This window comes from Salinispora fenicalii, assembly GCF_000514815.1.
GTDB classification, from domain to species: Bacteria; Actinomycetota; Actinomycetes; order Mycobacteriales; family Micromonosporaceae; genus Micromonospora; species Micromonospora fenicalii.
In genome coordinates this window covers 1-56497 of record NZ_AZWQ01000022.1, presented here as the reverse complement: position 1 = coordinate 56497, position 56497 = coordinate 1, and the positions used below count along the sequence as shown (strand labels likewise).

General features: G+C 69.5%; 55 protein-coding genes and 2 riboswitches (1 of these 57 cut by a window edge). Of the genes, 35 read left to right on the top strand and 20 right to left on the bottom strand.

The genetic code is table 11. The features are described from left to right. A protein-coding gene (locus B116_RS0112035; protein WP_027660236.1) for an AAA family ATPase crosses the window boundary here: on the bottom strand, positions 1–903 show its beginning. Its footprint begins 1410 nt before the window's first position; only the first 903 of its 2313 coding nucleotides appear in the window; the start codon lies at positions 901–903; its stop codon lies beyond the left edge, outside the window. A 260-nt stretch (positions 904–1163) separates the two neighbouring features. Here B116_RS0112035 and B116_RS0112030 point away from each other — a divergent pair, with 260 nt between their 5' ends. Further along, on the top strand, positions 1164–1799 hold the full coding sequence (locus tag B116_RS0112030) for a class I SAM-dependent methyltransferase (protein ID WP_027660235.1): 636 nt from the start codon (positions 1164–1166) through the stop codon (positions 1797–1799). Here B116_RS0112030 and B116_RS27480 read toward each other — a convergent pair. Continuing rightward, positions 1777–1947: a hypothetical protein gene (locus B116_RS27480; protein ID WP_155255747.1), complete on the bottom strand. Its 171-nt coding sequence runs from the start codon at positions 1945–1947 to the stop codon at positions 1777–1779. The genes B116_RS0112030 and B116_RS27480 overlap by 23 nt on opposite strands. 39 nt (positions 1948–1986) lie before the next feature. Between B116_RS27480 and B116_RS0112020 the strand changes: the two genes are divergently transcribed. Together B116_RS0112020 and B116_RS0112015 are read left to right on the top strand one after the other, a co-directional pair. Next, the gene (locus B116_RS0112020; RefSeq protein WP_027660234.1) at positions 1987–4833 is read left to right on the top strand and encodes an alpha/beta fold hydrolase; all 2847 of its coding nucleotides are present in this window, start codon (positions 1987–1989) and stop codon (positions 4831–4833) included. Continuing rightward, entirely contained in the window at positions 4833–5732 is a 900-nt protein-coding gene (locus tag B116_RS0112015) for an ABC transporter permease (RefSeq protein ID WP_018723815.1), read from the top strand. The genes B116_RS0112020 and B116_RS0112015 overlap by 1 nt, the downstream gene beginning before the upstream one ends. A gap of 70 nt (positions 5733–5802) precedes the next feature. Here the strand turns inward: B116_RS0112015 and B116_RS0112010 are convergent, their stop codons facing one another. After that, complete coding sequence (locus tag B116_RS0112010; protein WP_027660233.1) at positions 5803–6072, bottom strand: DivIVA domain-containing protein; 270 nt, start codon at positions 6070–6072, stop codon at positions 5803–5805. Between B116_RS0112010 and B116_RS27475 the strand changes: the two genes are divergently transcribed. The 3 genes from B116_RS27475 (at position 6062) to B116_RS0112000 (ending at position 7154) form a co-directional block, all read left to right on the top strand. Continuing rightward, positions 6062–6289 carry a hypothetical protein gene (locus B116_RS27475; RefSeq protein ID WP_155255746.1) on the top strand — a complete coding sequence of 76 codons (228 nt, stop codon included), beginning with the start codon at positions 6062–6064 and terminating at the stop codon, positions 6287–6289. The genes B116_RS0112010 and B116_RS27475 overlap by 11 nt on opposite strands. A 203-nt stretch (positions 6290–6492) precedes the next feature. After that, positions 6493–6729 (top strand): GntR family transcriptional regulator, encoded by a 237-nt coding sequence (locus B116_RS26610; RefSeq protein ID WP_011904180.1) that lies wholly within the window; start codon positions 6493–6495, stop codon positions 6727–6729. 191 nt (positions 6730–6920) lie between these two features. Next, positions 6921–7154 carry a winged helix-turn-helix domain-containing protein gene (locus tag B116_RS0112000; RefSeq protein WP_027660232.1) on the top strand — a complete coding sequence of 78 codons (234 nt, stop codon included), beginning with the start codon at positions 6921–6923 and terminating at the stop codon, positions 7152–7154. A 356-nt stretch (positions 7155–7510) separates the two neighbouring features. Here B116_RS0112000 and B116_RS0111995 read toward each other — a convergent pair whose 3' ends face one another. Further along, on the bottom strand, positions 7511–9067 hold the full coding sequence (locus B116_RS0111995) for a hypothetical protein (protein ID WP_027660231.1): 1557 nt from the start codon (positions 9065–9067) through the stop codon (positions 7511–7513). Positions 9068–9115: 48 nt separating this feature from the next. Here B116_RS0111995 and B116_RS0111990 point away from each other — a divergent pair, with 48 nt between their 5' ends. The 4 genes from B116_RS0111990 (at position 9116) to paaN (ending at position 14448) form a co-directional block, all read left to right on the top strand. Further along, entirely contained in the window at positions 9116–9301 is a 186-nt protein-coding gene (locus B116_RS0111990; RefSeq protein ID WP_033667594.1) for a hypothetical protein, read from the top strand. A gap of 750 nt (positions 9302–10051) precedes the next feature. After that, positions 10052–10186, top strand: a riboswitch (SAM riboswitch). A gap of 10 nt (positions 10187–10196) precedes the next feature. Continuing rightward, complete coding sequence (gene thrC / locus B116_RS0111985; RefSeq protein ID WP_027660229.1) at positions 10197–11483, top strand: threonine synthase; 1287 nt, start codon at positions 10197–10199, stop codon at positions 11481–11483. 240 nt (positions 11484–11723) lie between these two features. After that, the gene (locus B116_RS0111980) at positions 11724–12722 is read left to right on the top strand and encodes a GNAT family N-acetyltransferase (RefSeq protein ID WP_027660228.1); all 999 of its coding nucleotides are present in this window, start codon (positions 11724–11726) and stop codon (positions 12720–12722) included. A gap of 52 nt (positions 12723–12774) precedes the next feature. Next, on the top strand, positions 12775–14448 hold the full coding sequence (gene paaN / locus B116_RS0111975) for a phenylacetic acid degradation protein PaaN (RefSeq protein WP_018723808.1): 1674 nt from the start codon (positions 12775–12777) through the stop codon (positions 14446–14448). Positions 14449–14594: 146 nt separating this feature from the next. Here the strand turns inward: paaN and B116_RS0111970 are convergent, their stop codons facing one another. Then, positions 14595–15434 (bottom strand): SAM-dependent methyltransferase, encoded by an 840-nt coding sequence (locus tag B116_RS0111970; RefSeq protein WP_018723807.1) that lies wholly within the window; start codon positions 15432–15434, stop codon positions 14595–14597. A 97-nt stretch (positions 15435–15531) separates the two neighbouring features. Beyond that, complete coding sequence (locus tag B116_RS0111965; RefSeq protein WP_018723806.1) at positions 15532–16077, bottom strand: GNAT family N-acetyltransferase; 546 nt, start codon at positions 16075–16077, stop codon at positions 15532–15534. Positions 16078–16285: 208 nt separating this feature from the next. Here B116_RS0111965 and B116_RS0111960 point away from each other — a divergent pair, with 208 nt between their 5' ends. Together B116_RS0111960 and groL are read left to right on the top strand one after the other, a co-directional pair. Next, positions 16286–16489 (top strand): cold-shock protein, encoded by a 204-nt coding sequence (locus B116_RS0111960; RefSeq protein ID WP_007073263.1) that lies wholly within the window; start codon positions 16286–16288, stop codon positions 16487–16489. A gap of 608 nt (positions 16490–17097) precedes the next feature. Continuing rightward, a complete protein-coding gene (gene groL / locus B116_RS0111955) occupies positions 17098–18720 on the top strand; it encodes a chaperonin GroEL (RefSeq protein ID WP_018221617.1) in 1623 nt (540 codons plus the stop codon). A gap of 57 nt (positions 18721–18777) precedes the next feature. On the opposite strand, the gene B116_RS0111950 is transcribed toward groL, so the two are convergent. From B116_RS0111950 to B116_RS0111940, 3 genes are all read right to left on the bottom strand, one after another. Continuing rightward, entirely contained in the window at positions 18778–18981 is a 204-nt protein-coding gene (locus B116_RS0111950) for a hypothetical protein (RefSeq protein ID WP_018723805.1), read from the bottom strand. Between the two features lie 86 nt (positions 18982–19067). Beyond that, complete coding sequence (locus B116_RS0111945) at positions 19068–19997, bottom strand: GNAT family N-acetyltransferase (RefSeq protein WP_027660226.1); 930 nt, start codon at positions 19995–19997, stop codon at positions 19068–19070. 126 nt (positions 19998–20123) lie between these two features. Beyond that, the gene (locus B116_RS0111940) at positions 20124–22589 is read right to left on the bottom strand and encodes a S8 family serine peptidase (RefSeq protein ID WP_027660225.1); all 2466 of its coding nucleotides are present in this window, start codon (positions 22587–22589) and stop codon (positions 20124–20126) included. A gap of 159 nt (positions 22590–22748) precedes the next feature. Between B116_RS0111940 and B116_RS0111935 the strand changes: the two genes are divergently transcribed. Beyond that, positions 22749–24560: a glycerol-3-phosphate dehydrogenase/oxidase gene (locus B116_RS0111935; protein ID WP_027660224.1), complete on the top strand. Its 1812-nt coding sequence runs from the start codon at positions 22749–22751 to the stop codon at positions 24558–24560. 50 nt (positions 24561–24610) lie between these two features. Here B116_RS0111935 and B116_RS0111930 read toward each other — a convergent pair whose 3' ends face one another. Continuing rightward, complete coding sequence (locus tag B116_RS0111930) at positions 24611–26005, bottom strand: FAD-binding oxidoreductase (protein WP_027660223.1); 1395 nt, start codon at positions 26003–26005, stop codon at positions 24611–24613. A gap of 292 nt (positions 26006–26297) precedes the next feature. On the opposite strand from B116_RS0111930, the gene B116_RS0111925 reads away from it, so the two are divergent. Further along, complete coding sequence (locus B116_RS0111925) at positions 26298–27614, top strand: FUSC family protein (RefSeq protein WP_027660222.1); 1317 nt, start codon at positions 26298–26300, stop codon at positions 27612–27614. A 62-nt stretch (positions 27615–27676) separates the two neighbouring features. Here the strand turns inward: B116_RS0111925 and B116_RS0111920 are convergent, their stop codons facing one another. Beyond that, a complete protein-coding gene (locus tag B116_RS0111920; RefSeq protein ID WP_027660221.1) occupies positions 27677–28921 on the bottom strand; it encodes an aminotransferase class V-fold PLP-dependent enzyme in 1245 nt (414 codons plus the stop codon). 41 nt (positions 28922–28962) lie between these two features. Continuing rightward, a riboswitch (SAM riboswitch) is annotated at positions 28963–29082 on the bottom strand. 24 nt (positions 29083–29106) lie between these two features. Here B116_RS0111920 and B116_RS0111915 point away from each other — a divergent pair. Next, entirely contained in the window at positions 29107–30708 is a 1602-nt protein-coding gene (locus B116_RS0111915) for a PrsW family intramembrane metalloprotease (protein ID WP_027660220.1), read from the top strand. 47 nt (positions 30709–30755) lie between these two features. On the opposite strand, the gene B116_RS27830 is transcribed toward B116_RS0111915, so the two are convergent. Then, positions 30756–30923 (bottom strand): hypothetical protein, encoded by a 168-nt coding sequence (locus tag B116_RS27830; RefSeq protein WP_018723797.1) that lies wholly within the window; start codon positions 30921–30923, stop codon positions 30756–30758. An 86-nt stretch (positions 30924–31009) separates the two neighbouring features. Then, positions 31010–31348 carry a GroES family chaperonin gene (locus B116_RS0111905; protein ID WP_018221608.1) on the bottom strand — a complete coding sequence of 113 codons (339 nt, stop codon included), beginning with the start codon at positions 31346–31348 and terminating at the stop codon, positions 31010–31012. Positions 31349–31527: 179 nt separating this feature from the next. On the opposite strand from B116_RS0111905, the gene B116_RS0111900 reads away from it, so the two are divergent. Continuing rightward, entirely contained in the window at positions 31528–32802 is a 1275-nt protein-coding gene (locus B116_RS0111900; RefSeq protein ID WP_026321994.1) for an AI-2E family transporter, read from the top strand. Positions 32803–32818: 16 nt separating this feature from the next. Here the strand turns inward: B116_RS0111900 and B116_RS0111895 are convergent, their stop codons facing one another. After that, positions 32819–34942, bottom strand: a complete 2124-nt coding sequence (locus tag B116_RS0111895) for an ATP-dependent DNA helicase (protein WP_018723795.1) — start codon at positions 34940–34942, stop codon at positions 32819–32821. 66 nt (positions 34943–35008) lie between these two features. On the opposite strand from B116_RS0111895, the gene B116_RS0111890 reads away from it, so the two are divergent. From B116_RS0111890 to B116_RS0111880, 3 genes are all read left to right on the top strand, one after another. After that, positions 35009–35515, top strand: coding sequence for a DUF402 domain-containing protein (locus tag B116_RS0111890; protein ID WP_018723794.1), 507 nt, complete (start codon positions 35009–35011; stop codon positions 35513–35515). A gap of 695 nt (positions 35516–36210) precedes the next feature. Continuing rightward, positions 36211–36837, top strand: coding sequence for a DUF47 domain-containing protein (locus B116_RS0111885; protein ID WP_018723793.1), 627 nt, complete (start codon positions 36211–36213; stop codon positions 36835–36837). Positions 36838–36840: 3 nt separating this feature from the next. Continuing rightward, positions 36841–37845: an inorganic phosphate transporter gene (locus B116_RS0111880; protein ID WP_018723792.1), complete on the top strand. Its 1005-nt coding sequence runs from the start codon at positions 36841–36843 to the stop codon at positions 37843–37845. Positions 37846–37903: 58 nt separating this feature from the next. On the opposite strand, the gene B116_RS0111875 is transcribed toward B116_RS0111880, so the two are convergent. Next, positions 37904–38872, bottom strand: coding sequence for a Gfo/Idh/MocA family protein (locus tag B116_RS0111875; RefSeq protein ID WP_027660219.1), 969 nt, complete (start codon positions 38870–38872; stop codon positions 37904–37906). 70 nt (positions 38873–38942) lie between these two features. Between B116_RS0111875 and B116_RS0111870 the strand changes: the two genes are divergently transcribed. From B116_RS0111870 to B116_RS0111835, 7 genes are all read left to right on the top strand, one after another. Further along, the gene (locus B116_RS0111870; RefSeq protein WP_018723790.1) at positions 38943–39836 is read left to right on the top strand and encodes an NUDIX hydrolase; all 894 of its coding nucleotides are present in this window, start codon (positions 38943–38945) and stop codon (positions 39834–39836) included. 163 nt (positions 39837–39999) lie between these two features. Next, positions 40000–40644, top strand: coding sequence for a phosphate signaling complex protein PhoU (gene phoU / locus B116_RS0111865; protein WP_018723789.1), 645 nt, complete (start codon positions 40000–40002; stop codon positions 40642–40644). Between the two features lie 255 nt (positions 40645–40899). Then, complete coding sequence (locus B116_RS0111855; protein WP_027660218.1) at positions 40900–41850, top strand: PstS family phosphate ABC transporter substrate-binding protein; 951 nt, start codon at positions 40900–40902, stop codon at positions 41848–41850. A gap of 1 nt (position 41851) precedes the next feature. Then, the gene (gene pstC, locus B116_RS0111850) at positions 41852–42799 is read left to right on the top strand and encodes a phosphate ABC transporter permease subunit PstC (protein ID WP_018723786.1); all 948 of its coding nucleotides are present in this window, start codon (positions 41852–41854) and stop codon (positions 42797–42799) included. After that, a complete protein-coding gene (gene pstA / locus B116_RS0111845) occupies positions 42796–43716 on the top strand; it encodes a phosphate ABC transporter permease PstA (protein ID WP_027660217.1) in 921 nt (306 codons plus the stop codon). Before pstC ends, pstA begins: the two co-directional genes overlap by 4 nt. Positions 43717–43777: 61 nt before the next feature. Continuing rightward, positions 43778–44647 carry a phosphate ABC transporter ATP-binding protein PstB gene (gene pstB, locus B116_RS0111840; protein ID WP_018723784.1) on the top strand — a complete coding sequence of 290 codons (870 nt, stop codon included), beginning with the start codon at positions 43778–43780 and terminating at the stop codon, positions 44645–44647. A 17-nt stretch (positions 44648–44664) separates the two neighbouring features. Then, complete coding sequence (locus tag B116_RS0111835) at positions 44665–45393, top strand: winged helix-turn-helix transcriptional regulator (RefSeq protein ID WP_018723783.1); 729 nt, start codon at positions 44665–44667, stop codon at positions 45391–45393. On the opposite strand, the gene mshD is transcribed toward B116_RS0111835, so the two are convergent. The 3 genes from mshD to B116_RS0111820 all read right to left on the bottom strand — a co-directional run bounded on the left by mshD (position 45390) and on the right by B116_RS0111820 (position 48064). After that, positions 45390–46313: a mycothiol synthase gene (gene mshD, locus B116_RS0111830; RefSeq protein WP_027660216.1), complete on the bottom strand. Its 924-nt coding sequence runs from the start codon at positions 46311–46313 to the stop codon at positions 45390–45392. The genes B116_RS0111835 and mshD overlap by 4 nt on opposite strands. Positions 46314–46338: 25 nt before the next feature. Next, positions 46339–47223, bottom strand: a complete 885-nt coding sequence (locus B116_RS0111825) for a polysaccharide deacetylase family protein (RefSeq protein WP_027660215.1) — start codon at positions 47221–47223, stop codon at positions 46339–46341. Positions 47224–47344: 121 nt separating this feature from the next. Then, positions 47345–48064: a winged helix-turn-helix transcriptional regulator gene (locus tag B116_RS0111820; protein WP_018723780.1), complete on the bottom strand. Its 720-nt coding sequence runs from the start codon at positions 48062–48064 to the stop codon at positions 47345–47347. A gap of 242 nt (positions 48065–48306) precedes the next feature. Between B116_RS0111820 and B116_RS0111815 the strand changes: the two genes are divergently transcribed. The 5 genes from B116_RS0111815 to B116_RS0111795 all read left to right on the top strand — a co-directional run bounded on the left by B116_RS0111815 (position 48307) and on the right by B116_RS0111795 (position 51789). Next, positions 48307–49338, top strand: coding sequence for a hypothetical protein (locus tag B116_RS0111815; protein ID WP_027660214.1), 1032 nt, complete (start codon positions 48307–48309; stop codon positions 49336–49338). A gap of 121 nt (positions 49339–49459) precedes the next feature. Then, on the top strand, positions 49460–50251 hold the full coding sequence (locus B116_RS0111810) for an LmeA family phospholipid-binding protein (protein ID WP_027660213.1): 792 nt from the start codon (positions 49460–49462) through the stop codon (positions 50249–50251). Positions 50252–50269: 18 nt separating this feature from the next. Further along, complete coding sequence (locus tag B116_RS28770; RefSeq protein WP_018723777.1) at positions 50270–50425, top strand: Ms5788A family Cys-rich leader peptide; 156 nt, start codon at positions 50270–50272, stop codon at positions 50423–50425. Between the two features lie 183 nt (positions 50426–50608). Further along, positions 50609–51457, top strand: a complete 849-nt coding sequence (locus tag B116_RS0111800; RefSeq protein ID WP_018723776.1) for a sulfurtransferase — start codon at positions 50609–50611, stop codon at positions 51455–51457. Continuing rightward, complete coding sequence (locus B116_RS0111795; protein ID WP_027660212.1) at positions 51454–51789, top strand: DUF1416 domain-containing protein; 336 nt, start codon at positions 51454–51456, stop codon at positions 51787–51789. The genes B116_RS0111800 and B116_RS0111795 overlap by 4 nt, the downstream gene beginning before the upstream one ends. A 22-nt stretch (positions 51790–51811) precedes the next feature. On the opposite strand, the gene B116_RS0111790 is transcribed toward B116_RS0111795, so the two are convergent. Together B116_RS0111790 and B116_RS0111785 are read right to left on the bottom strand one after the other, a co-directional pair. Next, positions 51812–52138 carry a hypothetical protein gene (locus B116_RS0111790; protein ID WP_027660211.1) on the bottom strand — a complete coding sequence of 109 codons (327 nt, stop codon included), beginning with the start codon at positions 52136–52138 and terminating at the stop codon, positions 51812–51814. After that, positions 52135–52539 carry a DivIVA domain-containing protein gene (locus tag B116_RS0111785; protein ID WP_027660210.1) on the bottom strand — a complete coding sequence of 135 codons (405 nt, stop codon included), beginning with the start codon at positions 52537–52539 and terminating at the stop codon, positions 52135–52137. Before B116_RS0111785 ends, B116_RS0111790 begins: the two co-directional genes overlap by 4 nt. 195 nt (positions 52540–52734) lie before the next feature. On the opposite strand from B116_RS0111785, the gene B116_RS0111775 reads away from it, so the two are divergent. From B116_RS0111775 to B116_RS28265, 4 genes are all read left to right on the top strand, one after another. Then, positions 52735–52974, top strand: coding sequence for a winged helix-turn-helix domain-containing protein (locus tag B116_RS0111775; RefSeq protein WP_018218098.1), 240 nt, complete (start codon positions 52735–52737; stop codon positions 52972–52974). A gap of 430 nt (positions 52975–53404) precedes the next feature. After that, positions 53405–53830 carry a hypothetical protein gene (locus B116_RS0111770; RefSeq protein WP_018723771.1) on the top strand — a complete coding sequence of 142 codons (426 nt, stop codon included), beginning with the start codon at positions 53405–53407 and terminating at the stop codon, positions 53828–53830. After that, a complete protein-coding gene (locus tag B116_RS26595; protein ID WP_033667592.1) occupies positions 53805–54773 on the top strand; it encodes a pentapeptide repeat-containing protein in 969 nt (322 codons plus the stop codon). Before B116_RS0111770 ends, B116_RS26595 begins: the two co-directional genes overlap by 26 nt. Positions 54774–55700: 927 nt before the next feature. After that, on the top strand, positions 55701–56210 hold the full coding sequence (locus B116_RS28265) for a hypothetical protein (protein ID WP_223874567.1): 510 nt from the start codon (positions 55701–55703) through the stop codon (positions 56208–56210). Positions 56211–56497 lie beyond the last annotated feature (287 nt).

The following is a 56497-nucleotide window of genomic DNA, read 5'->3' as shown; positions in this document are numbered from 1 at the left end:
AGACCCGGCCGGGCCGTCGAGGAGTACGCCGAGCGCCACCGTGGTGCCGAGTCGGCGCAGCACCGCACCGTGGTGGAAGCCGAGGTCGAGCAGCTCGGTCAGCTCCTCGACCTGGGCGCGCAGCCCGGGTGGCTCCTCCACAATGGGCGGCACCGGGTCGGTCGTCACCGCTGGCTCGACGTTCCGTGCCCCGGTGGGTGAGACGGCCCGGGGTAGGGGTGGATCCCCGCCGGGGGAGAGGGCCCGGGAGGCCGCCAGGTCGCGGGTGGCCGGGCCGTGGGTGGCGAGGTCGTGGGTGGCGGGGCCGTGCTCCCACCCGATGGCGGTCTCCATCGTGACCAGCGCCGCCGACTCCGGTGTGGCGTCGGTGACGGTGAGCAGGGTACTGGTCCAGGCGTAGCCAACCCGGTTGGCCAGGCTCTGTCGGGCCGCCGTCAGGAGGCCGCGTAACGCCGGGTCGGGCAGCGCATCTGGAGGCAGCACCGCCGGGGGCGGCAGCTCCTGCGGCAGCAGCGAGACGTCGTCGCCGGTGGTGACCACCTTGCCGAGTAGCGCGAGCCGGAGCAGTTCCGGGGAGACGGCCGCGACCACCTGCGGTGCGCCGGTGAGCACCACCTGGGCGGCGGCGGTAACCGGGGCTGGGCCGACGGTGACCTCACCGCCGTCGCGCAGGCCGAGGTTGCCCAGGGTCAGGTCATCGGCGTACAGCAAGCCGGGGGTGGCCTCCGGCTCGCTCGCCGCCGCGCGGGCGGCGGTGACCCGCCGGCCGGCCAGCCGGACCGGGTCGCCGGGGCGTAGCCCGAGCGCGGCAAGCACCTCCGGGTGCAGCTGCACGATGCCCCGGCGGGCGTCGAGCGCTGCCGGCTGCCGGCTGGCGGTGAGTACGAGCTTCGGTCCCCCCACCCACCGAACCCTAGCCGGTGCGCGGAAGGACCTCGGTAAACGCTGCGGTGGCGCGAGCGCTGTCCGGACATCCCGGTTGGGTGCTGGCCGGCCTGCGGCCACCGGGCCGGCAACCTGGTCGCGGTGGAGCGGCCGATCGGCTCGGCGCGGGCCCGCCACCCTCCCGCTTTGCCAATCCGGCAAGGACGATTGCGTGTTCGCGTCATGCTGCCGGAGGGTGGCACTTCCGCATGATCCGGTGATCGGCAGAGGAACCTGTGATGACTGACTTCGACTCCATCATCAACGTTGACTACTGGGACCAGCGATACAGCGCGACCGGGCAGGTGTGGAGCGGCGACCCCAACCCCGTGCTCGTCGAGGAGGTCGCCCCCCTTGCCCCCGGTACGGCCCTGGAGGTGGGCTGCGGCGAGGGCGCGGACGCGATCTGGCTGGCCGGACATGGCTGGCAGGTCACCGGCGTGGACTTCTCCGCGCAGGCCCTCGCCCGTGCCGCCGAGCGCGTACCCGCCTCCCTGGCCGAGCGGCTGCGGTGGCAGCGGGCGGACATTCGCGACTGGCAGCCCGACGACGGCCCCCACTATGACCTGGTATCCACGTCCTACCTGCACCTCCCCGGGGCGCTGCGGCGACGGGTATTCGCCACGCTCGCCACCCGGGTGGCCCCGGACGGTCACCTGCTGATCGTTGGGCACCACCCCAGCGACCTGGACACCGCCGTGCGCCGACTAAAGGAACCCGACCTGCTGTACACGGCCGACGAGTTGGCGCAGGACCTGCCCGCCGACGACTGGGAGGTGCGTACCCGGGCCGCCCGCCCGCGCGCCGCCACCACACCGGACGGCACGCCGGTGACCATCCACGACACCGTGCTCACCGCCCGCCGCATCCGTTGACGACGGCTGGCAGCGCCGGCCCGGTGCCCAGTCCCGCACCGGATCGGCGCCCAGCCAGCGTCGGCAGCCGGGGCCGGTAGCCGGGGCTGGTCGCGAGCCCGGCGACGGGCCGGTGCTCTCCGCCGACAGTGGTGCGTTCTGTGTTCACTCAGGCAATCCTCAGCTTTTCCCCCGTAGCGTGTGCCGCATGAGATCGCCGTCACCGGCCGCGTGGATCCGGCGCGCCCTGCCCACCCGTCGGCGTGCGCTGGTCGCGGCGGCGGTGGTCGTCGTCCTGCTCGCCGCCGGAGTCGCCGGGACCCTCCGGCCCGCCGAACCGGACCTGCGCACCGAGGCAGCGCTGATCACTGTTCGGTCCGGGCCGAGCGGCGACGAGCCGGTCGAGCTGGACACCACGCTGTACCTGCCCCCCGCCGCGACCGCCGACGCCCCGGTGCCGGCGGTGCTGCTCGCGCACGGCTTCGGCGGTACCAAGGAGTCGGTCCGCGCCGACGCCGAGGAGTTTGCCGACCGCGGGTACGCGGTGCTGACCTGGACCGCGCGGGGCTTCGGCCGCAGCGGCGGGCAGATCCACCTGGACCACCCGGACTACGAGGTCCGCGACGCGCAGCGCCTGCTGGACTGGCTGGCCGCGCGCCCGGAGGTCGTCACCGACGCCGCCGGTGACCCGCGGGTGGGTGTGGTCGGTGGCTCCTACGGCGGTGCGCTGGCGCTGCTGCTCGCCGCGCAGGACCAGCGGGTCGACGCGATCGTGCCGATGATCACCTGGAACGACCTTGCCCGCTCCTTCCTGCCGGAGCAGAGCGGCAAGGGGCCGGAGCAGGGGGTGTTCAAGAAGGGGTGGGCCGGTCTCTTCTTCGGCAGCGGCGGCAACCCCGGCCCCGCCCCCCTCGGTGGCTCCGGCCCGCCCGGCGGCCTTGCCCCCGGTGGCGGCTCCGTGCCCGGCGGCTCCCTCCCGGAGAACGCGGCCACCACGGCCGGCGCCGTTGACCCCTCCTGCGGGCGGTTCGCCGCCGACGTGTGCGCCGCATACCTGCGGATCGCCACCACCGGGCGGGCCGACCCGGACGCCGTCGCACTGCTGCGCCGCTCCAGCCCGGCCGGGAAGCTCGACCGGGTCGAGGCGCCGACGCTGCTGGTGCAGGGGGCGGCCGACACCCTCTTTCCGCTCACTGAGGCGGACGCGAACGCCCGGGAAATCGCCGCGACCGGCACCCCGGTCCAGGTGGCCTGGTTCACCGGCGGACATGACGGTGGCGACGGCCCGAAGACCGACTCGGACCGGGTGCGGCACCTGACCGCGCAGTGGCTCGACCATTACGTCAAGAGCGAGGGCGCGGCCCCCGCCGACGACTTCACCTTCTCCCGGATCGCCGGGTTCGACGCCCTCGACCGGGGTCTGGTCGCCAGCGGCTTCCGCGCCACCGGCTACCCGGGTGTTGACGGCACCGGCCAGCAGCCGGTGTCGGTGAGCGGTCCGGCGCAGTCCATCGCCAACCCGCCGGCCGGCAACCCGGCCGCGATCTCGTCGGTGCCCTTCGCCGGGGAGCTCTCGTCGCTGCTCGACGGGGTCGCCGGGGATATCCCCGGCCAGCACGCCCGGTTCGAGTCCGCACCGCTGCCGGCGGCGGTGGACGTGGTCGGAGCGCCGACCATCTCCATCCGGGCCGCCTCCCCGACCGGCACGGCCGTACTCTTCGTCAAGCTCTACGACGTCGCCGGTGACGGGTCAGCGACCCTGCCGAACGGGCTGGTCGCGCCGATCCGGCTGACGGGGCTACCGGCGGCCGTCGAGGACGCCGAACCGGTCACCGTCACCCTGCCGGCGATCGTCCGCCGGATCGAGGCCGGGCATCGGCTGCGGGTCGTGGTGGCAACCTCCGACCAGGCGTACGCCACCCCGGTCGAACCGGCCGTCTACAGCGTGGCCCTGGCGAACGGCGCGGTCACCCTGCCCACAGTCGCCAGCGAGCCGATCCCCACCGACGCCATCGTCTGGCGCTGGGTCCTCGCCGGGCTGCTCGCCACGATCGTGGTCGGGCTCGTCGTGGTCGTCGCCGTCCTCCGCCGCCGGCACCGGCGTCGGGAGAGCCGAGTCCACCCGGAGTACGCGGGCGTCCCGCTCGCCGTCCGGGAACTGCGCAAGGAGTACGCGGACGGCTTCGTCGCCGTCTCCAACGTCGACTTCGAGGTGCACCCCGGGCAGGTGGTGGGCCTGCTCGGCCCGAACGGCGCGGGCAAGACCACCACGCTGCGGGTGCTGATGGGGCTGACCCAGCCGACCGCCGGCGAGGTCTACGTCTTCGGACACCGGCTGGTGCCGGGCGCCCCGGTGCTGTCCCGGATCGGAGCCCTGGTGGAGGGCCCCGGCTTCCTGCCGCACCTGTCCGGGCTGGACAACCTGAAGGCGTACTGGCGGGCGACCGGGCGGCCGCGGGCCGACGCGCACTTCGACGAGGCGTTGGAGATCGCCGGGCTGGGCACCTCAGTGCACCGGAAGGTGCGGACCTACAGCCACGGCATGCGGCAGCGCCTGGCGATCGCGCAGGCGATGCTCGGCCTGCCGGAGCTGCTGGTGCTCGACGAGCCGACGGACGGTCTGGACCCGCCGCAGATCGCCGAGATGCGCCGGGTCCTGCGGCGGTACGCCACCGGCGGCCGGGCGGTGCTGGTCTCCAGCCACCTGCTCGCCGAGGTGGAGCAGACCTGCACCCACGCGGTGGTGGTGACCAAGGGGCAGATCGTCGCGTCCGGCCCGGTCGAGGAGATCGTCGGCGAGTCGCCGAGCGTCCTGCTGGAGGTCACCGACCCGGTGGCCGCGCGGGAGGTGCTGGACCGGCTGGCGGGCGTCTCGGTGCTGCCCGACGGCGACGGGCAGCTCGTGGTGGATACCAATGGCACCGCCCGCAGCGAGGTGGTCGCCGAGCTGGTGCGGGCCGGCATCGGGGTGGACCGGGTGGTGCCCCGGCGGCGCCTGGAGGACGCGTTCCTGGCCCTGGTCGGCGAGAACTCTCGGGGAAGCGGGGATCGATGATGGCGCAGACGACGGTCGAGCCCGGTGCGGGCGATTCCGGCGGCACCCCGTCCGGCGCGGCGGCGGGCTACCGCCCCTTCGCCACGCTGCCGTTCGGGGCCGAGTTCCGGCGGCAGGCGTCGCGGCGACGGACCCAGCTCGCGCTGGGCTTCATGGTGCTGCTGCCGCTGATCATCTTGATCGCGTTCCAGTTCGACTCGGGCGACGACGACAACGGACGCGGCGAGTTCGGCAGCCTGGTCGAGTTCGCCACCTCCGGTGGACTGAACTTCACCCTCTTCGCCCTCTTCGTCTCCGCGTCGTTCCTGCTGGTGGTCGTAGTGGCGCTCTTCTGCGGCGACACGGTGGCCAGCGAGGCGAGCTGGGGCAGCCTGCGCTACCTGCTCGCCGTGCCGGTGCCGCGGGCCCGACTGCTCGCGGTGAAACTGCTGGTGGCGCTCACCTACTCGGCGCTGGCGCTGCTCCTGCTCGCCGGCACCGCGCTGCTGCTCGGCACCCTGCGCTACGGGTGGGGCCCGCTGCGCAGCACGGTCGCCGCCGAGCTGGAGCCGGGGGAGGGGCTGCTGCGGTTGCTGGCGGTGCTCGGCTACCTGGCCGTCGTACTGCTGGTGGTGGCGGGTCTGGCCGTGCTGCTGTCGGTGTCGACGGACGCCGCGCTGGGCGCGGTCGGCGGGGCGGTGCTGCTCTGGATCCTGTCCAGCATCCTCGACCAGATCACCGCCCTCGGCGTGCTGCGGGCCTTCCTGCCGACCCACTACAGCACCGCCTGGCTGGGGCTGCTGTCGACACCGATCCAGACCGACGACGTGGTCCGGGGAGCGATCTCGGCGATCAGCTACGCGACGCTCTTCTGGGGCCTGGCCTTCTGGCGCTTCACCCGCAAGGATGTCGTGTCCTAACGGCACGCGGGCGTGGTCGGTCCACCGCGCTCAGCGCCTGGCGGCAGGCAGTTACGTCGGTCCACCGTGCTCAGCGGTGCCATCGGCTGCTCGGGGTGGTGGCGGGCTGGCAGTCGGCGTGTCGGGACTGCCACTGCCGCAACGCCTGCCGGATCAGCTCACCCTCGGCGTGGGCGGTGGTCGCCTCCCGGGTGAGTCGTTCCAGCTCGTCGGCGACGCGGTCGAGGTAGGCGTACACCTGCTCGGGGTCCAGACCGTCGCGCCAACGACGCCGGGCGAAGGTCGCGGCGCGAACCTGGGATGAGAACAGGCGTCGGGCTCGGTAGATCATGGCTGTCACGTCCTCTCGGGTCGGGGTTGAGGGCGGCGCCGAGGCGGGCGGGGCGACCGGCACGTCCGCGCGTGGCGTACCGGCCGGAGCCCGGCACCCGCCCCGGGCCCTTTCCCACGTCGCGCACGTTCGCGAGCGGGCGTTTGGTGGTCGGGGCGTCGGCGTCCAGATCCAGCACGTCTGCGCTACCTCGCCGCTCCGCCCCAGCAGCGTGGTGGCGAAGTAATACCGGAGTACGTCTCGATGGGTGCGCTGTCACCTGCTCGATCGCCCAGCCGCCGCTGGTCGTCGGCCTGGGTAGGCACACTGTTACCCCACTTCTAATCGCCCGTGTTCAATCCGCAGCTGACAGTAGCACACTTTACAAGCAATGCTGGTAAAGACAAGGTTGTCTACCATGATCGAAAATGCGAGTGGTCAGATGAGGTTATGCCTCATGCCGTCCCGCTATGGAGAGTCATCCGGGATGACCTTCGTGCTCGGATCAAGGCGGGCATCCTCAAGCCTGGTGACAAGTTGCCCAGCACGCGGGAGCTTGCGGATCAATATGAGACGAGTCCAGTCACTGTTCGCAAAGCGGTCGATATCCTCATTGAGTCTGGTGAGTTACTGGGTAGGCAGGGAATGGGCGTTTTCGTGGCCATTCCGCCGGCGAGTGATCGTTGAGGTGCTAGGTTCGGGCGGAGCTCTCGCGGGCTGTCCATGACAAGTTTCGCTGATCCCGGTCGCCGCAGGGGCCTGTCATTGAGGTGACCGGTCAAGGGCGAAGTTGTTGACATGGCGCGTTCCTAGGGCGGAGTCAGGGTCCAGGGTCGCGTAGTTGCTAGCGGAGAGCTACGACGCGAGGAACGCCCCGCATGTCCCGCCGTACCGCTGACTACATCCGTGTCGTGGATTCGATCACTGCTCAGATTCGAGCGGGTGAGCTTGCGCCGGGAGACAAGTTGCCGACCGACGCGCAGTTCGCCGACCGCTTCAAGATCAGTGTCACTACTGCCCAGACTGCGCTGCGCATACTTCGGGAACGTGGATTGGTTGAGGGGCACCAGGGCAAGGGAACGTACGTCTCGGAACGTCCAGAACTGGGGTAGTGCGGTCAGGTAGCACGTGTGATGTGGCCCTCCCTCGTGCTCGGCCCGGGTAAGGGTGGGCCGTCGCTACCGCAACGCTTGCCGGAGTAGCTCCACATGCAGGCCATGCTCTCCTGGCCGTCGGCGCGGTCGCCTACTTGGGGTTGCACTCCGGCAGCGGCGCTCCGCCCTGCGGAAGCGTTCTACCACGGGCATCGGGTGGATTCTTCGGGGGCAGTAGCCGAGTTATCCGCGAGCGGTGCCGGCGGACAGCCGGCACCGCACCTGGGCGGGGAAAGCGGCAATCAGGTCCTCCGCGCGGGCCCGACCCATCGTGGTGGCGAGCCGAAATCGACTCGCCTACTGCCGTCGCGGTATTAGCTGTCAGCGATGCGGATGAGGCCACCGACGGCTCCGATGTATGCGGCGCCGTCGGGTCCGATGGAGATCGGGGCGTAGTGGTTGTTGACAAGTGGTCCGGCTCCGGCCAACCTGCTCCATACTCGTTCGCCGGTGTGCACGTCGATCGCGGTGAGGTACCACGCGTCCGGATGTCCAAGTAGCTGGCCGCCGGGGCGGAATGTCAGTTCGTCGGCAGCGGGGTGGGTGTAGGTGTACAGGAGTCCGTTGGCCAGCGAGACCTTGCTGACCACACTGGGGATCCGTTCGACCGTGTTGGACCAGTCGATGGAGCAGTTTCGGCCGGGGTAGTCGATGTCTATCCGGGTCAGACCCGGCACTGTGTCGGGCTGCCGGGCTCCGGCCAGCCCTTTGAGTAGCGCCCGTCCGTCGAACTGGTATCCGTAGTTGTTCTCGACGATGATGTCACCGCCGACGGCGATGAGGCTGTTCTCAGTGGCGCTGGTGGTGGCGGGAAAGACCGGTTGGGCGCAGATTTCGGTCGGTCCGTTCGTGCCGCGGGCGAACACGAGTACTCGCATGGCCGGATCGGCGTTGTCGGTGATGGCCACGTAGCCACCGTCCGGACCGGAAGCCGGGCCGATCAGGGTGGGGGTGGTACCGCTGCTGTGGCTGATCTGGCCCGGTTTCTGTCGGCTCCCCCGGTCGTAGGGGGCGCGCCAGGTGACCTCGGGCTGGCCGCTTGGGGTGGCGTCGAACCGGTAGAGCGCGTGGTCGCTGACGACAAAGACTCCGCCGGACTCGTCCACGGCGATGCTGTTGGTGACCTGCTCGCCGTTGAATTTGTGTGTTTCGATGCGCCCGTTGGTCATGTCGAGGGTGCCGACGGTTCCGTCCTTGGCGGCGAACCAGAGCAGTCCCGACCAGTCTGGCAGGGCCGACACGATGCCGCTGGTGCCGATGGCGGGGGTGAGGTCGTAGCTGCGTTGGGGTACGAGGCGGTCGCCCTGGACGGCGATGACCAGGATCTCGCCGGTGTTGGTGGGGATGATCGCCTGGTCGTGGTTGTCGAGGTAGAAGTAGACGCCGCCGGCGATCTCGGTGGGGCTGGTGCTGGTGCTGCCGGGCAGGCTCAGGGTGGTGATCGCCTCGAGGGTGTCCGGATCCAGGAGAAGCAGCCGAGGCGCCTGGCCCGGGGTGATGCAGACCGTGACGATCCGGCCCTTGGAGTCAAAGGTGACTGAGAGACACACTCCGCCCTGTAACCGGCTGCTCACCGTCAGGTCGCGTCCGGACGGGCCGGGGTTTCGGTACGCGTCGGTCTGATAGGCGTCGCCGTGGATGTTGCTGGTGCCGTTGGCGGCCATGAAGGGATGTCGCGGCACCTCTACGGTGTCGATCGGGTGGGCTGTGGCCGGCTGACCCGTGAACGGCCGTAGTCCAACGCCGCGGGGATCGACGGGGATGGGCAGGGCGCGTCCAGCCGAACTGTCAACTGTGGTCGTACCAGGTAGAGCCAGGCCGATTACCGTCATGACGGAGACCAGGGCGAGACCTCGCTTACGTACCTTCATGGCCCTGATTGTCGACGAACTTCGATAAAAGGTGAAGAGTGGCGGTGTGTGGGGTTGCATCGGAAAGATCATTCAAACCCGGTCGTAAGGTTCACGATCAACACCACCCTCGCCACGCTCGGTGACTTCTACACCCCGATCCGGCCTCGGACCCTCAACGCCGCCAGGCTCGACCTGCCCAAACGAGCACGCGCCCGCGACAGCGCTCGCTCGCTGCGCGCCGTCGAAGGCTGACTGAGACCCCGCGACCGCACCGTCGCCCTGCTTGACGAGTTCTTCCGAAGTCCTTCAGTGGTCGTAGGCGGTCAGTGACCGGGTGACGGGTGCGCCCCCGGCCTGCTCAGCCAAAGTCCAGCCGTTCTTCCGGCTCAGGCCCGACACTGTCCAGGCGATCGGCGGTGTGGCGGGCGGCCTCACCGTCGGCCCACTCGGCGCGCGGCTCAGCCCCCGGCTGCTGATGAGCCTTGCGCCACCACCTTTGCCCTGATAGCCAGGTCATCTGGAACGGACCGATGGTCGCCCGTCAGCCCAGGTGTAAATCCTGCTGTCCGTCCTGGTTGGCGCGTCCGGAATCGCCTGTAACAGCGGTGCCTTCGCGCAGCTTCGACACGGCGTGCCCCGACACCGGCCTGGGCCGGGCCGGGCCGTCGGCCGTTACTACGCGATCGACAACGCGGCACAGGGGCATGGCAGCAGCCAGCCTGGCCGGTGACGCACTCAGTGCGTGTGGTGTTTGCACTGTTGATTGGCGACGGTTGGGTAAGCAACGGCGAGGTGCGTTTCGTGCCGTTCGCCCGTTGTCAACCAGTTCCACTTGGTTCAGGACCGTCCCGCCCGTCACAGGGAGTGAAGCGGTGGCCGTCGTGGTGAGCCGGGTTAGGGGCGGTCCGGTGCCGCTGCGGGGTGAATCACATTTCGCCACAGGATGGGACCGGGCGGTGATCGGTCGTGGTCGCCGGCTTAGACTCGGCGGCACAACTGAATGCCTCATCCAGAGGGGCTGAGGGACACGGCCCGACGACGCCCCGGCAACCACCCCATGTGATCACCCAGAGTGACCGGCGGGGCAGGTGCCAATTCCGGCCCCGCCGCAGAGTGCGACGCGGGGGCAGATGAGAGGAATCTCGAGATGACGTCCACCCTCGCCCTGTCTGGGATCGATCCCGCCACCAGCCCGGCCCGCGCCCTGGTCTGCCGTGCCTGTTCGGCCCGATACCCGCTCGTCGCCCAGCATGCCTGTTACGAGTGCTTCGGCCCGCTGGAGGTCGACCACGACCCCGCCGCGCTGGCCGCCGTTACCCGCGAGCAGATCGAGGCCGGCCCGCGCAACATCTGGCGGTACGCGCCGCTGCTGCCGGTCGGGCAGGACCCGGCCACCCGGGTCACCCTCGACCCGGGCTTCACCCCGCTGGTCGCGGCCCCGCGGCTGGCCGCCGAGTTGGGCCTCACCGCGCCGCTCTGGGTCAAGGACGACAGCGCCAACCCGACCCACTCGTTCAAGGACCGGGTGGTGTCGGTGGCGCTGACCGCCGCCCGGTCGTTGGGCTTCACCCGGTTCGCCTGCGCCTCCACCGGGAACCTGGCCAACTCGGTGGCCGCGCACGCCGCCCGCGCCGGCGCCCCGTCGGTGGTGTTCATCCCCAGCGACCTGGAGCAGGGCAAGGTGCTCACCACCGCCGTGTACGGCGGGGACCTGGTCGCGATCGACGGGTCGTACGACGACGTGAACCGGCTCTGCGGCGAACTGGTGGAGACCGACGAGTTCGAGGACGCCGCCTTCGTCAACGTCAACGTGCGGCCCTACTACGCCGAGGGCTCGAAGACGCTCGGCTACGAGGTGGCCGAGCAACTCGGCTGGCGAATCCCCGCCCAGGTGGTGATTCCGATGGCCTCCGGTGAGCTGCTGACCAAGGTCGACAAGGCGTTCGCCGAGTTGGTCGAGATTGGCCTGGTCGAGGCGCCGGCCGGCGGCTGGCGGGTGTTCGGGGCGCAGTCGGCGGGCTGCAGCCCGATCGCCGCCGCCCTGCACGCCGACAGTGACACCATCAACCCGGTCAAGCCGACCGGCATCGCCAAGTCGCTGAACATCGGCGACCCGGCCGCCGGCCCGTACGCCCTGGAGTCGGTCCGCCGGACCGGCGGTTGGATGGCGGCGGCCGACGACGACGAGATCCGGGCCGGGATCCGGCTGCTCGCCCGTACCGTCGGGGTCTTCGCCGAGACCGCCGGCGGGGTGACCGTGGCGGCGCTGCGAAAGCTCGTCGAGTCCGGCCGGCTCGACCCGACCGCCGAGACGGTGATCTTCAATACCGGTGAGGGGCTCAAGACCCTGGACGCGGTGGCGGATCAGGCGGGCCCGAGCCACCGGATCAAGGCCTCACTGCGGGCGGCCCGGGATGCCGGCCTGATGGGCTGATCGGACGATTGATGGCTGGTAGGACCCGGAGTGTGCAAAACCTGCCCGTGCGGGCTTGACGTCCGGTTTTTCATGACGAAAAATATCTAGTGCGGGAGGGCTCTCGCCGGAGACTTTGTTCTTTCGACCCAGCGCCAGCGGCGTTGTGTGGGAGTCCCTCCCGACCATCCCTGTTTTTCCTGATTCGGGCCGCCGATAAATGGCTGGACCGGTCAGCGCCTCGTGGCGCAGGCTGCGGGTATGAGCGTCACCGTTACTCCCTTCGGCCCCGCCGACGAGCAGGCAATCGCCGCGGCAGTCCAGATCGAGGCAGCCGCCGCCGTAGTTGATATGCCCGACTTTCCGCTTTTCTGCCCACAGCGGCTCATCGGTTCTGTGCGGCACCCGATGCCCGGCGACGCGCCGGTGCACCTGCTGGCCCACCTCGATGGTGCGGCCGTCGGCCTACTCACCCTGGCGCTGCCGCAGCTGGACAACACCGAGAACGCCTCCGTCGAACTGACGGTGCATCCGGCCGCCCGGCGCCGGGGAGTCGGCCGGGTGCTCTTCGACCGCGCGGTCGAGCTGGCCCGGGAGCACGGGCGCAAGCGGTTGACCGCGATGACCCTGGACACGGTGGCGGCCGGCGCCGCCTTCGCCCGGACGCTCGGGGCGGACTCTGTGCTGGCTGACGTCCGCCGCGAGCTGGACCTCGATCAGCTCGACCCCGCGGTGCTGGCTCGCCTGCTGGCCGAGGCCCAGGACCGGGCCGCCGACTACCAGGTGGTGTTCTGGCAGGGCCACACCCCGGCGGAGTACCAGGCCGATGTCGCCTACCTTGAGGGGCGACTCGTAAGCGATGCCCCGATGGGGGACCTGGCGTGGGAGCCGGAGCGGTACGACGCCGAGCGCGTCCGGGCCACCGAGGTCGCGTTGGACGCGCGCGGCCGCCGTCGCTACCACGCCGGAGTACGGCACCGGGCTTCCGGCCGGCTTGTCGGGTGGACCATGCTCGACGTGGCGGCCACCGTCGACTGGCACGCGCTCCAGCAGATCACCCTCGTGGACCCGGAGCACCGGGGCCACCGCCTCGGCCTGCTCGTCAAGCTCGAAAACCTGCGGTACCTGCGGTCGCACGAACCGGCGGTGCGGGTCATCAACACCTTCAACGCCGCCGCCAACGACCACATGATCGCCATCAACGAGCAGCTCGGGTTCCGGGTCGCGGACCATTGGACCAACTGGCAGCTGACGATCTGATCTGTGACGCGGCCCTACTGATCGTGCCGACATCTGTTGCATGATGTCGGGCATGACGGAGACCCCGCACCCCCTGTACGACAGGCACGCCGACACCCTCGACCGGGCACTGACCGCCATCTCGCAGCGCGGGTACTGGTCCGCCTACCCGGAGTCGCCCAGCCCGCGGGTGTACGGCGAGACCGCCGCCGACGACGGCAAGGCGGCCTTCCAGGCGTACCTCGGTCGTGACTTTCCCCTTGACCAAGCCGGTGCCGGGAGCACGGTCCGGACCGAGGTCAGCCCCTTCGGCGTTGACCTGGGAGTCGGCTACCCGCACGTGAGCGCCGACCACCTCACCACCGCCGCCGCCACGGCACTGCCGTCGTGGCGGGACGCCGGCCCTCGGGCCCGGGTCGGCGTCTGCCTGGAGATTCTGGATCGGCTGCACCGCAACATCTTCGAGCTGGCCAATGCGGTGCAGTTCACCAGCGGGCAGGCGTTCGTGATGGCCTTCCAGGCGGGTGGGGCGCACGCGTTGGACCGGGCGTTGGAGGCGCTCGCCTACGCGTACGCGGAGATGACCCGGCACCCGGGCACGGCCGGCTGGGAGAAGGCGGCGGGCAAGGGCGACCCGCTGCGGATGACCAAGACCTTCCACGTGGTGCCGCGGGGCGTCGCGCTGGTGATCGGCTGTAACACCTTCCCGACCTGGAACTCGTATCCGGGGCTCTTCGCCTCGCTGGTCACCGGCAATCCGGTGATCGTCAAGCCGCACCCGCGCGCGGTGCTGCCGCTCGCGATCACGGTGCGGTACGCCCGTCAGGTGCTCGCCGAGGCCGGCTTCGATCCGAACCTGGTGCAGCTTGCTCCCGAAGCGCCGGGCGAGAAGCTCGCCTCCACGCTGGCCCAGCATCCGGCGGTACGGATCGTCGACTTCACCGGCTCCTCCGAGTACGGCGACTGGCTGGAGGCCAACGCCCGGCAGGCGCAGGTCTACACCGAGAAGGCCGGCCTGAACGCGGTGGTCATCGACTCCACCGACGACTTCAGCGGAATGTGCCGCAACCTGGGCTTCACACTGACCCTCTACAGCGGCCAGATGTGCACCACCTCGCAGAACATCCTGATTCCCCGGGACGGCATCGAGACCGACCAGGGGCACAAGAGCTTCGCCGAGGTAGCGGCCGGCATCGCGGCGGCGGTTGGCAAGCTCACCGCCGACCCGGCACGTAGCGTGGAGTTGACCGGCGCGATCGTTAACGACGGGGTGTTGGAGCGACTGGACGAGGTGACCAAGGTCGGTGAGGCGGTGCTGGAGTCCCGTACCGTCACCCACCCGGCCTTCCCCGGCGCGGTGGTCCGGACGCCGACCATCGTCCGGCTGGACGCCGACGACACCGCCACCTACACGCGGGAGTGGTTTGGCCCGATCTCGTTCGTGATCGGGACCGACTCCACCGGGCACAGCCTGGAACTCCTGCGCGCCACGGTGGGCGAGCAGGGTGCGTTGACCGCGGCGGTCTACTCGACCGAGGAGGCGGTGCTGGACGCGGCCGAGACGGCGGCGGTCGAGGTCGGGGTGCACCTGTCGGCGAACCTGACCGGAGGCGTCTTCGTGAACCAGTCGGCGGCCTTCTCCGACTACCATGGCAGCGGCGCCAACCCGGCGGCCAACGCGGCTCTCACCGACGGTGCCTACGTCGCCAACCGGTTCCGCATTGTGCAGAGCCGTCGTCACGTCTGAGTAAGACCTACCGCTCAGCGACTGCGGCGCTCGCGAGCGTGGCGCGCTCCTCGCGTTCCTGACGTGCACGGCGGGCAGTTCCGGGCGGGCGACACCTGTGAGTTGTTGCCCGCCCGGCGCCAGGCCGACCTCGAGTCGAAGACGAGCTAGGGCTTGCGAGCGATGCCGGCCCAGTAGTAGGCGGCGTGCGGGTCGGCGGGCGGGCCGTCGTCGGGCTGCCAGGCCGCCACCGGGACGATTCCCGGCTCCACCAACTCCCAACCCTCGAAGAACCGGGCCACCTCGTCGTGACTGCGGGCCACGAGGGTCATGCCGCTGTCAACGGCAGCGTCAACGGCTGTCTTGACGGCATCCGGGTTGAAGTCGCCGGTCGGATGGGTGATTGCCACGTAGCTACCGGACGGCAGGGCGTCCATCAGTACGCGAATCTTGCGCCACGGGTCCTCGGCGTCCTCGAGCAGCATCAGGGTCGCGACTATCGTCAGTGCGACCGGCTGGTTAAGGTCAAGCACTTCGCGCAGCTTCCGGTGGTTGACAATCAACTCCGGCTCACGCAGGTCGGCGTGGATGTACTCGCTGCGCCCCTGCTCGGTGCTGATCATCAGCGCCCGGGCGTGAGCCAGGACGATGGGATCGTTGTCGACATAGACCACTCGGGTCTCCGGGGCGATCTGCTGGGCTACCTCGTGCAGATTCGGCCGGGTGGGGATGCCGGTGCCGACGTCCAGGAACTGCCGCACGCCCGCCTGCCCGACCAGGTAGCGGGCCACGCGGTGGACGAACCGACGGTTTTCGGCGGCCATGGACCGCAGCGTCGGGATCGCTGATATCAGCGCCTCGGCGACGGCCCGGTCAGCGGCGAAGTTGTCCTTGCCCCCGAGCCAGTAGTCGTAGATCCGCGCGGAATGGGGCACACCGTTATCTATCGTGGACGATTTGGTCCGCTGCTGATCTGCCGTAGCCGGGTTGCTGCTGGGCACGGTCACCTCCTACTAAGGATACTCGTGGAGCGGGCGGCACTCAGCCTAGCCGGACATCGACACCAGCGGCATTCCTGGAGCTCGGTGTGGTGGTGGTCCGGGTTCAGGCCGGGCGGCGCATCTGTAGCTCGGTGAGGGTCGGGATCGTCGGGTGCGGGAGGCGGCGGCCGGTGTCGACGAACCCCAACCGACGGTACGCCCGGTAGGCCCGCTCGTTGCCGACCACGACCTCCAGCATCAGCTCCGGACGACCGCAGGCGCGGGACCAGCCGGCCACCGCGTCGATCAGGTCGGGGAGTAGTCCGCTACCCCGCCAGGACGGGGTGATGTACACGGCGAAGACGACGGTGAGCCCTGGTTCGTCCGGAGTCACCGTGCCCCCGGCATGTCCGACCAGTCGGCCGCTTGGGTCCGCCACGAACTGCGCGCTGGTGATGCCCGCCGAGGTGTACGCGATGCGCGCCGCGTAGTCGGCGTGGGGGCGGGCTGCCGCGTCGGCGATCGTCTCCAGGAAGGCCAGCGGTGCGTCGGCGAGCATTTCCAGTCGCAGCGCCCGCATTCGGGCCGCGTCGGCTGGCTGGATTCGACGGACCCGCGCCCGCCGGGTCGACGCCGGCCCCGGGTCGGGTTCGCCAGGCCCGCTCGTCATGTCGGTTATCTATCACAGCGATGCCCGACGATGGGATCCACGCAGCGTATGTCCGATTTGTGGTCGTGCGCCGCCGTCACGCCTCGTGTAGCGTGCGATTTCGGTCACCGGTTCAGCGGCCGCCGCCGATCGTCGAACCGGTACCGCCCGCTGGTCGGCGTGCCGGCGCGGCCGGGGTGAGTGGAGTCGCAGAGTTAGGAAGTGCACCGTGGCACAGGGCACCGTGAAATGGTTCAACGCCGAAAAGGGCTACGGCTTCATCGCCGTTGACGGGGGGCAGGACGTCTTCGTCCATTTCTCTGCTATCGAGATGGACGGCTACAAGGCGTTGGACGATGGTCAGCGGGTGGAGTTCGAGATCGCCCAGGGTCAGAAGGGCCCGCAGGCCGAACGGGTGCGCGTCGTCGCCTGAGCGACTGGCGCTGCCTCGGGGACGACCGGCGTAACGGTCGTCCCCCAAAATCATCGTCGCCCAGCCGGCCGACTCGGGCTGGCGGGCGGTCCGATCACGCGGCTCCCGCTGGGCCGCTGTTCGTTCGTGACACGCCTCTCGCCGTGTTGGTGCTCCCGTGCTTGACGCGGCTCCCGCTACGCTGCTGAATCTTCGCCGCAGCGGTCCCGGCGTCGCATTGTCACCTCCCGAGCCCTACCTGAGGTAGCAGGTAGGGCTCGTTGCCGTGGCTGCCACACCGTCGGCGTACGAGGGGCTGGTGAACGTCGCTCAACGGGCGGTGGAACTCGACTGCCCTGGGCCATCGTGCTTGCACTCGGCAAGGGGGAGTGCTAAACAGGTCTTGGCACTCGCATACCGTGAGTGCCAATGGTCGGGGCGGGAGGGCCACGGTTGCAGCGGCGTCGCGAGACGCGGGTGCGGCAGCTGGCCGGTCGTCGCGGGCTATCCGGCCCGGCCGACGGACGTCGCCGTCGCCAGGTGGCGATGTCTGAAGGTGCGTAACCAGGCGGCCCATCCGGGAGACACCCTCTCGGGTGGCCCGTGAGTGTCCAGGAGGACAACGCCGTATGGCCAAGATGATCGCGTTCGACGAGGAAGCTCGCCGCGGCCTCGAGCGGGGCATGAACCAGCTCGCTGACGCCGTGAAGGTGACCCTCGGCCCCAAGGGCCGCAACGTCGTGCTCGAGAAGAAGTGGGGCGCTCCCACCATCACCAACGATGGTGTGAGCATCGCCAAGGAGATCGAGCTCGAGGACCCGTACGAGAAGATCGGCGCTGAGCTGGTCAAGGAGGTCGCGAAGAAGACCGACGACGTCGCCGGTGACGGCACGACGACGGCGACCGTCCTGGCCCAGGCCATGGTCCGTGAGGGCCTGCGTAACGTGGCCGCCGGCGCCAACCCGATGGCCCTGAAGCGGGGCATCGAGACCGCGGTCGCCAGCGTCTCGGAGGAGCTGCTGAAGCTCGCCAAGGACGTCGAGACCAAGGAGCAGATCGCCTCCACCGCCTCCATCTCCGCTGGTGACCCCAGCGTCGGCGAGATCATCGCCGAGGCGATGGACAAGGTCGGCAAGGAAGGTGTCATCACCGTCGAGGAGAGCAACACCTTCGGCCTGGAGCTCGAGCTCACCGAGGGTATGCGCTTCGACAAGGGCTACATCTCCGCGTACTTCATGACCGACCCGGAGCGGATGGAGGCCGTCTTTGACGACCCCTACATCCTGATCGTCAACAGCAAGATCTCCTCGGTCAAGGACCTGCTCCCGATCCTGGAGAAGGTCATGCAGTCGGGCAAGCCGCTGCTGATCATCGCCGAGGACATCGAGGGCGAGGCCCTGGCGACCCTGGTCGTCAACAAGGTCCGGGGCACCTTCAAGTCCGTCGCCGTCAAGGCCCCGGGCTTCGGTGACCGCCGCAAGGCCATGCTCGGTGACATCGCCATCCTCACCGGTGGTCAGGTCATCAGCGAGGAGGTCGGCCTCAAGCTGGACGCCGTCAGCCTCGACATGGTGGGCCGCGCCCGCAAGGTCGTGGTGACCAAGGACGAGACCACGATCGTCGACGGTGCCGGCGACGCCGAGCAGATCCAGGGCCGGGTCAACCAGATCCGGGCCGAGATCGACAAGAGCGACTCCGACTACGACCGGGAGAAGCTGCAGGAGCGGCTGGCCAAGCTGGCCGGCGGCGTTGCGGTGATCAAGGTCGGCGCGGCCACCGAGGTCGAGCTGAAGGAGCGCAAGCACCGCATCGAGGACGCCGTTCGCAACGCGAAGGCTGCCGTCGAGGAGGGCATCGTCCCGGGTGGTGGCGTCGCGCTGGTGCAGGCCGGCAAGACCGCCTTCGACAAGCTCGACCTGACCGGGGACGAGGCGACCGGCGCCCAGATCGTCAAGATCGCGCTGGACGGCCCGCTGCGGCAGATCGCCGTCAACGCCGGCCTCGAGGGTGGCGTTGTCGTCGAGCACGTCCGTGGCATCGAGGCCGGCCACGGCCTCAACGCCGCGACCGGTGGCTACGTGGACCTGATGGCCGCGGGCATCATCGACCCGGCCAAGGTGACCCGTTCGGCGCTGCAGAACGCATCGTCGATCGCGGCGCTCTTCCTCACCACCGAGGCCGTCGTGGCGGACAAGCCGGAGAAGACCCCGGCTGCCCCGGCTGGCCCGGGCGGCGGGGAAATGGACTTCTGAGTCCAGTTTTCGCGAATCAAAGGGGCGGGCCGGTCGGCGGCCCGCCCCTTTGCGTGTTCAGGTCGGCAGCTGCCGTTGGTTGCGCCGTTTCTGCGTCTGGTCGTACGGCTGGGGTGCCTGGACTGGCTCGTCCACGACCGTCACCGGTTCGTCGGCAGGCGGTTCGTCGGTGCCGTCCATCTCCGCCCGCTGCTCGGCGTCGCCGAAGTCGAGGCGGTCGAAGGGCAACGGCGGCCCGGGCTGTTCATCGTCCGTCGTCATGTGGGCCTCCTCCACCGACACGGTAGGGGCCGTTGCCGGCTAATGCGGGCGAATGACGCTATCGGATGATCTGTCCTATTAGCCCGTTATTGCTTCCCGAGGTCCCGCCGGTACCCGAAGAAGACCCGCTCGATCCAGGCGCCCGCGCTGCCCGAGTAGAACCGAACCGGCCCCACCCAGCCGATCTGCGCCCGGGTGATCCCCGCGGCCCGCTGGTCGGCGAGGCAGCGCCGCAACAGCACCCCACCGATCCCGGACCCCGCTGCGGTCGGCGCAGTGCCCATCGGGCCGAACCAACCCGGCCGGGATGAACCCCAGGCGGCGAAGCCGAGGAGGTCGCCGTCGCGTTCGGCGAGATGGCAGCCGGCCCGGTCCCGGCCGATCGACTCGGCCACCTCCGCGGCCCAGGTGCCCTCGAAGGTCCCCGACGCGAAGGCCGTCAGCGCCGGCAGATCCGCCGGCTCCGCCCGCCGCACCGACACCCCCTGACCCGCCAGCCGCTGCTCCGCTGGTGCCGTCGTCCGCAGCGCTGGGCTCTCGGCACAGGAGAGGTCGGCGGTCATGTTCCAGGCCGTGCTATCCCGGGCGTACCCCAGCGCCTCCGCCGCGCAGATCGCCGGCGTGTAGCGCACATCGATACCGGGCCAGGCATAGTACGGCGGGTTGCCCGCCAGCCGTACCTCCCTCGCCCCAAGCCCGGCGAGCTGTTGCTCCGCGCGCGACACCAGCGCCCGCGCCACACCCCGTCGCCGGTGCGTCGACTCCACCGCGACCAGGTCCACATGCGCGGCTGAGCTGCTTGGCGCGGAGAGCGAGCCAAGCAGCACGCCGATGAGCCGGTCGTCCCGGTACGCGCCCAGCGCAACGACGGGCCGGCTCGCGACCGCCCGGGGCCAGAGCGTCTCCACGATGGCCCCCGCCTCGGCGGCATCGTCCGGCAGATCCAGGGACCGGCCGCACAGCTCGATCACGGCCGGCAGCTGCTCCGGCGTCAGCTCGATGACCAACAGGTCCATGGACGCTGACCCTAGGCCACCAGAGCACTGTTGTTAAGAAGGTTCCCTACCGTCGTGCACGAGACACGCGCCCGCCTACCAGGGCGGCCGGTCCGGTCGGCGGAAACCTCGGCCTACGCGTGTCGTTCAGCCTCGGGCGGCGCGGACGGCGGCGTACGCGTCCACCAAGCCGGCGCCCGCTACCTGCGCCTCGTCGCCGCACCGGTCGCCGTCGACGCGGACCGCGGTGGCGGTCTCGGTCAGGATCTGGCGGGTCCGAGGTAGGTCTCCGATCAACGCCGGGTTGGCCGACCACATCAGCGCCGCCACCCCGGCCACCTGCGGAGTCGCCATCGACGTGCCGCTGAGCGTGCCGTACCCGCCACCCGGCAGCGCGCTGAGCACCTCCGCGCCCGGAGCGACCAGGTCCGGCTTGGTGCCGCCGTCGAGGCCCGGGCCGCGCGAGGAGAAATCGGCCACCCGTCGCTGCCGGTCGACCGCGCCGACGGTCAGGACATCCGGGTGGAAGGCCGGGGGATCCTCGATCGAGCCACAACGGGGCCCGGTGTTGCCGGCGGCGACCACCACGAGGATCCCCGCAGCGGCCAGGGCGGCAACGGCCGGCTCAAGTGCCCCGGAATCACAGCCCTCCAGCGCGGGGCAGGCCCACGAATTGGTGAGAATGTCCGGCGCGCGGTGTGGGCGGCCGTCGCGGAACGGATCCCCACCGATCGGGAAGGGCGCCAGCATGAACTGGAGGCAGTCCAGATAGAGCGCGGGGTTGCCGAGGTTCCGGTCCAGATTGACGCAGCCGGTCCAGGTGGCTCCGGGGGCGACCCCGACTCCGTCCCGACCGACCGCGCTGCCGAGCGTGTGGGTGCCGTGCCCGCCTCGGTCCCGCGGAGCTGAGGTGGCGTTCCAGGGGTCGAACCACGAGTCGGCACCGCCCCGGAAGCCGGCCGCCAGTCCCGGGTGGGTGCCATCCACCCCCGAGTCAGAGCTGCCCACGGTTACCCCCGTACCGGTGATCCCCAGCTGGGACCAGACCCGGTCGGCGTTGATCAGTCGGATGTTCCACTCCGCGTCCCGTGGTGGCGCGGCATCCCCCTGGGCGACGGGGGCGGGCGCAGGCAGTGGGCGGACCCGCTGATTGACCAGCACTCGATCCACCTCGGGACGATCCGCCAACCAGGCCCGCACCAGCGGCCCGCCGTTGACCTCGACCGCGTTGACCAGGTAGTAGGGCGTGTGGCTTAGCCGGAATCGGCGTAGCTCCCGGCGCAGGTCGGCCTGCGTCCGCTCGGCGGTCTCCACCAGCCGCTGGTAGACCTCGGCGGCCCGGCGGTCGCGACCGGCCCGCCCGGTGGCGGCGGGTACGCCGCTCAGGTCGGCTTGCTCCCGGAGCACCACGAAGAGCCGCTCGCCGTGCAGCCCGGGCTGCCCCGGCCCGACCGCTACCGCCCCGGTCGCCACCAGCAGGGCGGCCGCCGCCACCCCGGCCACCGTTCGACTGGGCCGGGCGCCGGGACGTCGGACGAGCGTCACCCCGTACCCGATGGCGAGCAGGACCGCGACCGTGCCGCCGACAGCGGTGGCGAGCACTACCCAGAAGGGCACGTCCCGGGGGTCGGCCAGCACCAAGCTGACCTCTTCCGGGTCGGCCCAGGCGAGCGGGCCGAAGACGCTCAGCCCCACCAGCGCCGCCGCGGCCGCCCCGACGCCGGTCGCGCTCCGCCGGGCGGCGTCGGCCAAGGCCGCCAGCGCGAACCCGGCCGGCGGCAGCGTCAGCAGCAGCGGCAGCTGGGCCCCGGACTGCCCGACTCCCGCCCCGAGCAGCAGTAGAACGACGCCGGCGACCAGACCGCCCACCAGCACCAGCCGGCCTGGTCGGGACGGAGCGTCGGCGCTGCGGCGGGACCAGAGCGCGGCGGGCAGGAGCGTGGCGGCCAGCCCACCGACAGCCGTGGCGGCGAGTGCGGCGAGCAGCGTCTCCAGTAGCCCACCGAGCGCGCCGACCCAGACCCACGGCAGCAGCAGGGCCAGCCCGCCGGTGAGCCCGAGCAGCGTCACCGGGGCGGGACGCGGGGAGCGCCGCTGGTGCCGGTCCGACTCGCCTTCCGGGCCAACCGGTGTGATCCGGTCCGACTCGCCTTCCGGGCCAGTCGGTGTGATCCGGTGGGCGACAAGCCGGCGGATGAGCAGGGCGGCCAGCCCGGCCGTGCCGGCGAGCATCGCCAGATACGCCTCATGCTGCACCGGCGGCAGCGCCCGCGGCAGGCTCAGTGCGCCGAAGACCAGCAGACCCACCAGCCAGAGCTGGCCGACCGTGCGGACCTCGCGGGAGCGGGGCAGCAGGGTGAGCAGCAGGGTGGGGATGCCGGCCAGGGCCACCACCGCGACAGTGGTCACCGGCCAGAGCCAGACCAACCGGTCCACGCCCAGCAGGAGCAGGAACTGGTCGGTCAGCCAGCCGCCGAGCTGAGTGATCACGGTGAGGCCGACGATCCACAGGCCGACGAAGACGGCGGCGACCACCGACGCGGGGCTGCTCCGCGGTGGGCCGGCCGGGCTCGGGAGGGGGTGGGCTGGCCAGGATCCGGGCTGCACCGGCACACCGTACGTTGTCGTCGGATTCGCCGCAGTGCGTCGTCGGATTCGCCGCCGTACGACTTCGAACCACCGTCGGCCGGCGCTGGGACGGAGGGTCCCGGAATTCGCTGCTGCCCTGGCCGGGACGGGGAGGGCTACCGTGGAGGCGTGCGTGACCCGAATGTGTCCCGAGTGACGGCCAGCCAGCTCTCTCCGCAGCGGCGTACTGCCGACCTGCGCAGCCTGGCGGCCGAGCACTTCGATGTCCTGATCATTGGCGGCGGGGTCACCGGCGCTGGCGCCGCTCTGGACGCCGCCTCGCGTGGCCTGAAGGTCGCCCTCGTCGAGGCGCGCGACTACGCGGCCGGCACGTCCAGCCGGTCCAGCAAACTGATCCACGGTGGCCTGCGCTACCTCGAACAGCTCGAGTTCGGCTTGGTGCACGAGGCGCTCACCGAGCGGGGCCTGCTGGCCACCCGGCTCGCGCCGCACCTGGTCCGCCCGGTGTCGTTCTTGGTGCCGCTGCCCGGCGGCGGGCTCCGGGACCTGCCGGCCCGGACGCTGCGCCGCTCCTACTACGGCGCGGGCGTGGCCGCGTACGACGCGTTCGCCGGTGTCTTCGGCGGCGGCCGGGGGATGCCGCTGCACCGACACCTGACCCGAGAGGGAGCCCGCCGGACCTTCCCGAGTCTCAAGGCGGAGGGGCTGGCCGGTGCGATCCGCTACTACGACGGCCAGGTCGATGACGCGCGGCTGGTGGTCACCCTCGCCCGGACCGCGGCCAGCCTCGGCGCGACCGTGGTTACCAGCGCCCGCGCCGTCGGTCTGATCCGGCAGGCCCGTGAGGTGACCGGGGTTCGCGTGCGGGACCTGGAGGCGCCGGCGGACTCCCCGGAGGCCGAGTTCGAGGTGCGGGCCCGCACCGTGATCGCGGCGACCGGAGTGTGGAGCGACGACATGTCCCGGATGCTCGACGACGTCGGGCTACGCCCCCGGGTTCGGGTCCGGGCCTCGAAAGGCGTGCACCTGGTGGTGCCCCGATCGGCGATCACCGGCGAGACGGGGCTGATCCTGCGGACCGCCACCAGCGTGCTCTTCGTCATCCCCTGGGGTGGGCACTGGATCATTGGTACGACCGACACCGACTGGCGGCTGGACCGCTCCCACCCCGCGGCCTCCGCCCGGGACATCGAGTACCTACTGGCACAGGTCAACACCGTCCTGGACCGGCCGCTGACCACCGCCGACATCGAAGGGGTGTACGCGGGGCTGCGACCGCTGCTGGCCGGCGAGGCGGACTCCACCTCCAAGCTGTCTCGGGAACACGCCGTGATTGAGCCGATGCTCGGGCTGCTGCTGGTCGCCGGGGGCAAGTACACGACGTACCGGGTGATGGCCGCGGACGTGGTCGACCGGGCGGCTTACCGGCTCGGCGCGGCCCGGCGGTCGCGTACGGCCGACCTGCCGTTGCTCGGCGCCGACGGGTACTCGGCGATGTGGCGGGACCGGGCGGACCTGGCCCGCCGGCACGGGGCGCCGGTCGGCGTCGTCGAGCATCTGCTGGAGCGGTACGGCAGCCTCACCCTGGAGCTGTTGGCCCTGATCGACGCCGACCCGTTGCTCGGCTCGCCGTTGGCCGGCGCGCCGGAGTACCTGGCCGCCGAGGTGACCTACGCGACCCGGGCCGAGGGGGCGCTGCACCTGGAGGACGTGCTGGACCGGCGGACCCGGATCTCCATCGAGACCGCGCACCGTGGCCTGGAGTCCGCCGAGCACACCGCGGAGCTGATGGGCGCGGTGCTCGGCTGGAACGCCGAGGCCCGAGCCCGGGAGGTGGCGCACTACCGGGCGCGGGTGGCGGCGGAGCGAAACTCACAGCTGATGCCGGATGACGCGACGGCCGACACGGCCCGGCTCGGTGCACCCGATGTCCGTGGCTTCGCCGCCGACCGGGGGGACGGGGATTCGGTGGAGAGCGCCGCCCCCTCCCCGTAGCCCCGGCGCCGAGGTCAGCGCACCTTGCCCGGTTGACCAGGCCCGTCGGGTCAGAGCACCTTGCCCGGGTTGAACAGGCCCGTCGGGTCCAGCGCCGCCTTGATCGCCTCGTGTACCCGGATCCCGACCGGGCCGACCTCCTCGGCCAGCCACTCCCGCTTGAGCAGGCCGACTCCGTGTTCGCCGGTGCAGGTGCCCCCCAGTTCGAGCCCCAGCCGCATGATTTCGTCGAACGCGCGTCGTCCCCGGTCGAGGCTCGCCGGGTCCGCCCGGTCGACCACGATGTTCGGGTGCAGGTTGCCGTCTCCGGCATGACCCACCACACCGATCGGTACGTCGCACTCGGTGGCGATCCGCGCCACCCCGTCCAGCATGGCGGCCAACGCGCCGCGCGGCACCGCCACGTCGTCAATGACCAGGCCGCCGTTCCCATCCGGGTACGTCTCAGCGGCGAACCGCTCCATCGCCGGGTGTGCCAGGCGGCGCGCCTGTAGCAGCGCTGCGGCCTCGGCCGCGTCGGTGGCCGCGTACACCTCGTCGGCGCCGGCCGCCGTGCAGACGGCCGTGAGCGCGGCCAGGTCGTCGGCGGCGCGCGCGCCGGTGTCAACGGCGGCCAGCAGCAGCGCGGCCGCATCCCGGCGCAGGCCCATCGGCCGGTACGCCTCGATGGCGCACAGGTGCGTCTGGTCGAGCAGTTCCAGCAGGCTGGGGGAGAGGCCCTGGGCGGCGATCTTCGCCACCGCGGCCCCCGCGGCGGTGGTGCTCGGGAAGACCGCCACCATGGTCAACGACTCCGCCGGCGCGGGCCGCAACGCGACAGTCACCTCGGTGAGCACACCGAGGGTGCCCTCGGAGCCGACGAAGAGGCGGGTCAGGTCGTACCCGGCCACCCCCTTCGCGGTACGCCGTCCGGTGCGCAGCACCTCGCCGGAGGCGAGCACCACCTCGAGGCCGAGCACGTACTCGGTGGTCACGCCGTACTTCACGCAGCACATGCCACCGGCGTTGGTGGCGACGTTCCCGCCGATGGTGGACGATTCCCAGGAGCCGGGGTCCGGCGGGTACCACAGCCCGTGCTCGGCGACCGCGGCACCGAGGGCCGCGTTGATCACTCCGGGTTGCACCACGGCGATTCGGCTGACCGGATCGATCTCCAGGATGGCGGTCAGGGCCGAGGTGCTGATCACCACGGCGCCGTCCACCGCGTTCGCCGCGCCCGCCAGCCCGGTCCGGGCGCCCTGCGGCACCACCGGTGCCCCGTGCCGCGCCGCGGCGCGTACCACCGCCGCCACCTGGGCGGTGTCCCGGGGGCGGGTGACCACGAGTGGCGTACCGGCGGTACAGAGATCCGCCTCGTCCCGCTGGTGCGCCCGAAGCAGGTCCGGGTCGGTCAACACCGCGTCGTCACCGAGCGCGGCCCGCAGCTCGTCGAGGAGGGGACCCATGAGCCGAGGCTACGACCCGCGCCACCCGGCCCCGAACCCGCCCTCGCGCCCGGCCTCAAACCTGTCCTCGCACCCGCCCCCAAACCCGTCCTTGTACCCGGCCCCAAATCCGTCCTCGCGCCTGTCTCTTCCCGTTCCGCCCGCACTGGCCCGTTGTCGGTCCGTTCCGGGCGCGCGGTACGGAACCCGCCGCGGGGAGGATTCGACCGGGTGTGGTGTGGGTAGTACCCGCCGTGGCCCGGGACGAGCGACCTTCGCTGGTGTAGCGACTCGGTCGCGGGATGGCGGTGGTATGGACATCGACGGCGCCCGGATCGCGGCGACGGTGCAGCGGCTGCGCCATCGTGGTCAGGCGACTCTCCAGGACCGGGTGTCCCGGGTCCGTGCGACGTTGGTGCTCTCCGTGCAGGCGGGACTCGCCGCCGGCATCTCCTGGCTGGTGGCGCATGAGCTGCTGGGCAGTCCGCAGCCCGTCTTCGCACCGATCTCGGCGGTCGGTACCCTCGCCGTCTCGGTTGGCCAGCGCTTCCGTCGAACGATGGAGCTGATCGTCGGGGTGGCGGTCGGGGTGGCGGTCGGCGACCTCCTGATCTTTTTGTTGGGCACCGGGCCGTGGCAGCTCTGTCTCGTGGTGACCTCGGCGATTCTCCTGACCGTCTTCGCCGGCGGGAGCGTCGCGATCCTGATCCAGGCGGCGGCGACGGCTGTCCTGATCGTCACGCTCAGCCCGGCCGGGCACAACCTGGAGATTCCGCGGTTCCTGGACGCGTTAATCGGCGGTAGCGCCGCGCTACTGGTGACCGCACTGCTGCTACCGCTGAACCCGGTACGGGTGCTCAACCGGGCGGCCCAGCCGGCGTTGGACCTGCTCGCCAACCAGCTCGACGCGACCGCTGACGGGATGCGAAAACGGGACCGGGACAAGGTAGAACGGTCGCTGGAGGAGCTCCGTGACCACAAGGAGGAGGTGGCGTCGTTCGACGAGGCGATCCAGGGCGCGAAGGAGACCGCCACGCTGTCCCCCGCGCGTTGGCACCGCCGCGACGAGTTGACCCACTATGCGGAGGCGGCCGACCCGATCGAACGGGCGATTCGAAACGCCACCACGCTGACCCGGCGTGCCATCACCCTGGTCGAGGACGCGGAGCCGATCCCCGACCCGATGCCGGCCTCGATGGTCCACCTCGCTGAGTCGGTGCGGCTGCTCCGGCACCAGTTCGCCGTCGGCGAGGAGCCGGAGCGGGCCCGCGAGCGGTCGCTGCGCGCGGTCAGCGAGGCCGCCCGGGCGTACACCGAGGGCGTGGGTTTCTCCGGCAGCGTGGTGGTTGCCCAGGTGCGTACCGTCGCCAGCGACCTCCTGGTCGCCTCCGGGATCACCCAGGAGGAAGCGAACCGCCTGGTTCGCGAGGCCTTCGGCGACCTGAAGAAGAACAAGCGCGTGGCGAAATCGGAGCAGTCCGAGGGGCAGTCTGAGCAGTCCAAGCCGTCTGAGGGGAAGTCGGAGCAGCCTGAGCGGAAGTCGGAGCAGCCTGAGCGGAAGTCTGAGCAGCCCGAGGGGCAGTCGGAGCAGTCCGAGGGGAAGCCGGAGCCCCCGTCTGCGGCTGGCTGATCCAGCGAGGCGTGGGTCATGATCCCCGCCGCCGTCACGACGAGCCGTCCGGCAACCGTGGGTCACTCGAGCGTGGCGAGTGCGGCGAGCAGTTGGTCCACGTGTTCCCGGGTGCTACCCAGCCCGATACTCGCCCGCAGTGCGGTCGCCGGCAGGTCCTTCCGACCGCTGCGGGCCGACGCCTCGGTGAGTAGCCGCCGGGCGAACGGGTGGGCGCAGAACAGTCCGTCGCGTACCCCGACCCGGTGCCGGCGGGCCAGGTGGGCGGCGACCTCGGCCGAGTCCCGGCCGGCCAGCACGAACGAGACGATCCCCACCCGCGGTGCGGCCGGCCCGAAGGAGTGCAGCTCAACTGCGTCCGGCAGCTCGGCGAGGCCCGCCCGCAGCCGGTTCAGCAACTGCTGCTCGGTGTCGTGCAGCGCAGCCCGGTCGGCGTTGGCGAGGGCGTCACACACTGCGGCCAGCGCTACCGCGCCGAGCAGGTTCGGCGTGCCGGCCTCGTGCCGCGCCGGCCCGGCCACCCACCGGACGTCGTGGGTCGCGACGCCGACGTGGCTGGTCGCGCCACCACCGGCCAGGTACGGCGGGGCTGCGTCCAGCCAGTCGGCCCGCCCGATGAGCACTCCCGCGCCGAACGGCGCGTACAGCTTGTGACCGGAGACGGCCAGGTAGTCCAGATCGAGGGCGCGGACGTCAACGGGGGCGTGCGGGGCGAGCTGCGCCGCGTCCACCGCGATCCGAGCCCGGTGCCGCCGGGCCACCTGCGCCAGTTCGGCCACGGGCCACCGCTCGCCCGTCACATTGCTCGCACCGGTCACCGCGACCAGCACCGGCGGCTCGCGGTCGGTGCCCCGGCGCAGCTCGCCGAGGGCGGCGTCGAGCGCGCGTACCGCACCGGCGGGGTGCTCTGGCATGGGCAGCCGGACCGGCCCGCGCGGCCAGGGGAGCAGGTTGGCGTGGTGCTCGCCGCCGAACGTCACCACCGTGGTGCCGGTGGGTAGTGCGCGGGCCAGCAGGTTGAGTGCGTCCGTCGTGTTCCGGGTGAAGACGACGTGGTCGTCGGGGCGGGCGCCGAAGAAGTCGCCGACCGTCTGCCGGGCCTGCTCATAGGCCAAGGTGCAGTGCTGTGACAGGGCCCCGGCGCCCCGGTGCACACTCGCGTACCAGGGCAGCAGCGCGGTCACAGCGTCCGCCGCGGCCTGCGCGCACGGGGCGCTGGCCGCGTAGTCCAAGTTGATCTGACCGGGGACGCCGAGCACGTTGAGTGGGCCGGTGACGGTCGGCGACGGGGCGAGGGCGCAGGTCATCAGGGCTTCTCCGGAGTCAGGGACCCCAGGCGGGTGGGCGGGGTCCGCGCTTGCCCGACGCGCGCCGCGCCCGGCCCGGTCATCACCCGGGGCACCCCACCGCGAACCTCGACGAGGGTTGCCGGCCAGCAAGCCGGGGCTTGTCGCTGGCGCTCGTGACCTGCAATGCAGTCTAGCGCGCAGCGGTGTGGCCGGCCGGGCGGGTCGGTGGTGACTACGCTGACGGAATGGCCGACACCCCGCCCGGCGCGCCCCCGCCGACCACCGCCGCACCGACGGCCACTCCGCAGATGCCGTCCCGCCGCCGAAACTGGCGTCGTTTCCTCGTCCTCGCCGGGGTGATCCTGCTGATCGCGGCCTCCGCCGTGTTCATGCTCTGGGAACTAGGCGAGAGCCTTGGTGTGGACGCGCTGCTGATTGGTGTGGTCGCGGCGGTTCTTCCGGTCCCGGTGCTGGTCGCCTGCTTCCTCTGGCTCGACCGGTACGAGCCGGAGCCGCTGCGGTACCTGGTCTTCTGCTTCGCCTGGGGCGCGTTCGTGTCCACCGCGGCGTCATCGACGGTCAACGGCTTCTCCGCGACCTGGTTCGAGGCGGCGGGTCTGCCGACCGCGCTCACGGCGGTGTTGGTCGCGCCTTTCATCGAGGAACTGACCAAGGCGCTGGGGCCGATCCTGCTGCTGATCTTCCGGCGGCGAGAGATCTCCGGAATCACCGACGCTCTGGTCTACTGCGGGCTCTCCGCGATCGGTTTCGCGATGGTGGAGAACATCCTCTACATCGGCGGGCTCGGATATCGGGCGGGCGTGGATGAGTTTGGCCCTGCGACCGGCACGCAGCAGGTCATCGCGATCTTCACCCTTCGGATCCTGCTCTTCGGATTCGCCCACCCGCTGTTCACCTCCATGACCGGGGTGGGGCTGGGAATCGCCGCCCGTAGCGCCGACCGGCGGGTGCGGGTGCTGGCCCCCGCGGCCGGCCTACTGCTGGCGATGATGTTGCACGGTGCCTGGAACCTGCTGCCGACGTTGACTCAGGCCACCGGGGAGCTGTTGATTCAGCTCTACGGCCTCATCGGCGTGATGGTGCCGATCTTCTTCGGCATGGTTGGGCTGGCGATCTGGCTGCGATCCTGGGAAGGGCGACTTACCGAGCGGATCCTGCCCGCCTACGTCCGCTCCGGCTGGCTCACCCCGCCGGAGGTAGCGACGTTGAGCAGTCTCGGCCGGCGGCACGCCGCCCGGGTGTGGGCCAAGCGGGTCGGTGGCGACCAGGGGCGGAGGGCGATGGCCGGCTACCAGTTCGCCGCTACCCGGCTCGCGCTGCTGCGCGACGGGATGCGTCGTGGGCTGGACGACCGCCCAGCGCAGCGGGAGCGGGCCGTGGCCGAGGAGCGGCACCTGCTGGAGCTGATCAGCGGCTACCGGGCGTTCTTCGTCGGCCGGGATCCGCGCGCCCCCGCTGGGGTATGGGACGGGCACCGCTACCATCTCCGGTTCCCAGATGGGTCGCAACGTGCGGTAGCGGCCCCAGAGGAGCCGGTGGTGCCGATCCCGGTCGTGCTAGCGCCGCCCGCTCCGCCTGGCTATCCGGCTCCGCCTGGCTATCCGGCGTCGTCCGGCCACTCGATGCCGCCTGGCTATCCAATGCCACCCGGCTATCCGGTGCCGCCTGGCTACCCCACTCCGCCTGGCTATCCGGCGCCGTCCGGCTACCCCACTCCGCCCGGCCATTCGGTGCCGCCCGGCTATCCGCCACCGCCCGCCTCCGGGCCCCCCGGCCAGGGCTGACCCGGTCCTGCCGGACGCCCGGAGAGGCGTCCGGCAGGACCAGACGGTTACGTCATCAGACTGGTCAGGAAGTCGCCGAGGCCCTGCGCCAACGCCATCAGCACGCCCCCGATCGCTTTGACCAATTCCGCCGCGCCATCAGGTCGGAACGCCATGAAGTAGATCAGGAACGCGATGAAGCCCCAGAACAGCAACTTCTTGAGCAGTACCGGCATCGTCCCTCCCCAGGGCACCTGGTGCGGCTAACTTCCCGGGAAGGAGCGGAGCAAACAGCTACCGGCGGTGGCCGGTGGACTCTGGGCTACAGATAGAGGCCGGTGGAGTCCGGTTCGACGCGTTCGGCGGCGACGGCGTGTACATCCCGCTCGCGCAGCAGCACATATCCGCGGCCGTGCAGCTCGACTTCAGAGCGGTCGTCCGGATCAAACAGCACCCGGTCACCGGAGACGATGGAACGGACGTTCGGTCCCACCGCCACCGCGGCTGCCCAGGCCAACCGCTTACCGACGGCGGCGGTCGCTGGAATCACGATGCCGGCAGTGGAGCGACGCTCACCTTCGCTGCCCTCCATGCGGACCAGCACCCGATCGTGCAGGAGCCGGATCGGCAGACCGGAGTCGAGATTCTCGTCGTTGGTCACGGGGCCAGACGCTACCGTGTCTCGCTCCGCCGCTCGGCCGTGGTTCCCCGGTGGTGACCGCGGGCATCCGGTGACAGATTCACCCCCACGTTTGTTGGGTCAACGGCGTATCCTGTGCGACCTACCGGTGGAGCCGGAGAGCGGGACGCCAGGAGGTGCGCTTGAGCCGTTTCGAGCGGATGCGTGAAGGGCTTCGTCACGCGTACGAGTCGTACCGATCCCGGCGACGATCGGCGGGCCTGCGTGCCGGAACGCCCAGTGCTAGCTCCCCGGCTGCGCCCAGCCCGGCACCAGCCCCACCGCCCCCGCCGGCGGTCAGCGGCGCGGAGACATCCGCGCCGCTGCACAGCTCGACGACCAGCCGGGACGACGCGGATGTGCCGCACGCGCTGCGGGTCGGGGCCGCCTGGTCCTGGCGGCTGCTCGCGATCGGGATCGTCGCGTGGGCCCTGTTGCGGATCGTGGGTCAAATCCGGATCGTGATTATCCCGCTGGCCATCGCGCTGTTGCTGTCGGCGCTGCTGGCCCCGGCCGTTGGCTGGCTGCTCCGGGCCCGGTTCCCGCGGTCGCTGGCGACCGCCGTGGTGCTGGTGGGTGGGCTGGCCGCAGTGGTCGGCACGCTGACGCTGGTGGTCAATGAGTTTATTCAGGGCGTGCCGGAGCTGAGCGCGAAGTCGTCTCAGGGGGTACGTCAGATCCAGGACTGGCTGCGAACCGGCCCACTGCACCTCGACGACCGGCAACTGGACAACTACATCAACGAGGCCGAGAAGTGGCTCAACGAGAATACGGCGGGGTTGACCAGTGGCGCGCTCTCCACTGCGGCCACCCTGGCCGAGGTGCTTACGGGCACGATCCTGGTGCTCTTCGCGACTTTCTTCTTCCTTCGTGATGGCAGCCGAATCTGGCGTTTCCTAGTTCGGCTGATGCCGGTCAACGCCCGCTGGAAGGTCGACGACGCCGGCCAGGCGTCCTGGCAGACGCTCGGTGCGTACGTGCGGGCCACCGTGCTGGTGGCCTTCATCGATGCGCTCGGCATCGGCATCTTCTTGGTGATTTTCGATGTCCCGTTTGCGTTTCCACTCGCCGCGCTGATCTTTCTCGCCTCGTTCATTCCGATCATCGGTGCCACGTTGTCCGGCGGGGTCGCGGTACTTGTCGCCCTGGTGGACAGCGGACCGATCACCGCGTTGATCATCCTGGGTGTGGTGGTTGGCGTACAGCAGCTTGAGGGCCACGTACTCCAGCCTTTGATCATGGGGCGGGCGGTGGCCATCCATCCGCTCGCGGTGATCGTCGGTATCACCGCCGGGGTGGTGCTCGCCGGGGTCACCGGGGCACTGATCGCGGTGCCGTTGATCGCGGTGCTCAACACGGCCGTACGCCGCCTCGCCGCCCGTACCGTCCCGGAGACCCCATCGGACGCTGTCGTCGTCGCGAGCCGGGCCCTCTGATCTGGGGGTTATCCGGTCACGCCTTGGCAAGGCGTTCGAGGGCGCCGCGGGCCACGTCGGGACGGGTTGTGTACCAAAAAGGCGGGAGCGACCGGCGGAGGAAGGGGCCGTACCCCCGGGCGGTCTCCAGCCGGGAGTCGAGCACCGCGACCACACCTCGGTCGCCGGTAGCGCGGATCAGCCGGCCCACGCCCTGGGCTAGCCGGACCGCCGCGATCGGCACGCTGACCGCGGCGAACCCCGATCCTCCGTTGGCGTCAACGGCGGCGGCGCGGGCAGCGGCGAGCGGCTCATCCGGCCGGGGGAAGGGCAGTCGGTCAACGACCACCAGCTGGCAGGCGTCGCCCGGCACATCTACCCCCTGCCAGAGCGACATCACCCCGAACAGGCAGCTCGCCTGTTCTTCGCGGAATCGGCGAACCAGCAGCGGCAGCGCCTGCTCGCCCTGCAGAAGCACGGGCAGGTCGGTGCGTTCCCGGAGCAGCTCCGCCGCCTGCTGCGCGGCCCGTCGGGACGAGAAGAGCCCCAGCGTCCGTCCGCCGAGCGCCTTGACCAGTTCAAGAAGCTCCGTGCCGGCCGCGTCGGGCAGCCCGGAGACGCTTGGCCGGGGCAGGTGTGCGGCGACGTAGAGGATCCCCTGCCGGGCGTAGTCGAACGGGGAGCCGACGTCGAGCGACTGCCAGTCCGGACCGGAGGTGACGGGCGCCTCGCTCGTGGCAGTCGGAACTTCCAGGCCCAGGGCCCGGGCAACGGAATCGAAGCGGCCCCCCAGGGTCAGGGTGGCCGAGGTGGCGACGACGGTGCGTTCTTCGTAAAGGTGGGTGGCGAGGGTGCCGGCCACCGAGAGCGGGGCGACCACGAGCGCCCGCCGCCCGGTGGTGTCGTTGCGCTCCACCCAGGCCACGTCGTGGTCAGCTTCCTCCAGCAGCCGCTGCGCGGTGCCGGACAGCTCGTCGAGCACCGCCTTGGCCTGCTGTTTGCGGACCGGGTCCGGGTCGTCGGCCTTGACCTCGCCGATCGCGTCGAGCGCCGCGCGGGTCGCGGCGTCGAGCAGCGTGCACGCCTCCCGCAGCGGGGTCGGCAGCCCGGTGGTGAGCCGGCCTGCGGGTGCCTCGGCGAGCCCGACGGCCAGGGCGTCACCTGCCGCGGTGAGTGCTTCGGCCGTCTCCGGGCGCAGCAGTGGGCGGGCCTGGCGGGTGGACCGGTCGATTGACTCCGGCACCAGCTCGGCCTGCGCGGCGGAGGAGACCCGATCGGCCAGCTCGTGCGCCTCGTCCACGATGAGCAACTGGTGCGGCGGAACGATGTGTCGTCCGGCGAGCATGTCCACCGCGAGCAGGCTGTGGTTGGTCACCACGACATCGGCCTCGCGGGCGCGAGCCCGGGAGGCGTCGGCGAAGCACTCGGCGCCGAACGGGCAACGGGCCGCGCCGACGCACTCCCGCGCCGGCATGGACACCAAGCGCCAGGCCTGCTCGTCAACGCCGGGATCAAGCTCGTCCCGGTCGCCGGTGTCCGTCTTCTCGGCCCAGTCGCGTAGCCGCTGGACCTGCCGGCCGAGGCGGCCGGCCTCGCCGAGCCACGTCGTGCCGCCCGGCCTCGGTGCGTCGAAGAGGGTGTCGCCCGGCTCCTCCTCGGTGGCGTTGTCGAGCCGGGCCAGGCAGAGGTAGTGGTGCCGCCCCTTGAGTACCGCGAAGGTGGGCCGCCGGCCGAGTAGCGGCTCCACCGCATCGGCCAGCCGGGGGAGATCGTGGTCAACCAGTTGGGACTGGAGCGCGAGGGTGGCGGTGGAGACCACCACCGGGCCGTTAACGGTGAGCGCGGGCGCCAGGTACGCCAGGGACTTGCCAGTGCCGGTGCCGGCCTGCACCAGCAGGTGCTCGCGGGCGGTTACGGCTGCCTCAATCGCCGCTGTCATCTCCTGCTGACCTGGGCGTGCTGCGCCTCCAGGGACCGCGCTGACCGCCGCAGCGAGCAGGTCGGCTCCGGTCACCCCACCGCCGGAGCGCCGGTTGCCGATCAGGGGCACTGGGCTGGCGGAATCGGTGGCGGTGCGGGGTGGGGTCACCGTGCGACGGTACCGGTCGGCGGCGACAGCTGGCTTCCCGGCGGGCGGCGCGGCGTCGTCACGGTCTGACAACTGGCCGGTGGCGTCCCGTTATCTCCCTGCTACGTCGGTTCCACCGAATCGGCTAGGGTGCCAGTCATGCCGAGCGACGTGGTCCGCGTGATCTACCGCAAGTACGACGGCAGCGCCCACCGCGACTATCCGGCCCGCCGGCTCGCCGAGGACGACCTCGGCGTCTGGCTCGGCGTGTCCGTCGGCACCCCCTCGGTGTACCACGGCCGCCCCTCCGTCGAGCAGATCCCGTTCGTGCTCTTGGTGCCGCACCATGCGTGGTGGACCGGCATGTTCAACCCGCCGCCGCGGACCAGCGAGGTCTACTGCGACATCGCGAGTCCGGCTCGCTGGGAGAACGACGACACCGTGCATCTGTTCGACCTTGACCTTGACGTGGTGCGCCGGCGTGGCTCCGGTCTGGTGGAGCTGCTGGACGAGGACGAGTTCGCCGAGCACCGCAAGCGGTTCGGCTACCCGGACGAGGTGGTCACCGAGGCACACACCGCAGCCGACTGGCTGTTCGCCGCGTTGGGGGACGGCACCGAGCCGTTCGCCACGTCGTACCGAAAGTGGCTGGCGCTGGTCGTCTGAACGGGCTGGCTGAAGCCGCGGCCCTCGCTCCATCGACCAACTCGTCGGGCCATTCTCGCGAGAATGGATGCGTGTTCTCGGCTTGGCCGCTCACCGTTCGGACGCTCCGTGCGGAAACCATCACCGCGGCGGCGATTAGCGGGCTGAGGGCGACGATCAGCGCACAACTACTAAGCGCGTCGCGCGGCACTCGGATGACGTTGTCGCCGATTCCCGCCGTGTCCGCCAGCAGAGCCAACACGTACCGGGTAGGACCGCCCAAGCCACCTTTCGCCACGTCGGGGCCCAGAGCATTCGGACTCCCTCCCCCATTTCTCCCCGACCGACTCGAATGTCACGGACAGTGTGAGGTATATCGCTGCCCCACCCGTGAGTGCAGCTCAACAGCGCGCAGCACGGCATGGACATGCCGTACATCACCGCATGTCCATGCTCTCGTGGGGTCGCCATGGGGTCATGGGGTCGTGGGGCATGTTCGGCATCGGATGTGTGGGGTATCCGCTTGTCGGCTCGTCGCCCCGGGCCGGAACGGAGGCCCGGAAGCGATAAAGGTGAACAGAAAGTTAACCGAACGTGAACGGGAGTAGGCTAGTGGTGGGCCGGTTCATTCGGCGTTTCGGCGGCACCTAGCATTCCCACTCAGGTCACCCCGCGAGGTGGCTGCCACCCCCCACCGACACGACGAGGTCCGTCCTGTGAAGTTTTCCTTCCGCCCGAACGAGGGTGCCTTCTACGAGCTCTTCACCAGGGCCGCGCAGAACTTGGTGCGGGGCACCGAACTCCTCAACGAGCTGGCCCTGCCCGGCGTTGTGGTGCAGTCGGTCAGCGAGCGGCTCACCGAGGTGGAGCACGACAGCGATCAGATCACCCACGAGCTGTACAAGAAGATCAACTCTACCTTCGTCACGCCGTTTGACCGGGAGGACATCTACCGGCTCGGCTCGCAGCTCGACGACGTCATGGACCACCTGGAGGCGGTCGGCAACCTGCTCTACCTGTACGGCCTGACCGAGCTGCCGTCGCTGCCGCGGGAGATGCACGAGCTGGTCAACGTCTTGGACCAGCAGGCGAGGCTGACCGCTGAGGCGATGCCCCGACTGAAGTCGATGCGGGACCTCGAGGACTACTGGATCGAGTGCAACCGGCTGGAGAACGACGGCGACCAGGCCTACCGGATGCTGCTGGTCCGGCTCTTCTCCGGCGAGTACGACGCGTTGACCGTGTTGAAGATGAAGGAGGTCGCCGACGAGCTCGAGGCCGCCTGCGACGCCTTCGAGCACGTGGCGAACACCGTCGAGACAATCGCGGTCAAGGAGTCCTGATCCGTGACCCCTGAACTCATCGCCGTGCTGGCGGTGATCGCCGTTGCGTTGGTCTTCGACTACACGAACGGATTCCACGACGCCGCCAACGCGATCGCGACCAGCATCTCCACCCGAGCGCTGACCCCCCGGGTCGCCCTGGCCATGGCGGCGGTCGGCAACTTCATCGGGGCGCACTTCGGCGCGGAGGTCGCCAAGACCGTCGGCAGCGGCCTGGTGGATCTGCCCACCGGGACGGCCAGCCTGGCGATCGTCTTCGCCGGTGTGGTCGGTGCCATCGTCTGGAACATCGTCACCTGGTACTTCGGCCTGCCGTCATCCTCGTCGCACGCCCTGATCGGGGGCTTGGTCGGTGCCACCGTGGCGGCGTCCGGCGCGGTGCTGTGGGGCGGTATCGGCCAGAAGGTCATCATTCCGATGGTCCTGTCGCCGATGGTCGGTCTCCTGCTCGGCTACATCGTGATGGTCGCGGTGCAATGGATCTTCCGGCGGGGGCATCCGGGCAAGCTCAACCGGGGCTTCCGTTGGGCCCAGAGCGCCTCGGCGGCGGCCATGTCGGTCGGACACGGCATGCAGGACGCGGCGAAGACGATCGGTATCGTGGTGCTCGCCCTCTTCGTCGGTGGCTTCCAGGACAGCCCGACGCACATCCCGGAGTGGGCCTTCTGGACCTCTGCGGCGGTGCTCGCCGCCGGCACGTACGCCGGTGGGTGGCGGATCATCCGGACTCTGGGCCGGAAGATTATCGACCTACGGCCGCCCGAGGGCTTTGCCGCCGAGACCGTGGCCAGCTCGGTGCTCTACTTCAACGCGCTGGTGCTGGGCGCGCCGATCTCCACCACCCACACGATCACCTCGGCGATCATGGGTGTCGGCGCCACCAAGCGGCTCTCCGCTGTTCGTTGGGGGGTCGCCGGCAACATCGTGGGCGCCTGGATTCTCACCTTCCCGGCGGCCGGCACCATCGGTGCCCTGACGTACTTCCTGGTTCGTCCGTTGTTCAGCTGACGGCGCGGCGGGTCTCCTGTCAACGCCTCGCGAGGTGCGGGAGACCCGCTCACCCGGCTCAGGCGTAGTCGACGCCGATCTGGGCCCGGATGCGGTCCAACAACGCCATGACCTCCAGGGTCGCCGTGTGCGGGAGCAGTGGGCTTTCCAGCATGCCCGCGGCGAGGCAGCGTTGCACCTCCGCTGCCTCGTCCTGGTAGCCGTTGCCGATAATTTCCGCATGGATCGTCTCCGGCGCGGTGGCGTTCCGGTGCATGGTCAGCGAGCTGGGCCGGAAGAACGGCTCAGACAGGTCGATCCGGCCCTTCGTACCGGTGATCACGGCGGTGGTCGTCGTCGCAGCCATGATTCCGCAGCTGAGCGTGGCGATCGCGCCCGTGTCGTACCCCAGGACGATCCCGGTGTTCTCGTCCACTCCCTCCGGGCTGATCTTCGCCCAGGCACGGACGTGGTCGGGCACCCCGAGTAGCAGATGGGCCAGGCTGACCGGGTACACGCCGAGGTCCAGCAACGCCCCACCGCCCAGGGCCCGCGCCCGCATCCGGTGCTCCGGCGAGAACGGGCCGGCCACGCCGAAGTCCCCCCGCACGTTGACCACCGTGCCGATTGCTCCGTCAGCGACCAGCTCGCACATCCGCCGAACGAGCGGGTTGGTACGCATCCACATGGCCTCCATCAGGAAGACCCTGGCGTCGCGTGCGGTCTCCACCAGGTCCCGACTGGTCGCCAGGTCGAGGGTGAACGGTTTTTCCAGCAGTACCGCCCGCCCGGCTTGCAGGCAGGTGAGGGCAGCTGCGTGGTGGGCGGCGTGCGGAGTGGCGACGTAGACGACGTCCAGGTCCGGGTCTGCGGCCAGCTCCGACCAGGAGGCGTACGCGCGCCGCGCGCCGTGCCGTTCGGCGAACCGCTCTGCGCTCTCGGCCGTCCGCGAGCCAACCGCCATCAGCTCGGCCCCCGGCACCCGCTTGAGGTCTTCGGCGAAGCGCCCGGCGATGTGGCCGGTGGCAAGGATTCCCCATCGAGTCATGGCGGCACGCTAACGAAGATCGCCGGAACGCTCTTGGGCGGTCCCGGCTGTCGGGATCTAGGCTCGTCCCATGACGAGCAACGGCGACGGTTTTCCCGTTCCACCGGTGGTGGCGGAGCACGCCCGGCGGTTCCGCGAGCAGGGGGGTAAGCCGGCGGTACCGCGGGTGGCGGCGACCGTACTGCTGCTCCGCCCGACCGGCGGCGCCGCTGTTGCGGGCGGCGGGGCGGATCGCCCGGGAGGCTCCGCCGCAGTGGTGTCCGCGAGCCTGGACGGCTTCGAGGCATACCTGATCCGTCGGGTCGCGGCGATGGCCTTCGGCGGCGTGTACGCCTTCCCTGGCGGCGGCGTGGACTCATCGGATTCGACGGCCCACGTGAACTGGGCCGGGCCGACTCCGGCCCAGTGGGGAGCCCGGTTGGGGCTGGCTCCGACAGCGGCGCAGGCGGTCGTCTGCGCCGCTGCGCGGGAGGTATTCGAGGAGGCCGGGGTCCTGCTCGCCGGCCCCGATGCCGACACCGTTGTGGGTGACGTGTCCGGCGGTGACTGGGAGGCGGCCCGGGTAGCCCTGGAGCGGCGGGAGCTGGGCTTCGCTGACCTGCTCGCCCAGCGAGGGCTCACCCTCCGGTCGGATCTGTTGCTGCCCTGGAGTCGGTGGATCACACCCGAGTTCGAGCCGCGTCGGTTCGACACGTACTTCTTCGTCGCCCGGCTACCGGTGGGGCAACGTACCCGGGATGTCTCCGGTGAAGCGGACCGCACGCTCTGGATCTCCCCGGCCGAGGCCTCCGCCCCCGGGGAGCTGACCATGCTCCCGCCCACCCTGGTCACCCTCGGGCAAGTGGCAGCCTGCCGGGACCTGGCCGGTGTCATCGCCGCCGCGGCGGACCGCGATCCGGCGACTCCGGTGACACCTCGACTGGAGGACTCCGGCGTCGGGCCACCCCGGTTTCTTCTGCGCTGACTGGTCAGTCAGGTTGCTATCTCAGTGGCCGGTGCCGGATTCGGCTGATCCGCGCCGCAGCCGGTAGGTTTCTGTCTATGCGATGTGGCTGACTCGTGGTTTGCCAAGGCGTACCCGCCCTCGGGACGACGGCGGAGCCGCGAGGCGAGCAGGTGGAGGCGCGATGGTCCGGAGCGGCTACGACGAGCAGCTTGATCGGTTGACTGGCGCCTTGGTGGTGATGAGCCGGGAGGCCGTGGCGGCGATCCGGGGTGCGGGCACGGCGCTTCTGGATGTGGACCGGGAGGCGGCCGAGCAGGTCGTGCAGAACGACGCGGTCCTCGATGAGCTTCGCTGGGACATCGAGGCGGCCGTTCCGGAGCTGCTCGCCCGGCAGCAGCCGGTCGCCTCGGACCTGCGCCTGGTGCTCTGCGCCATCCGGATCGCGGCCGACCTCGAGCGGATGGGTGACCTCGCCGTTCATATTGCCAAGGTCGTGCAGATGCGGTACCCGGTCATGGTTGTCCCTTCGCCGGCGGCAGCCGTGGTGACGGAGATGGCCGAAGCGGCGGCGCGGATCGCGGAGAAGGCCTCGACCGTGCTCGCCACCCGTGATCCGCTGACCGCCATGCAGATCGGGCTCGACGACGACGAGGTCGACACCGCCCAGTCACGCCTGTTGGCGCTGCTGCTGGCCAGCTGGCAGTACGGGGTGGAGAGCGCCATCGACCTCGCCCTGGTCGGCCGCTACTACGAGCGGTACGCGGACCACGCGGTCAACGTGGCGCGTCAGGTTGTCTACCTGGTCACCGGCACGATTCGGCTCTAGGCCGGGCGCGTCCACGTCGGCCTCGTGCACCCGGGTGGGGCGCTGGGACGCGACCAGGATTTCGAGGTCCCGCGATAGGGACATCTGGGGAGTCAGTGGTCGGAAAGTCGCAATGCTGATGTTCCCAGCCACGATTTTCGCTGTGGAGTTCACTTTTCGTTCACTTAGCGCGGGTCGCGCGGCTACCTGGGCCTTCTACCTTGACTTCTCGTACGGCCCGGACGGGCTGGCACACCCCGATAGAGAGGCTTTCTGGTGAACCGCAACGTGCTTTCGCGGCGCGTCCTCGCCGGCACCGCGCTCGCCGCGCTCGCGCTTACCGGCTGCAGCAGCAACAACGAAGGCGCCGATGGCGAGCTTTCGGGTGAGGTCAAGGTCAACGGCTCCAGCACTGTCGCTCCGCTGAGCGAGGCCGCGGCCACCTTCTACCGGGAGGTCCAGAGCGGCGTCAACGTCTCCGTCGGCACTTCCGGCACCGGCGGTGGCTTCGAGCGGTTCTGCAAGGGGGAGACCGACATCTCTGACGCCTCCCGTCCGATCAAGGACTCGGAGATCGAGGCCTGCGAGGCGGCCGGGATCCAGTACAAGGAGCTGATCGTCGCCAACGACGCCCTCACGGTGGTCGTCAGCAAGGACAACGACTGGGCCGACTGCCTCACGGTTGACCAGCTCAAGACGATCTGGGAGCCGAACTCCAAGGTCACCAACTGGAACCAGGTCGACCCCAGCTTCCCCGACGAGCCGCTGAAGCTCTTCGGCCCGGGTACCGACTCCGGCACCTTCGACTACTTCACCGACGAGATCAACGGTGAGGAGGGCGCCAGCCGCACCGACTACACCGCGTCGGAGAACGACAACGTCGTGGTGCAGGGTGTCGCCGGCACCAAGGGGGGTCTGGGCTACTTTGGCTTCACCTACTACGAGGAGAACGCGGACAAGCTCAAGGCGCTCAAGGTTGACGGTGGCGCCGGCTGCGTCGAGCCGAGCCTGAAGACCGCGCAGGAGAACACCTACCAGCCGCTCTCCCGGCCACTGTTCGTCTACGTCAGCGACGCCGGCGTCAAGAAGGAGCAGGTCGCGGACTTCGTCAACTTCTACATCGAGCGGATCGACGACATCGTCCTGGAGGCGAAGTACGTCCCGCTCACCGCGGAGCAGAAGAGCACCCTCCAGGCTGAGTTCGACGCTCTGAAGGCTGCGGCCTGACGTGTCCACCAGCACCTCGAACGCCGGTTCCGCCGCAGGTAGCGCCCTGCGGCGGGGCCGGCGTCGCCCCGTTGACAGCACCGTTAAGGTCCTGCTCGTCGCTGCCGCGTTGGTCTCGGTCGCCACCACGGTCGGGATCGTCATCGCGCTGGTACAGCCAACGATTGGGTTCTTCCAGCAGGTCAGCATCGTCGAGTTCATCACCGGTACGAGCTGGACGCCGACCTTCGCGCAGAAGGCCTACGGCGTTCTGCCCCTCGTCGCCGCCACGCTCACGGTGACCGGCGTCGCGCTGGCCATCGCCGTTCCGCTCGGCCTGGGCTCGGCGATCTACCTCTCGGAGTACGCCAACCCGCGTACCCGCAAGGTGCTCAAGCCGATCATCGAACTGCTCGCTGGTGTGCCGACAGTCGTGTACGGCTTCGTCGCGCTCTTCGCGCTCAACCCGCTGCTGCAGAAGTGGTGGCCGACCGACAACGGGCCGGCCTTCCAGAACCTGCTCATCGCGGGTATCGCGATGGGCATCATGATCGTGCCGACCATCGCCAGCATCTCCGAGGACTCGATGGCCGCCGTTCCGCGCAGCCTGCGCGAGGGCGCGTACGCGCTGGCCTCCACGAAGATGCAGGTGTCCACCCGGGTGGTGGTGCCGGCGGCGATGTCCGGCATCGTCGCCGCGGTGGTTCTGGGTATCTCCCGGGCGGTGGGGGAAACCATGATCGTTACGATCGCGGGTGGCCTCACCTCTGACCGGATTGTCCTCAATCCGCTGGAGGGGGCGGCGACCATGACCGCCTTCATCGCCAACATCTCCTCGGGCGACATCCCGGTCGGGTCGCTCGACTATGACTCGGTCTTCGCCGTCGGTGCGCTGCTGTTCCTCATCACCTTCGCGCTGAACGCGGTGTCGATCCGGATGGTCCGTCGTTTCCGGGAGGTCTACGAGTGAGCACCCCCACCATCACCACCGATACCCGACCGGATTCGTCCGCGTCGGGTAATGCGCTGACTCAGCGCCGAAGCCGGCCGGGTGAGGTCGCGTTCCGGATGGCGATGCAGGCCTGCCTGCTGATCGCCTTCGGCGTACTCGCCGCCCTGCTGACCTGGGTGCTCGTCAAGGGATGGAACCGGCTGGACTCCCGGCTGTGGACCGAGATGCCCACCGGCCTGGCGAGCCGGCTGGACACCGCTGGCGTGCAGTCCGCGCTGGTCGGCACGCTTTGGATCATCTCGCTGGTCGCGCTGATCTGCCTGCCGATCGGCATCCTTTCCGCGATTTACCTGGAGGAGTACGCGGACAACACCCGCTGGTACAACCGGCTGCTGGAACTCAACATCCAGAACCTCGCCGGCGTACCATCGATCATCTTCGGTATCCTCGGCCTGGGGATCATCGCCCGGGCGCTCGGCCTCGGGTTCACGGTCATCACCGCGGCGATCGTGCTGTCGCTGCTGGTCCTGCCGGTGGTCATCATCGCCACCCGGGAAGCCATCCGGGCGGTGCCGCAGTCGATCCGGCACGCCTCCTACGCCCTTGGTGCGACCAAGTGGCAGACCGTGTCGCGGCAGGTGCTGCCGTCGGCGGTTCCGGGGATCGCCACCGGATCGATCCTGGCCCTGTCCCGGGCTATCGGTGAGGCCGCCCCGCTGATCGTTCTTGGTGCGGTCACCTTCATCACCTTCAATCCGGATGGGCTGGACAGCGGGTACACCGCGTTGCCGATCCAGATCTACACCTTCATCACCCGCTCGCAGTCGGAGTACACGGAGCTCGCTGCCGGTGCCATCGTCCTGCTGCTGGCGATTGTGCTCGCGATGAACTCGATCGCGATTTTCGTTCGTAACCGGTTCGAGAAGCGCTGGTGAGCCGTCCGATGACAGACCACCGGCTCCACCGTCCCACCCACCCCAGCCAGAGGTGAGCACCGTGAACCCCACCACCGACACCACCAACCGGCCCAGCGTCAGTGTCGCCGGCGTTGGCGCCCAATCGACCGGAGCCCGCACGTCCGAGGCGGCGGACCCGGTGATGAAGCTCTCCGGCGTCAGCGTGTTCTACGGCGCCTACGAGGCCGTGCGCGACACGTCGATGCCGATCCAGGAGAAGCAGATCACGGCGATGATCGGCCCTTCCGGCTGTGGCAAATCGACCATCCTGCGGTCGTTGAACCGGATGAACGACCTCATCCCCGGAGCCCGTGTCTCCGGTTCGGTGACCTACCACGGCCAGGACCTGTACGCCAAGGACGTCGACCCGATCGAGGTCCGGCGCCGCATCGGCATGGTCTTCCAGAAGCCGAACCCGTTCCCCAAGTCGATCTACGACAACGTGGCCTACGGGCCCCGAGTAACTGGCATGCAGGTCTCCAGCATGGATGACCTGGTGGAGAAGGCGCTGCGCGACGCCGCCCTCTGGGACGAGGTCAAGGACAAGCTCAAGACCAGTGGTCTGGCCCTCTCCGGCGGCCAGCAGCAGCGGCTCTGCATCGCTCGGACGATCGCCGTCCGGCCCGAGATCATCCTCATGGACGAGCCCTGCTCGGCGCTCGACCCGATCGCTACGGCGAAGATCGAGGACCTGATGTCGGAGCTGGCGAATGACTACACGATCGTCATCGTCACCCACAACATGCAGCAGGCGGCCCGGGTAAGCCACTACACGGCCTTCTTCACCGCCGAGGTGGACGAGCAGCAGGAGCGGCACGGTCGGCTGGTCGAGTTCAGCCAGACAGGCAAGCTCTTCACAAATCCGGTAGACAAGCGCACGGAGGACTACATCACCGGCCGCTTCGGCTGATCCCGCGGCCGGTGTCGATGAATAACGTCGTCGAGAACACCAAGGGTGACTATCGAGCGGAGGGGCGCTTTCTACTATTTGTAGTGGATGACGACAAGGTCGCCGGCCCAGAGCTGGTGACGGAGTTATCCACCCTCCGAGTACATGGGCAGTACTTCCCGCACGCCGCCGAGGCACTGCTGGCCGCTGGTGCCCTGCAACCGGACGCGGCTGTTGTCTCGGCCGGGCTCACCACCATGGCCAGCACCGAGTTGGTCCGGCTGCTGGTCGGGCAGGCCGGCATCCCCACCCTGGTCGGGGTGGGGGATGACGACGGGTCGGTAGCCGTCGGGGCGCTCCGGGCCGGCGCCACGGCCTGCGTCCGGCGGCCGTACCGGGTGGACGAAGTGGTGCCGATCCTGCGTGGAATCCGACCGGAGACCGCCGGCAGCCTGGACCCGCCGGTTGAGCTGGGCGGTCTCCGCATGGAGCCGGCCACCTACGAGGTGACGCTGCACGGTCGGCCGGTGTCGCTGCCGTTGAAGGAGTTCCGGCTCCTGTACTTCTTCATGACCCATGCCGACCGGACGGTCAGCCGGGAGCAGCTGTTGTCGGCGGTGTGGGACGGGTCGACCGGGGAGAGTTCGAACACCCTCACGGTGCACATCAAGCGGCTCCGCAAGCGGCTGGAGGCGGAGGGGGAGCAGCAGCCGCTCATCATCACGGTGCGGGGGCTGGGCTACCGTTTCGCCTCACCGGAGCGTTAGCCCAGTTGGTAGTTGACGTGCGCCGACCACCGGGCGAAGCCGAGCCGCTCGTAGAGGGCCACCGCCGCGGTGTTGGACTCGTCCACGTAGAGCATCACCCGGTCCAGGCCCCGCCGGTCTCGCAGGTATGCCAGCCCGGCCGCGGTCAGCGCTTTGCCGAGCCCCCCGCCGTGGGCGGTCGGGTCAACGCCGAGCACGTACACCTCGCCGATTCGGGCGGAGCCGGGCCGGTCATGGATCTTGGTCCAGTGGAAGCCGAGTAGCTGTCCCGCCGGGTTGACGGCGAGGAGGAAACCGGCCGCGTCGAACCACGGCTCGTCAAGGCGGGCCCGTAGGTCGGCGGCGGTCCACCGGCCCTGTTCCGGGTGGTCGGCGAAGGCCCTGGCATTGAGCGCCAGCCAGGCGTCGTCGTCGGCTCCGGGCCGGTACGCGCGCAGCGTCACCCCGTCGGGCAGGGGTGGCTCCGGGACCGGGGCGGTGAGTGGCCGGCGGAGTTGCCAGAGCACCCGGGCGCGCCGGTAGTCCAGGTCCACCGCGAGTGCGGCGGCAGAGGGGTGGTCGCCGTGCGCCCAGGCACGGAGTGGGCCGGTGACGGCCGCGCGTACGCCTCGGGCCAGGGCTCGTCCGGTTCCCCGACGGCGGTACGCGGGGTGGACCGCCAACTCCACCCCGGTGCCGGCGGCCGGGTCGGTGATGTCCAGGTGCGCGTACCCGGTCAAGGTGCCGTTGGCGGCGCGGGTGGTGAGGTGGTGGGTGGGTGCGTGCGGGTCCCGGAGCCGGAGCAGGGTGTGCTCGTCGAATGGGTTCGCGCCGTCGGCGTCCCCCGCGGCTTGGGCGAGTGCCAGCACGTCGGCGATCTCCGGTGGGCTGAGCCGATCGGTTCGGGTCACCCGGTCGCTGTCGGGTTCGGTGCTGTTCATCGGGTCACGGTAGCCCGTCCACCGGTCAGGTCATGCTGGGTGGCAGCGCCGCGACCGGGAAGCGGGCGGTGAGTTCCGGCAGGATCTGGTTGAGCGCGTCCACCGTGTCTTGCCGGGGCCCGCCCGCATCGTGCAGCAGCACGATCGAACCGGGCACCACCCCGTCGAGCACGGTCGCGGTGATGGGGTCGGCGCCGGGGGCCTCCCAGTCCCGTGTGTCGATCGTCCAGTGCAGCGGGGTCAATCCCAGTTCCTGGGCGGTCGACACGACCGAGTAGGTCCAGGCGCCGCCGGGCTGGCGGTAGTACGTGATGGGGGCGTCGGGGACGGCAGCGTGGATCGCGTTGCTGGTCCGGGTCAGGTCCGCCCGGATCTCATCCGGCGACCGGGAGCCAAGGGCGATGTCATGGTCCCAGGTGTGGTTGCACAGGGTGTGGCCGTCGGCCACGATCGCTCGGATCAGCTCCGGGTAGGCGCTGGCGTTCTGGCCGGTCACGCAGAAGGTGGCGGTGACCCCGTGCTTCCGTAGGGACCTGAGGATCTGTGGGGTGTACTGGGGGTCTGGCCCGTCGTCGAAGGTCAGGGCCACGGCCGAGGTTCCGGTGGTGTACTGGGCGCCTTCGTCGTAATAGTCGCTACTCGGGGTCGGCTCGGGGGCGGTCGGCTCCGGGGCGGCCGACGTGCCGTCGTCGTGCGGCAGCGCGGTCGCGGGGCTGTCGTCGGGGGACGGGGTCTCGGAGGCGCTCGGCTGATCGGTCGAGTGCGGCGTGGTGGCGCTGCTGGTGACCGGGGATCCCATCGGCGAGATGCCGCGCCCGATCGCGAACGCGGAGCCGAGCAACGCGATCACGACCACGGCTGCGATGGCGAGAGAACGGGTGGCTGGGGTGATTTGCCTCAGCCCGCTCAATCGGGTGGGATCGCCGCCTTTCGTCTGCACCGTATGTACCCCCGTACTTACCGGTAAGCGGTCTTAGAACATGAGGATAATCCCGATAATGGTAATAATCGGGCAAATAGGTAATAATGAATCAGACGGAGATCGGGGCGGGCTCCGACTCCGGTAGCGCCCGAGCGGGCGGGACAACGAACTTGTAGCCGACCTGGCGGACGGTGCCGATCATCGACTCGTACTCGGAGCCGAGCTTGGCACGCAGCCGTCGGACGTGCACGTCCACGGTGCGGGTCCCGCCAAAGTAGTCGTAGCCCCATACCTCGCGCAGCAGCTGGTCCCGGGTGAAGACTCGCCCCGGATGCTGCGCCAGGAACTTGAGTAGTTCGAACTCCTTGTAGGTCAGGTCGAGGGGGCGGCCCTTCAGCTTCGCGGCGTAGGTGTCCGGATCGATGGTCAACTCGCCGGCTCGGATCGAGCTGTCGGCTCCCATGGTGGTGTCCGCCAACCGGCCGATCACTAAGCGTAACCGGGCCTCGACCTCGGCCGGGCCGGCTGAGGCGAGGATTACATCGTCAACGCCCCAGTCGGCGTTGAGTGCGATCAGCCCGGCCTCGGTGACGACCGCGAGCAGGGGCGCGTTGAGTCCGGTCGCGTGCAACATGCGACAGGTGTCCCGGGCCTCACTCAGCTCGGAGCGGGCGTCGATCACGACCACGTCCGGGCTGGGGCCGGCGACCAGGGTGCGAACATCGCGCGGGGCGGTGCGGACCGAGTGGGGCAGTAAGTCGAGCGCTGGCAGCACAGCGGATGGTTCACCTGCGCGTGCCGTCACCAGAAGCAGGATCTCCACGATCACCTCCGTCCCGGCGGCGCCGTGGCCGCGCGTGACCAGCGCACGCTCCGCACTGAGGGCACTGGGGTACTGCGTGGTCCCGGCGTCACTGACGGGCGGGTAAACAGGGTGAGCCTAACCGATTGCCCTGCGTCAACCTTCAGCGCGAATCCGTTTTGTCTGTTACACCCATGACTGGGGGGCAGGTTTTAACGTCACCGAAACCGTGCCGCCCGTCGCACCGTGCGGTCTGGCACGATCGGTGGGTGCTTCACTCCAGCAGGCCCGAGACCGGCCGTGAGCCCTGGCCCGAACAGCCGTCCAGCGGTCCGCCCGCACCGCGGGTCGGGGGCGACGACGGGCGGCCGGAGCGGGGCGGCCCACGCCGAGCCCGGCGGGACGGGGAGCCGGGCCGGCGGCCTGCGGGCGACCCGGGTGACGGCCAGGACCAGGACGCGGAGGCGGCTCCACCGGTCGAGGTACGCCGATCAGTCGCGCTGGCCATCGCCGGCTTCGCGGCGCTGCTCGGGACGGGGCTGGTGCTGGCGGCGCAGACCAGCGGCCCCGGGCACCGGCTACCTTTCACCGCCGTCATTATCGGCGTCCAGGCGCTCTCGGTGCTGACCTGGACAATGGCGGTTCGCCCACCGGCGCTGATGACAGTGGCCGGGGTAGGCGGCGTCGCCGCGATCGTCGCCGACACCGTCGCCGTCCGTAGCGATCCGGCCAGGCTGATGCCGCTAGTGCAGATCCTGCTGGTCGGCCTGGTCGCTGCGGTCGTGGGCCAGTTCGTCCGGCGGGTTGACCGGGCGCAGGTCCTCGAATCGCTGCGAGGAACCGTGCTCATCGTCGCCGGGGCGGTCGCCTTCCCCACCATGATCGTGCTCACCCGGATCCCAATGGGCACCCAGGTCATCACGGTCTGCCTGGCGGCGGCCGGGGTCGCGCTCGCGGTAGCCCGGATCACCGACGCGTTCGCCGCCTGGCCCCGGCTGGCCCCCCAGGTGCCGCGGGGCGCGGTCGGCGTGGTCGTTGGCGCCATGGTCGGCACCATGGTCAGCGCGTTTCTGGGCAGCTACCTCGTCACCCCGTTCACCCCGACCCGGGCTGCGATCATGGGACTGGTTGCGGCGGTCGTCGCCGTTCTGGCCGACCTCGCCGTGGGGTTCGCGGAGGCGGGTCGGGAAATGGCCGGCGAGCCGACTCCCGGGTGGGCGATCCAGCACATCCAAGGTCCGCTTACCGGGCTCGCCCTCGCCGCGCCGGCCGCGTATGTCCTGTGCAAGCTGGTTCTCTGAGCGGTCGGAGCAGCACGGGTCCGGGTAGCCTCGCCGCAGTGAGGGCGGCGCCGGGAGCGATGGTGGCGCCAGGAGAGTGACGGCAGTGCTAGGAGTGACGGCGGTGACAGGAGTGACGGCGGTGACGACCGAGGAGCGCACGTACCAGGACGAACGCCCCCGGCCACAGCGCGGGCGGCGCGTACTCGTCGTGCTCCTGGTCCTGCTTCTGGGGTTGGTTGGGCTGCTGGTGGTGGCCGACCGGGTGGCGGCGGGGGTCGCCGAACGCGCACTGACCGACCAGGTCCGCGCGGAACTCGCGACCCAGGGCGTACAGGCCGGGCCCCCCGAGGTCGAGATCGGCGGCTTCCCCTTCGTCACCCAGGTCCTCGACGGCCGCTATGAGCGCATCTCCATCGGGCTCAACGAGGTCCGGGGGGCAGTCCAGGGCGATGTGCTGGCCCTGCCGACCCTCGACATCGACGCCTACGACGTGACCGCCTCGCTGGACACCCTTCGCTCCGGACGGGGCGGAGTGGTCGCCGGGAGCATCACCGGCACCGGCACCATCAGCTACGACAGCCTCGCCGCCCAGATCGGCCAGGAAGGGCTGCAGCTGAGGGAGCGGGACGGTCAGCTCGTGGTGACCGCTCCGATGGATCTCCTCGGGCAGCGGGTACCGGTCAGCGGCACCGCCGACATCACGGTCAACCAAGGTCAGGTGTCGCTGCGGTTCACCGACCTGACTCCCGAGGAAATGCCGAACGGGTTGCTGGTCCAGGCGCTACTGAGCAGCTTCGCCGAGGGCATCTCCGTTGACCTGCCACTGCCAGTGCTCCCGTTCGACCTCACCGTCAGTGAGGTTCGGCCGCTACCCGAAGGGCTCCAGGTCACCGCGGAAGCGGTCGAGGTGCCGATCCACGCGGCGAGCTGAGCCGAGTACGTGTCCCGGATGCTGGTTGAGCCGTGGCTCGCGGCGACATCGCTGGTAGTCTCCCTGCCCATGGGGATGTTCCTCACCAAACGGCGCGCGGTCGACCTGTGCCGTGTGGCCACCTGCCTGTGTTGCCCTGTCCGGTGGACGGCGGGGTTGTCCTCGGCCGCCTGACGCGGCCTCCCAGCGCCCAGGGTCTGCGCACCTGACTGGTGCCCCCTCCTGCGCCAACCAGCGGCGCCGTCGCACGAACCCAGGATCCGATCCGAGCCATGGGTCCCGCGCGTGGTGGATGACTGACGCACCATGACTTCCCGCGCGCTGGCTCACCCATCCATCCTCACCAGGAGTGATCTGATGAGTCGTGACACCGCACTCGTCTCGGCCGACTGGGCCGAGAAGAACCTCGAAACCCCGGGTGTCGTCTTCGTCGAGGTCGACGAAGACACCTCGGCCTACGACACCGGCCACCTGCCCGGTGCGATCAAGCTGGACTGGAAGACTGACCTGCAGGACCAGGTCCGCCGGGACTTTGTGAACAAGGACCAGTTCGCGGCGCTGCTCTCCGAGCGGGGCATCACCAACGACGACACCGTCGTGCTCTACGGCGGCAACAACAATTGGTTCGCCGCGTACGCGTACTGGTATTTCGCCCTCTACGGCCACCGCGAGGTCCGGCTACTCGACGGCGGTCGCAAGAGGTGGGAGCTGGACGCCCGCCCGCTGACCTCCGAGGCGGTGTCCCGCCCGGCGACGCAGTACGTCGCACAGGAGCCGGACCACACCATCCGGGCGTTCCGCGACGAGGTGGTGGCCGCCATCGGTACGAAGAACCTGGTCGACGTGCGCAGCCCGGACGAGTACACGGGCCGCCTGCTCGCCCCCGCCCACCTTCCGCAGGAGCAGGCGCAGCGCGCGGGCCACGTCCCCACCGCGATCAGCGTGCCGTGGTCCAAGGCGGCCAACGAGGATGGCACCTTCAAGTCCGACCAGGAGTTGCGCGAGATCTACGCAGCGGCCGGGCTGGACGACAGCCGGGAGACCATCGCCTACTGCCGGATCGGTGAGCGTTCCTCGCACACCTGGTTCGTGCTCCAGGAACTGCTCGGTCACCGGAACGTGAAGAACTACGACGGCTCCTGGACCGAGTACGGCTCACTGGTCGGCGTGCCGGTGGCGCTCGGCGACGAGCCCGGGAAGGAGTGATCGTCATGACTGTTTCGACCGCGGCCGGATGTGCCGCCCCGGATCAGGCCGCCCCGCTGCCGACCAGCCTCGACCTGGAGAAGGAGACCGTCATCACCGGTGTTGTCCGCGATGCTGCGGGTACGCCGGTGACCGGTGCGTACGTCCGGCTGCTCGATTCCGCCGACGAGTTCACCGCCGAGGTGGTCACCTCGCCGGCCGGGCAGTTCCGCTTCTTCGCGGCGCCGGGCACGTGGCGACTGCGCGCACTGTCCCGGCACGGCAACGGTGACACCGTCATCACCGCCAGCCGGGGCGTCAACGAGGCGACCGTCCCGGTCGCCGTCGACTGACAGCAGGTTCGACTGCGGCCCGCTACCTCCGGTTGCGGGCCGCAGTCGTCCGGTCGCGTCGCGCCCGCCCGACGATGGGCTGGAGGAACCGCCGGGAACAGCCGCCGTCGTGGTCGGGCCGCAGCAGGCAGCGCCAGCCGTGCTCCAACAGCCGGTCACAGAAATCCTGATGGTGTACGTCGGGTACGCCGGTGCCGGAGACCGTCGTCTCCCCGAGCACCAGCTCGGGCAGGAAGCACAGGGAGCGGGCCAACGAGCGGGCGAGCAGGCGCGCGTCGGCGAGGTCGTCGGCGTGCATGGTCAAATGGACGACGAAGCGCGGTCGATCGGCGCGGTCGGTCGCGGTCATGCCCGTACGCCCGGCGTGAACCGGGACTGCCAGTCGCGCAGCGCCCGTTTGATTCGGATGTTCTCGTCCCGGGTCCTCCTCAGCTCGGTCTGTAGCGCGGACAGGTCCGCCGCGACCCGATAGAGGAAGAGCTCCACCTCGGACGCGTCGAGTCCCCGCCGGACCTGTGGGAACTGCTGCTGGCGTACCTGCTCGGGGGTCAACGGCCAGCGCGTCGCCGACCGGTGGTGCCCGCCCGCGTTGCCGGCGAAGGACCGGTGGCGGTCCACATCGCTGTCGGCGCCGGTGGGGCGACACACGTTCGCGCCGATCAGCGAGTCGGCGAGAGCAGTGGGGTGGCTCGCGGCGGGGCGGTCTCGCCAGCGACGGAAACGTCGGAACGGGTTACGCACGTCAACCACCTCTCCTGACCGGATGGGTCGGGGTGAGCCGTGCCCAGCCCACCCCGACCGGGGGATCGAGCCCTTACTCGTTGCCACGCGAGGAGGACCTGGCGCTCAACTTATACAAGGAAGCCAAGGTAGGCAAGGAACACCTTAAACTTGTCGTCCTTGTCTATCTCGTGATCGAATCGGAGGTGCCACGCGAGGAGTGACATGCCAGCGACACCGGACTACATCCGGATCTCCGACGAGATCATTGATGACATCAGGTCAGGCCGATACAGAGCGGGGGACAAGCTGCCCTCGATCGCTCAGCTCTGCGAGCGGTACGGCGTAAGCCCGTCCACGATCCAGCTCGTCAACGTACGACTGGAGGCGCTGGAGGTGATTAACCGCCACCAGGGCAAGGGCGTCTTCGTGACTGATCCGAAGACGTGGCTCCGTAAACCCTGACCCGCCAGTGCCGCCCGACCTCCGGCAAAGCGTACGGTCAATGGTCGCGCGTCTGGCTGTTACTGGCCGGTGTCACAGGCGTGGTGGGGTGGAGTGCCACCAAAGGTTGCTTGGCCTAATCATCGGTTGCGTCCGAAAGCTGCGCTAGGACATCTTGGGCGATTTGAGCGTAAAGCCGGGTTCTGCGTCCTCGGCGGTTGTCCTGTGGGACCTATGCCGCGAGACGATGACAAATCGAACGTTCACTTTAACATTGTGAACTCCTTGCCAGTGTGATCGTTCACTACATTCATCGTCTCGGCATTGATTTATCCCCGGTCCGGGTTCTAAGATTTCGCCGACTTCGGTGTTCTCCCGTAGCTTCTGGTTGGCCGGTTGCCAGCTGCCGGCCAACCGGTGACAGAAGGAAGGGGACGGCTATTGTTCGCCTATGTCGTTCGAGCCCCTTTCCACTATGGAGTCCGCCCTCTGGGGGCTGCTAGGTAGCTTCATTGTGGAAGCACTCGAACTCGGTGCTGCGTTGCGCCGCGCGAAGACCCTGCCATGGAAACGCCCAGACGAGCCGGGACTCCCCGCCTACCTGGCCTCAGTCGTGCTCCGACTCGCCGCTGGCGCAGGGCTCGCCGCCCTCATCGGAGCCGACGGGCAACTAGCCAGCCCCTTCGCCGCCGGGCTCCTCGGCATCACCGCACCACTATTGATCGAGAAATTTCTGCGCCAGGTTGACATGACGCCGACCGAAGCCGCCGCGCCGCAGCATCACTCGACGTTACCCCTCGCCCGTTCCTTACCACCCCCGCCAGCAAAGGACCAGAAGCGGGCCCTGGGAGATGCGGATTCTTCCGATGTCGACTGACTCCTTCCGCCGCCAACTCGTGCTCGCGCTCGGTCGTTCCACCCCCGCTTTTCACCCACCACGAGCACCCCGCCCCGGCCGGCTAAGAAACCTCATTGATGCACTGACCCGACGTACCCCAGCCTTCACCACCCAACAACTTGGTAGCCTGTCCAGCGCCAATCGCCAGGACGACTCGCGGGCCGCCGACTTCCGCGAGACCGACCTGGCCGGCGCGGAGCTAAGCAACAGGGATCTTCGCGAGGCCGATCTCGGTGGAATCAACCTCGCCCGCGCCAACTTCGCCGGCGTCGACCTCACTGGTGCGAATCTCGCCGGCGTTGACCTCCGCGGCGCGGACCTTACCGGCGTCGACCTCACTGGTGCGAATCTCGCCGGCGTTGACCTCCGCGGCGCGGACCTTACCGGCGTCAACCTCACCGGCGCGCTCCTCATCGGTGCGAATCTCGCCGGTGCCAACCTCGCTGGCGTCGACCTGACCGCCGCCAACCTCCGCGGCGTTGACCTTGCTGGCGTCGACCTCGCTGGCGTCGAGCTTGCCGCCGCCAACCTCACCGCGGCCGACCTTACGCGGGCCGATCTTACCGGCGCGTTTCTCATCGGTGCCGACCTCACCGGTGTTGACCTTGCTGGCGTGAATCTTGCCGGCGTCGACCTTCGCGGAGTCAATCTCACCGGCGTCAACCTCACCAGCGCCGATCTCCGTGAGGCCAACCTCGACCGCGCCAACCTCACCGGCGTCAACCTCTGTGAGGCCAACCTCTACGGTGCCGTTCTCACCAGCACTAAACTTGCGGGGGCACGATGGGATTGGGCCACCATCTGGCCGCCCGAGCGGGCGGCGGAGATCTGGTTTCGGTCGGCGGAACGACCGGATCAACCGGGCGTCTACGTGGTGCTACCAGAAGCCGGTGGCCGGGATCGCCAGTCGGTTGTCGTGTGACCGGGTACGTCTGGCCGCTGTGACCCCGCCGACCGCAACGAGCATCCCGCCAGACTGTGAGACCCGACGAACTCGTAGTTCGACCGGCATATCCGCGATCAGACTTCGGGTGCCCGTCGCCGAGTCATACCGGTAGCGTCCATATGAACGTGGATCTGTAAACCATGAGCCGCAGGTATCACCCGACCTGAGCGACACCTGCGGTTGACCGTAGTCAGATCGGACGAGATCCTCAACCCAAGTTCGAGGTGTGACCGTACCGACGACGGGGGGAAGCGAACTATACGAGCTCCGGCTACCTCGATGGAACAATCGTGGTCAATCCCGGACGTCGCCTGTCCTGGGGCGAGTCGTACAACGGTGAGAGGCGCCACGTCGTGCTATCCGCTATGGGTGCCACCCAGGCCAAAGCGTGCAGGGAGCGTTGCGTTGAGACGCAACGCGGGTTCGGCGAGTGTCCATAGGAAAGCTTCGAAGACTGTAATTGGAGCTGCGCTGCGAGCCGACTTGAGGTAGGCCGGACGTTTCACGACCTACCCACCTCAGATCATGATCCAGATAGTCTCCGCGAAAATGGCCTGACGTGCAACGGAATGCTCGCATATGTGCAGAGGTGCCCTGTGTGCGGGGACTATCCTTCATGAATCTGACTTAACTTTAGAGTGTTTTTAAGCTTTTGGCTCTTATATGGTAAAAGTGGCTAAATTATAGCTCATTCATGTCTACTCGAACCAAAAAGGACGGCCCGAGCATTTAGGTGAGCTGCCCATTTAGTGTGTGTAAAAGGGATCAACTCTGATCTGTGGCTACGGCACTTGTCTTGAGGGCTGGTATGACATGCTCACTCTTGGTTGCGCAATGACGTCCCTTGATCATTTCCGCGACTAGGACTAGGTGTCGACAAGAAATGAGGGTGAAGTGTTGAAGATGTGGAAGGTTGCTTTGGGTGGTATTGCGGCGTTGAGTGTGGCGGGTCTGACGACGTTGGGCATAGTTTCCCCATCTTCGGCTGAGGATGTGCAGCCCAGTATTGTGGAGGATTTCGACTACCCAGGCGCTTCGCAGGTCGAGGCCGAACTGGGTATCAAGCTTATTAAGGGTGACGGCCACATCATGCTCGCTGACTGTGGCGCTAATCCGAGCAACCCTCCCGCTGATCTGATCCTCGTTCAGAGTAACGACTTTAGTTTGCCTAGTGGGCGAAACTTCTGCTTCCGTGCGAACGGTGCGTCAGGGTATCTGACGGTGGAGATCCCAAAGGTGTATTTTGTTCGAGGCGACGACACGCATACGGTGGCCGCCAAAGTTGAGGTTAAGGATGACCCGACGGTAGTCGAAACCGAGCAGGTTGACCCGGGTGAGTGGCAGCCTTTGGGGGTGGGGCAGTCGCGGGGCGACGCGAATTTGCTTGAGCTCCGCTATCCCTTCGCTTCTTGACTCTCAAGCTACGGCTTGGTCCGCTCACATACAACTCCTGGCCCGACAACACCCGGCGCTGGTAACGCCCACCGCACCTCCCGGAGTTAATTGGTTCATAGTTGAACAAATCTGTGGCCGGCACCCGAATCGGTGCCGGTCATAGATTATGCCGAGGATGAGGCCGGCCCGCGATGGAAGCGCTGTGCTGTAACGTAGCGACCAGGATCTTTGCTGGTTTACCGGGTTTCGGAAAGGTAGTGGAAGGCGCGGCAGGCCGTGAAGCGGACGAAACCGCGAGGCTCGTG

Excerpts from the sequence above, each read along its gene's own strand:
- B116_RS0112030 (WP_027660235.1), top strand. The coding sequence starts at position 1,164 with ATGACTGACTTCGACTCCATCATCAACGTTGACTACTGGGACCAGCGA.
- B116_RS0112020 (WP_027660234.1), top strand. The coding sequence starts at position 1,987 with ATGAGATCGCCGTCACCGGCCGCGTGGATCCGGCGCGCCCTGCCCACC.
- B116_RS0112015 (WP_018723815.1), top strand. The coding sequence starts at position 4,833 with ATGGCGCAGACGACGGTCGAGCCCGGTGCGGGCGATTCCGGCGGCACC.
- B116_RS27475 (WP_155255746.1), top strand. The coding sequence starts at position 6,062 with ATGGCTGTCACGTCCTCTCGGGTCGGGGTTGAGGGCGGCGCCGAGGCG.
- B116_RS26610 (WP_011904180.1), top strand. The coding sequence starts at position 6,493 with ATGCCTCATGCCGTCCCGCTATGGAGAGTCATCCGGGATGACCTTCGT.
- B116_RS0112000 (WP_027660232.1), top strand. The coding sequence starts at position 6,921 with ATGTCCCGCCGTACCGCTGACTACATCCGTGTCGTGGATTCGATCACT.
- B116_RS0111995 (WP_027660231.1), bottom strand. The coding sequence starts at position 9,067 with ATGAAGGTACGTAAGCGAGGTCTCGCCCTGGTCTCCGTCATGACGGTA.
- thrC (WP_027660229.1), top strand. The coding sequence starts at position 10,197 with ATGACGTCCACCCTCGCCCTGTCTGGGATCGATCCCGCCACCAGCCCG.
- B116_RS0111980 (WP_027660228.1), top strand. The coding sequence starts at position 11,724 with ATGAGCGTCACCGTTACTCCCTTCGGCCCCGCCGACGAGCAGGCAATC.
- paaN (WP_018723808.1), top strand. The coding sequence starts at position 12,775 with ATGACGGAGACCCCGCACCCCCTGTACGACAGGCACGCCGACACCCTC.
- B116_RS0111965 (WP_018723806.1), bottom strand. The coding sequence starts at position 16,077 with ATGACGAGCGGGCCTGGCGAACCCGACCCGGGGCCGGCGTCGACCCGG.
- groL (WP_018221617.1), top strand. The coding sequence starts at position 17,098 with ATGGCCAAGATGATCGCGTTCGACGAGGAAGCTCGCCGCGGCCTCGAG.
- B116_RS0111950 (WP_018723805.1), bottom strand. The coding sequence starts at position 18,981 with ATGACGACGGACGATGAACAGCCCGGGCCGCCGTTGCCCTTCGACCGC.
- B116_RS0111945 (WP_027660226.1), bottom strand. The coding sequence starts at position 19,997 with ATGGACCTGTTGGTCATCGAGCTGACGCCGGAGCAGCTGCCGGCCGTG.
- B116_RS0111930 (WP_027660223.1), bottom strand. The coding sequence starts at position 26,005 with ATGGGTCCCCTCCTCGACGAGCTGCGGGCCGCGCTCGGTGACGACGCG.
- B116_RS0111925 (WP_027660222.1), top strand. The coding sequence starts at position 26,298 with ATGGACATCGACGGCGCCCGGATCGCGGCGACGGTGCAGCGGCTGCGC.
- B116_RS0111920 (WP_027660221.1), bottom strand. The coding sequence starts at position 28,921 with ATGACCTGCGCCCTCGCCCCGTCGCCGACCGTCACCGGCCCACTCAAC.
- B116_RS27830 (WP_018723797.1), bottom strand. The coding sequence starts at position 30,923 with ATGCCGGTACTGCTCAAGAAGTTGCTGTTCTGGGGCTTCATCGCGTTC.
- B116_RS0111900 (WP_026321994.1), top strand. The coding sequence starts at position 31,528 with ATGCGTGAAGGGCTTCGTCACGCGTACGAGTCGTACCGATCCCGGCGA.
- B116_RS0111890 (WP_018723794.1), top strand. The coding sequence starts at position 35,009 with ATGCCGAGCGACGTGGTCCGCGTGATCTACCGCAAGTACGACGGCAGC.
- B116_RS0111875 (WP_027660219.1), bottom strand. The coding sequence starts at position 38,872 with ATGACTCGATGGGGAATCCTTGCCACCGGCCACATCGCCGGGCGCTTC.
- B116_RS0111870 (WP_018723790.1), top strand. The coding sequence starts at position 38,943 with ATGACGAGCAACGGCGACGGTTTTCCCGTTCCACCGGTGGTGGCGGAG.
- phoU (WP_018723789.1), top strand. The coding sequence starts at position 40,000 with ATGGTCCGGAGCGGCTACGACGAGCAGCTTGATCGGTTGACTGGCGCC.
- B116_RS0111835 (WP_018723783.1), top strand. The coding sequence starts at position 44,665 with ATGAATAACGTCGTCGAGAACACCAAGGGTGACTATCGAGCGGAGGGG.
- mshD (WP_027660216.1), bottom strand. The coding sequence starts at position 46,313 with ATGAACAGCACCGAACCCGACAGCGACCGGGTGACCCGAACCGATCGG.
- B116_RS28770 (WP_018723777.1), top strand. The coding sequence starts at position 50,270 with ATGCTGGTTGAGCCGTGGCTCGCGGCGACATCGCTGGTAGTCTCCCTG.
- B116_RS0111800 (WP_018723776.1), top strand. The coding sequence starts at position 50,609 with ATGAGTCGTGACACCGCACTCGTCTCGGCCGACTGGGCCGAGAAGAAC.
- B116_RS0111790 (WP_027660211.1), bottom strand. The coding sequence starts at position 52,138 with ATGACCGCGACCGACCGCGCCGATCGACCGCGCTTCGTCGTCCATTTG.
- B116_RS0111775 (WP_018218098.1), top strand. The coding sequence starts at position 52,735 with ATGCCAGCGACACCGGACTACATCCGGATCTCCGACGAGATCATTGAT.
- B116_RS0111770 (WP_018723771.1), top strand. The coding sequence starts at position 53,405 with ATGTCGTTCGAGCCCCTTTCCACTATGGAGTCCGCCCTCTGGGGGCTG.
- B116_RS26595 (WP_033667592.1), top strand. The coding sequence starts at position 53,805 with ATGCGGATTCTTCCGATGTCGACTGACTCCTTCCGCCGCCAACTCGTG.
- B116_RS28265 (WP_223874567.1), top strand. The coding sequence starts at position 55,701 with ATGTGGAAGGTTGCTTTGGGTGGTATTGCGGCGTTGAGTGTGGCGGGT.